This window comes from Paenibacillus sp. LS-5, from assembly GCF_056121505.1.
This window is the reverse complement of record NZ_JBWAVA010000028.1, coordinates 1-45822: the sequence shown is the minus strand read 5'-3', so window position 1 is coordinate 45822 and position 45822 is coordinate 1. Positions and strand designations below refer to the sequence as shown.

Annotated in this window: 46 protein-coding genes, 1 tRNA gene, 1 other RNA gene and 2 riboswitches; of the genes, 14 read left to right on the top strand and 34 right to left on the bottom strand. The window is 48.5% G+C overall.

Translation table 11 applies throughout. From position 1 onward, the window contains the following. Positions 1 to 261: 261 nt before the first annotated feature. The 15 genes from AC0MA3_RS25500 to AC0MA3_RS25430 form a co-directional block, all read right to left on the bottom strand. Positions 262 to 528: a pro-sigmaK processing inhibitor BofA family protein gene (locus AC0MA3_RS25500; RefSeq protein ID WP_474658220.1), complete on the bottom strand. Its 267-nt coding sequence runs from the start codon at positions 526 to 528 to the stop codon at positions 262 to 264. Between the two features lie 32 nt (positions 529 to 560). Further along, complete coding sequence (locus AC0MA3_RS25495) at positions 561 to 809, bottom strand: hypothetical protein (RefSeq protein ID WP_474658219.1); 249 nt, start codon at positions 807 to 809, stop codon at positions 561 to 563. A gap of 217 nt (positions 810 to 1026) precedes the next feature. Further along, entirely contained in the window at positions 1027 to 1626 is a 600-nt protein-coding gene (gene recR, locus AC0MA3_RS25490) for a recombination mediator RecR (protein WP_025703869.1), read from the bottom strand. A 35-nt stretch (positions 1627 to 1661) separates the two neighbouring features. Continuing rightward, a complete protein-coding gene (locus AC0MA3_RS25485) occupies positions 1662 to 1973 on the bottom strand; it encodes a YbaB/EbfC family nucleoid-associated protein (protein WP_054944059.1) in 312 nt (103 codons plus the stop codon). Between the two features lie 44 nt (positions 1974 to 2017). Then, complete coding sequence (gene dnaX / locus AC0MA3_RS25480; RefSeq protein ID WP_379164316.1) at positions 2018 to 3802, bottom strand: DNA polymerase III subunit gamma/tau; 1785 nt, start codon at positions 3800 to 3802, stop codon at positions 2018 to 2020. A 135-nt stretch (positions 3803 to 3937) separates the two neighbouring features. Beyond that, an RNA gene (gene ffs, locus AC0MA3_RS25475) (signal recognition particle sRNA large type) lies at positions 3938 to 4206 on the bottom strand. Positions 4207 to 4332: 126 nt separating this feature from the next. Beyond that, the gene (gene rpmE / locus AC0MA3_RS25470) at positions 4333 to 4530 is read right to left on the bottom strand and encodes a 50S ribosomal protein L31 (RefSeq protein WP_379164313.1); all 198 of its coding nucleotides are present in this window, start codon (positions 4528 to 4530) and stop codon (positions 4333 to 4335) included. Positions 4531 to 4650: 120 nt separating this feature from the next. After that, positions 4651 to 5928 carry a radical SAM family protein gene (locus AC0MA3_RS25465; protein ID WP_474658218.1) on the bottom strand — a complete coding sequence of 426 codons (1278 nt, stop codon included), beginning with the start codon at positions 5926 to 5928 and terminating at the stop codon, positions 4651 to 4653. 23 nt (positions 5929 to 5951) lie between these two features. After that, on the bottom strand, positions 5952 to 7310 hold the full coding sequence (gene rho / locus AC0MA3_RS25460) for a transcription termination factor Rho (protein WP_379164307.1): 1359 nt from the start codon (positions 7308 to 7310) through the stop codon (positions 5952 to 5954). Between the two features lie 165 nt (positions 7311 to 7475). After that, a complete protein-coding gene (locus AC0MA3_RS25455) occupies positions 7476 to 8729 on the bottom strand; it encodes a UDP-N-acetylglucosamine 1-carboxyvinyltransferase (protein WP_379164304.1) in 1254 nt (417 codons plus the stop codon). Positions 8730 to 8994: 265 nt separating this feature from the next. Next, positions 8995 to 9849 carry a class II fructose-1,6-bisphosphate aldolase gene (gene fba, locus AC0MA3_RS25450; RefSeq protein ID WP_379164301.1) on the bottom strand — a complete coding sequence of 285 codons (855 nt, stop codon included), beginning with the start codon at positions 9847 to 9849 and terminating at the stop codon, positions 8995 to 8997. 205 nt (positions 9850 to 10054) lie between these two features. Beyond that, positions 10055 to 10441, bottom strand: coding sequence for a response regulator (locus AC0MA3_RS25445; RefSeq protein ID WP_379164298.1), 387 nt, complete (start codon positions 10439 to 10441; stop codon positions 10055 to 10057). A 314-nt stretch (positions 10442 to 10755) separates the two neighbouring features. Beyond that, entirely contained in the window at positions 10756 to 12363 is a 1608-nt protein-coding gene (locus AC0MA3_RS25440; protein WP_379164295.1) for a CTP synthase, read from the bottom strand. A 331-nt stretch (positions 12364 to 12694) separates the two neighbouring features. Next, a complete protein-coding gene (rpoE, locus tag AC0MA3_RS25435) occupies positions 12695 to 13258 on the bottom strand; it encodes a DNA-directed RNA polymerase subunit delta (RefSeq protein WP_379164292.1) in 564 nt (187 codons plus the stop codon). A gap of 82 nt (positions 13259 to 13340) precedes the next feature. Beyond that, positions 13341 to 13469 (bottom strand): hypothetical protein, encoded by a 129-nt coding sequence (locus AC0MA3_RS25430; RefSeq protein WP_474658217.1) that lies wholly within the window; start codon positions 13467 to 13469, stop codon positions 13341 to 13343. A 190-nt stretch (positions 13470 to 13659) separates the two neighbouring features. On the opposite strand from AC0MA3_RS25430, the gene AC0MA3_RS25425 reads away from it, so the two are divergent. After that, entirely contained in the window at positions 13660 to 14829 is a 1170-nt protein-coding gene (locus AC0MA3_RS25425) for a S8 family peptidase (RefSeq protein ID WP_379164287.1), read from the top strand. A gap of 238 nt (positions 14830 to 15067) precedes the next feature. Here the strand turns inward: AC0MA3_RS25425 and argS are convergent, their stop codons facing one another. The 5 genes from argS to AC0MA3_RS25400 form a co-directional block, all read right to left on the bottom strand. Next, the gene (gene argS / locus AC0MA3_RS25420) at positions 15068 to 16753 is read right to left on the bottom strand and encodes an arginine--tRNA ligase (protein ID WP_474658216.1); all 1686 of its coding nucleotides are present in this window, start codon (positions 16751 to 16753) and stop codon (positions 15068 to 15070) included. Next, positions 16750 to 17193, bottom strand: coding sequence for a YwiB family protein (locus tag AC0MA3_RS25415; RefSeq protein WP_474658215.1), 444 nt, complete (start codon positions 17191 to 17193; stop codon positions 16750 to 16752). Before AC0MA3_RS25415 ends, argS begins: the two co-directional genes overlap by 4 nt. Before the next feature lie 111 nt (positions 17194 to 17304). After that, entirely contained in the window at positions 17305 to 17973 is a 669-nt protein-coding gene (locus tag AC0MA3_RS25410; protein ID WP_474658214.1) for a GNAT family N-acetyltransferase, read from the bottom strand. A gap of 58 nt (positions 17974 to 18031) precedes the next feature. After that, positions 18032 to 18700: a GNAT family N-acetyltransferase gene (locus AC0MA3_RS25405; RefSeq protein WP_474658213.1), complete on the bottom strand. Its 669-nt coding sequence runs from the start codon at positions 18698 to 18700 to the stop codon at positions 18032 to 18034. Positions 18701 to 18715: 15 nt separating this feature from the next. Beyond that, a complete protein-coding gene (locus AC0MA3_RS25400; protein ID WP_474658212.1) occupies positions 18716 to 19573 on the bottom strand; it encodes a carbon-nitrogen hydrolase family protein in 858 nt (285 codons plus the stop codon). 222 nt (positions 19574 to 19795) lie between these two features. On the opposite strand from AC0MA3_RS25400, the gene AC0MA3_RS25395 reads away from it, so the two are divergent. From AC0MA3_RS25395 to AC0MA3_RS25385, 3 genes are all read left to right on the top strand, one after another. Next, positions 19796 to 21868, top strand: coding sequence for a transglycosylase domain-containing protein (locus AC0MA3_RS25395; RefSeq protein ID WP_474658211.1), 2073 nt, complete (start codon positions 19796 to 19798; stop codon positions 21866 to 21868). Positions 21869 to 21966: 98 nt separating this feature from the next. Then, a complete protein-coding gene (locus tag AC0MA3_RS25390; RefSeq protein ID WP_474658210.1) occupies positions 21967 to 22656 on the top strand; it encodes a DNA-3-methyladenine glycosylase in 690 nt (229 codons plus the stop codon). A gap of 228 nt (positions 22657 to 22884) precedes the next feature. Next, entirely contained in the window at positions 22885 to 23358 is a 474-nt protein-coding gene (locus tag AC0MA3_RS25385) for an AbrB/MazE/SpoVT family DNA-binding domain-containing protein (RefSeq protein WP_474658209.1), read from the top strand. A gap of 121 nt (positions 23359 to 23479) precedes the next feature. On the opposite strand, the gene AC0MA3_RS25380 is transcribed toward AC0MA3_RS25385, so the two are convergent. Beyond that, the gene (locus AC0MA3_RS25380; RefSeq protein WP_474658208.1) at positions 23480 to 23986 is read right to left on the bottom strand and encodes a YwhD family protein; all 507 of its coding nucleotides are present in this window, start codon (positions 23984 to 23986) and stop codon (positions 23480 to 23482) included. Positions 23987 to 24156: 170 nt separating this feature from the next. On the opposite strand from AC0MA3_RS25380, the gene AC0MA3_RS25375 reads away from it, so the two are divergent. From AC0MA3_RS25375 to AC0MA3_RS25350, 6 genes are all read left to right on the top strand, one after another. Continuing rightward, positions 24157 to 26103, top strand: coding sequence for a M1 family metallopeptidase (locus tag AC0MA3_RS25375; RefSeq protein WP_474658222.1), 1947 nt, complete (start codon positions 24157 to 24159; stop codon positions 26101 to 26103). A gap of 11 nt (positions 26104 to 26114) precedes the next feature. Next, positions 26115 to 26945: a hypothetical protein gene (locus AC0MA3_RS25370; RefSeq protein ID WP_474658207.1), complete on the top strand. Its 831-nt coding sequence runs from the start codon at positions 26115 to 26117 to the stop codon at positions 26943 to 26945. Positions 26946 to 27166: 221 nt separating this feature from the next. After that, a riboswitch (cyclic di-AMP (ydaO/yuaA leader) is annotated at positions 27167 to 27305 on the top strand. Between the two features lie 57 nt (positions 27306 to 27362). Beyond that, the gene (locus AC0MA3_RS25365; RefSeq protein ID WP_379164333.1) at positions 27363 to 27791 is read left to right on the top strand and encodes a C40 family peptidase; all 429 of its coding nucleotides are present in this window, start codon (positions 27363 to 27365) and stop codon (positions 27789 to 27791) included. Positions 27792 to 28180: 389 nt separating this feature from the next. Then, positions 28181 to 28323: riboswitch (cyclic di-AMP (ydaO/yuaA leader) on the top strand. A gap of 5 nt (positions 28324 to 28328) precedes the next feature. After that, positions 28329 to 28820 carry a C40 family peptidase gene (locus AC0MA3_RS25360; RefSeq protein ID WP_379164254.1) on the top strand — a complete coding sequence of 164 codons (492 nt, stop codon included), beginning with the start codon at positions 28329 to 28331 and terminating at the stop codon, positions 28818 to 28820. A 228-nt stretch (positions 28821 to 29048) separates the two neighbouring features. Beyond that, the gene (locus tag AC0MA3_RS25355) at positions 29049 to 29534 is read left to right on the top strand and encodes a GNAT family N-acetyltransferase (RefSeq protein ID WP_379164251.1); all 486 of its coding nucleotides are present in this window, start codon (positions 29049 to 29051) and stop codon (positions 29532 to 29534) included. A gap of 95 nt (positions 29535 to 29629) precedes the next feature. Continuing rightward, on the top strand, positions 29630 to 29986 hold the full coding sequence (locus AC0MA3_RS25350) for a c-type cytochrome (protein WP_474658221.1): 357 nt from the start codon (positions 29630 to 29632) through the stop codon (positions 29984 to 29986). 132 nt (positions 29987 to 30118) lie between these two features. On the opposite strand, the gene AC0MA3_RS25345 is transcribed toward AC0MA3_RS25350, so the two are convergent. Together AC0MA3_RS25345 and AC0MA3_RS25340 are read right to left on the bottom strand one after the other, a co-directional pair. Further along, positions 30119 to 30406 (bottom strand): 4a-hydroxytetrahydrobiopterin dehydratase, encoded by a 288-nt coding sequence (locus tag AC0MA3_RS25345; RefSeq protein ID WP_379164245.1) that lies wholly within the window; start codon positions 30404 to 30406, stop codon positions 30119 to 30121. A gap of 232 nt (positions 30407 to 30638) precedes the next feature. After that, entirely contained in the window at positions 30639 to 30932 is a 294-nt protein-coding gene (locus AC0MA3_RS25340; RefSeq protein WP_379164330.1) for a hypothetical protein, read from the bottom strand. 204 nt (positions 30933 to 31136) lie between these two features. Here AC0MA3_RS25340 and motA point away from each other — a divergent pair, with 204 nt between their 5' ends. Next, a complete protein-coding gene (gene motA / locus AC0MA3_RS25335; RefSeq protein ID WP_379164243.1) occupies positions 31137 to 31937 on the top strand; it encodes a flagellar motor stator protein MotA in 801 nt (266 codons plus the stop codon). Beyond that, positions 31921 to 32736, top strand: coding sequence for a flagellar motor protein MotB (gene motB, locus AC0MA3_RS25330; protein ID WP_379164240.1), 816 nt, complete (start codon positions 31921 to 31923; stop codon positions 32734 to 32736). The genes motA and motB overlap by 17 nt, the downstream gene beginning before the upstream one ends. A gap of 97 nt (positions 32737 to 32833) precedes the next feature. On the opposite strand, the gene rluF is transcribed toward motB, so the two are convergent. Both rluF and AC0MA3_RS25320 read right to left on the bottom strand, forming a co-directional pair. Then, positions 32834 to 33535 (bottom strand): 23S rRNA pseudouridine(2604) synthase RluF, encoded by a 702-nt coding sequence (gene rluF, locus AC0MA3_RS25325; RefSeq protein WP_379164327.1) that lies wholly within the window; start codon positions 33533 to 33535, stop codon positions 32834 to 32836. Further along, entirely contained in the window at positions 33525 to 35852 is a 2328-nt protein-coding gene (locus tag AC0MA3_RS25320; RefSeq protein ID WP_379164237.1) for an ATP-binding protein, read from the bottom strand. Before AC0MA3_RS25320 ends, rluF begins: the two co-directional genes overlap by 11 nt. 311 nt (positions 35853 to 36163) lie before the next feature. Here AC0MA3_RS25320 and tadA point away from each other — a divergent pair, with 311 nt between their 5' ends. Together tadA and AC0MA3_RS25310 are read left to right on the top strand one after the other, a co-directional pair. Beyond that, positions 36164 to 36658, top strand: coding sequence for a tRNA adenosine(34) deaminase TadA (gene tadA / locus AC0MA3_RS25315; RefSeq protein WP_474658206.1), 495 nt, complete (start codon positions 36164 to 36166; stop codon positions 36656 to 36658). An 18-nt stretch (positions 36659 to 36676) separates the two neighbouring features. Beyond that, positions 36677 to 37243 (top strand): GNAT family N-acetyltransferase, encoded by a 567-nt coding sequence (locus AC0MA3_RS25310; RefSeq protein WP_379164232.1) that lies wholly within the window; start codon positions 36677 to 36679, stop codon positions 37241 to 37243. A 110-nt stretch (positions 37244 to 37353) separates the two neighbouring features. On the opposite strand, the gene AC0MA3_RS25305 is transcribed toward AC0MA3_RS25310, so the two are convergent. From AC0MA3_RS25305 to guaB, 9 genes are all read right to left on the bottom strand, one after another. Then, complete coding sequence (locus AC0MA3_RS25305; protein ID WP_379164229.1) at positions 37354 to 38451, bottom strand: hypothetical protein; 1098 nt, start codon at positions 38449 to 38451, stop codon at positions 37354 to 37356. Between the two features lie 104 nt (positions 38452 to 38555). After that, complete coding sequence (locus AC0MA3_RS25300) at positions 38556 to 38708, bottom strand: small acid-soluble spore protein P (RefSeq protein WP_379164226.1); 153 nt, start codon at positions 38706 to 38708, stop codon at positions 38556 to 38558. Positions 38709 to 38723: 15 nt separating this feature from the next. Continuing rightward, positions 38724 to 39065 (bottom strand): hypothetical protein, encoded by a 342-nt coding sequence (locus AC0MA3_RS25295; protein ID WP_379164223.1) that lies wholly within the window; start codon positions 39063 to 39065, stop codon positions 38724 to 38726. A gap of 160 nt (positions 39066 to 39225) precedes the next feature. Next, positions 39226 to 39314: transfer RNA gene (locus AC0MA3_RS25290), tRNA-Ser, on the bottom strand. Positions 39315 to 39380: 66 nt separating this feature from the next. After that, positions 39381 to 40667, bottom strand: a complete 1287-nt coding sequence (gene serS / locus AC0MA3_RS25285; RefSeq protein ID WP_474658205.1) for a serine--tRNA ligase — start codon at positions 40665 to 40667, stop codon at positions 39381 to 39383. An 85-nt stretch (positions 40668 to 40752) separates the two neighbouring features. After that, positions 40753 to 41337, bottom strand: coding sequence for a pyridoxal 5'-phosphate synthase glutaminase subunit PdxT (pdxT, locus tag AC0MA3_RS25280; protein WP_474658204.1), 585 nt, complete (start codon positions 41335 to 41337; stop codon positions 40753 to 40755). Positions 41338 to 41356: 19 nt separating this feature from the next. Next, on the bottom strand, positions 41357 to 42238 hold the full coding sequence (gene pdxS, locus AC0MA3_RS25275; RefSeq protein WP_379164215.1) for a pyridoxal 5'-phosphate synthase lyase subunit PdxS: 882 nt from the start codon (positions 42236 to 42238) through the stop codon (positions 41357 to 41359). A gap of 109 nt (positions 42239 to 42347) precedes the next feature. Beyond that, the gene (locus AC0MA3_RS25270; RefSeq protein WP_379164213.1) at positions 42348 to 43751 is read right to left on the bottom strand and encodes a D-alanyl-D-alanine carboxypeptidase family protein; all 1404 of its coding nucleotides are present in this window, start codon (positions 43749 to 43751) and stop codon (positions 42348 to 42350) included. Positions 43752 to 43877: 126 nt separating this feature from the next. Then, a complete protein-coding gene (gene guaB, locus AC0MA3_RS25265) occupies positions 43878 to 45335 on the bottom strand; it encodes an IMP dehydrogenase (RefSeq protein ID WP_074086992.1) in 1458 nt (485 codons plus the stop codon). Between the last annotated feature and the right edge of the window lie 487 nt (positions 45336 to 45822).

Genomic DNA, 45822 nt, shown 5'->3' with positions numbered 1-45822 from the left:
CGAGAATTTGCATTCTCTATTTTGGATCTCACTTGCGTGAAATCCCACTCACTCGTTGTTCAGTTTTCAAAGATCAATGTCTTATTTTCCTTCATCGTTGCTTGTCAGCAGCGACCTTTATAATATATCACAGCACCTTCGTTTTAGTCAAGCGTTTTTTTATTTTAATTTTTCGCTTAACTTCTCGGCAAGTTCTCATAGGATACCTTGTCCAAAGGGCCGAGACTTAATGTATCATATATCTACAATCCACGTCAACCTCTAAAACAAAGTTATTTTAAGCCCCAGAAGCATCAACACTCCAGGAAGACCAAGAATCGTTACGGCTCCTATTGTAGCAGGGTTCAGTGGGATATATATATCTGTGATTATGCCTGAGAAATTCACCACATATATACCAAGCGCTGCCAAGAGAAGGTGTGTACCTAACAGAGTGAGCCAAGCCCAGCCCAGTTTTTTCCTGAAAACAATAAGAAGTAACAAAACTCCCGACACCACCAACACAGCTATCGCGGCCATTCTTAGCATGACAATCCTCCCTAATAATTCATCTATTGTACTTACAGCTGTTCTCGGTTAAGTCCGAGGGTTTTGGCATGCTTCAAATGAATTTGATATTTGCGCTCTGCCGCTTCCAGAATATATATGGCGTAATCAATCTGATCCTGTCCACGTGCCTCGTCAAACATTAGATGTGCTCTCTCCCACTCGGAATGCGCCTGCAAAACTTCGACAAACACATTCCAATGCTCGTCCTGTCGCCCTTCACGCTCTCTACTGCTCTGTCGTCCAAAGTTCCACCATCCCATTATCAGATGCCTCCTCGTAAGAATAAACTCGGCGCACGTTCAGAGATCGCACACTCCTTTATTCTCATTCATATCGAAACCAGGACAAACTTAGAACTAGAACGATGGGAAAACTAACGTGAAATTCCGATAAGATTATTCTTTGCAGTATAAAACGAAAAAAAGAAGCCCCTGTAGGGCTCCTTCTCCTTAATGAAATAACTTGATGTCAGACTGCTCAGAACAGCTCGCGCCGGCCTTCAAGAGCTTTGGATAACGTTACCTCATCCGCATACTCCAAGTCACCACCTACAGGTAGTCCATGGGCTATCCTGGTGATTTTGATCTCGAATGGACGAACTAAGCGTGAGATATACATAGCTGTGGCTTCACCCTCTATATTGGGGTTGGTTGCCATGATAAGCTCCTTTACTCTCTCATCGCTCAAGCGGGTCAACAGCTCCTTCAGACGAATGTCATCCGGACCTATACCCTCCATAGGAGAGATCGCACCCTGAAGTACGTGGTAATAGCCGTCAAATTCCTTGGTTCGTTCAATAGCCACAAGATCCTTAGAATCCTGAACCACACATATTACCGAGGCATCCCGGGTCTTGTCCTGGCATATCCGGCAAGGGTCTGTATCTGTAATATTGCAGCAGACCGAGCAATAATGAAGATTGCGTTTGACGCTGACTAGCGCCTTGGCAAAATCGATAACTTCATCTTCTTTCATGTTGAGCACATGAAAAGCCAGCCGTGCGGCTGACTTTGGGCCTATTCCGGGCAGACGCGTAAAAGCTTCAATCAGCTTAGCTAGCGGTTCTGGATAATACAAAATAATGGTTCTCCTTTGGATAGATGGAGTAAGGTCTAGAACAGGCCAGGAATCTTCATGCCGCCGGTGAATTTACCCATGTCGTTATTAGCCAATTCTTCCGCTTGGGTAAGTGCGTCATTTACAGCAGTAATCACAAGGTCCTGCAGCATTTCAATATCTTCTGGATCCACAGCCTCTGGTTTAATCTGAATCGACAGCAGTTTCTTATGTCCATTGACCTGAACGGTTACCACACCGCCACCGGAAGATCCCTCAATGGTTTTGCTACCCAGTTCTTCTTGCGCCTTGAGCATTTGCTCCTGCATTTTTTTAACCTGTTTCATCATTTGGTTCATATTATTCATTCATCGTCTCTCCTTTGGATGCGCATTTAGCGCTAATAGACTAATTACTCTTTTATGACAACAAGGTCTTCCCCAAAGAGCTGGATCGCCTCGTCAATCCATGGTTCAGTCCGGGTGTCTGGAGTTTCATGTTCATGCTCCAGCCGGAGTTCCTCTGTGCCAGTCTGCGCAGCGGATTTCATTGTAGCCTCGTTCCAGTCGCGTAGCAGCATGGTCACGAGCCGGTACGGTTTGCCCAGACGGGCAGCAAATACATTCTCAATCACCTGCCTGTTAGCCGGCTTCTCCGTGGTGTCGCGATGAATTGTATTCTTAAAGGCAACCAGCACAGCATCTTCCATAACTGCTACAGGCTCACCGTCGACAAACCACGCATGAACCGTCACCTTCTCTTCCTTCACTCCCTGCAGGACAGTGCTCCACTTCTTATAGACTTCAGCAAAATCGGCACTATCTTTGCCCGCAATAAATTTATCCAACTGGGGCGGAAGTTTGGCGGGAGAGGATATTCTTGGAGCCGGGGCTTGAGCGGCAGACGGTCTGCCTGGATTCCCTTGTTCACCGCGACCTGCAGCAGATATGGCACCAGAGTGCATAGCTTGTTCCAGCTTTTTTTCCAGGGCTGCAATCTGCCGTTTGAGTTGCTCCAGTTCACCAACGTCAACAGCTGCAGTATTACCTCCAGCTTGATTGGAGCCTGAAACAAGCAGATGCGAAGAGCTCTCTTGTAGAGATGTTTCCTGTTGTTGCAGACTGCATAACTTCATCAGCGCCACTTCAAACAAGGTTTGCGGATGGGTTGCATATTTCATCTCACCCAGATATCGGGTTAATGTTTCTACGATCTGAAACAGCCGGTCACGGGAAAATGCGGCTGCCATGTCCCGAAACTCCGCTGGATTCAGCACCCGATCCGTTAGTTGATCGGCCCCTGGGACCATCTTGATCATGAGCAAGTCACGGAAATAATACAGCAGATTCTCCAGACATTTATCGGCACTCTTCCCCTCATGCATAAGCTGCTCCACAAGCTCCAGAAGAAGTCCCATATCCCCGTCCAGAATTGCTGTCGCTAGGCGTGCGAATTGTTCAGAAGGAATTCCCCCTGTCATCCCTAACACCTGCTGGTAAGTAACCTGGCCATCCGTAAAGGAAGAAATCTGATCCAGTATACTGAGCGCGTCACGCATTCCCCCATCGGAAAGTCGGGCGATATACTGCAGAGCATCTGCATCTGCTGAAATACCTTCCTTCTGGCAGATCGCCGCTAAATGGGCCGTCTGCTCCTCCAATGAGACTCTCCGAAAATCAAAGCGCTGGCAACGGGAAATAATCGTTGCCGGCAATTTATGAGGCTCTGTCGTTGCCAGAATAAACATCACATGAGGCGGCGGTTCCTCCAGCGTCTTCAACAGCGCATTAAAAGCCTCAGTAGTCAGCATATGCACTTCATCAATAATATACACTTTGCGGCGGACTTCGGTAGGCGCATACTTCACCTTGTCCCGGAGATCACGTATTTCCTCAACGCCCCTATTCGATGCAGCGTCAATCTCCTGCACATCCATGACGTTACCCGCAGTGATCCGCAAGCATGATGGACACTCATTGCAGGGCTCCGGACCCTCGTTCCGTTCGCAATTAACTGCTTTGGCCAGAACTTTGGCGGCACTTGTCTTACCGGTACCCCGCGGTCCGCTAAACAGGTAGGCATGCGAAACCCGCTGTTCGCGAATTGCATTCTGCAGCGTCTGAATAATATGCTGTTGCCCTACCATGTCATGAAACGACTGCGGCCGCCAGGCACGATACAGCGCGATATGTTCCACTATGCATTACCCTCTCTTAAGCTGCCGCTTCCGGCATTTGTCGCTAATATATTATACTATATCCACCAGACTTTGACCAAAAACAAAAAAGCACCTTTGCTTGTCGCAAAGATACTATTATAAATAATATGTAAACCGTGCACCTGTTATTGATGGCTGCGATCCAAGCGGCAACCCTACAACACTGCTCGGGCTAGGCAACCCTCCGGCACAAGAGTAAACTTACTTATGGCTGCTTCCTTCCGGACCTGACCAGGTTCACAAGCACTCATTGCGGAGGACCCAACCGTCAACACAGCCCGTAGGAACCAAGGCCTCACATCGACAGCACCTCTAACAGGAATTCAACCTCGCTACAGCGGATTGCGAGTTACAGGGCACCGCTACCTCCCCGTCTAGCACGGCGAAGATAAGTATAGCTTACACCCGCGTAAAAATCAACTCCAGCCGCAACTCCAAATAAAGGAGAAGCCCCCGGTCAGCATGTCCGGGGGCGGGACTAACCCATTATTGCCAGCGCAGTAAATGGATTAGATACCATATTTTTTCTTGAATTTATCAACACGGCCGCCGGCATCCAGGAATTTCTGCTTACCTGTATAGAACGGGTGGCAGCTGGAGCAAATTTCGACCCGCAGCTCTGGCTTCACAGAACCGGTCTCGAATGTATTGCCACATGCACAGGTTACCTTGGTTACATTGTAATTAGGTTGAATTACGGATTGCATATAAACCTCACCTCTCGTGCCCTAGGCCTCATGCGGACCTAGAGTTAATAAAATATCTAAGCGGTATTTTAGCACGAAAGACTCGGCTCTGCAATATATCTAATCCTTGGATATTTACAGTTATATTTGTGCGCGCCGCTGTTTGGCGCGGGCCAAATCGGCAGGCGGTACATGGGTGTATGAACCAATAACAACACCCGGAAGTTCCTCGCGAAAGATCTCCAGCATCGTCTTCATCCCCAGAATCTCGCCTCGAGCCGGTGGAATTAATTCCAGGTAGCTCTCCGGGTCAATATTAAGGTTGCGCATTTGGATCAGCTTCAGATCTGTACGTCTAACGAATTCCAACATCGCTTCAATCTCTTCCTCGCGGTCGGTAACCCCCGGAAAGATCAGATAATTGATCGATGTATACACACCCTGTGAAGCAGCATATTTCAAAGATTTCTCCACATTAGCCAGCGTGTAGCCACGTGGCTTGTAATAGGCATTATAATGGTCATCTAACGCACTGATTGTACTGACACGCATTAAATCCAGTCCGGCATCAACAATACCGCGGATATGGTCACTTAATCCGGCATTAGTATTAATGTTGATATAGCCCATATCTGTAATGGATCGGACTTCACGAATGGACTCAATGATAAGCTTCGCCTGTGTAGAAGGTTCCCCTTCACAGCCCTGGCCGAAGCTGATAATGGACTCAGGTGTCTTGAGATGCTCCAACATGACCTCTGAAATCTCATTCACTGTGGGACGGAAGTTCATTCTTGTCTGAGGGGACACAAAGCCACTGTCATCAGGCTGTTCGGAAATACAACCGAAGCATCCGGCATTGCACGAATAGGAGACCGGAACCGCCCCCTCCCAACGTCCCAGAAAGGTATTCGAAGAGGTCAGGCATTCATAGCCCAGCGCACAGTTGGAGAGATGATCGTATAGACGGTTCTCCGGGTACTTGGCAGTTAAACTGCCAACTCCCACTTCTACATCTTCACGTTCACAATTGAGCGGGTTCCACTGCTCTGGATTATCCGTAAGATCGGCTGCCACATAAAAGCCGCCATCTTTCCACACTACCGCTGAATAACCGAAGAGTGGAAGCTTATACGATTTGTCTGTCTTTACATAACCAGGGAGACACAGGCGGGTAAACCCTTGCGGCAGCAAAGCCCCTACAGCCTGTGATCCTTCCGGAAGAGGTAGCATCTCCCCCGTCTCAGGGTTCATGCCTACCGCCCGTGTATTAGGCAGACTTACCAGGGTAGCTCCCTCCGGCAACGGTATTAATTCTTCCTCCAATATCTCAACAATCATATCCCCGCTGCGAGCCAGCCCGTACAGCTCGGGATGATCATATACGTTTCCTTGCCCGTCGGCATATACCAAATACATGTTAGTCTCCTTATTATCGTTTCTCAGGTGGTAGGCACAGAAGGCGTCTTAGGCCGCGTCGTACGGCGTGCGGATGAGCCGCTGTTTGAGGTTCCTCCACTGCTTGCAGTTCCGCTAGGCGAAGAGGATTCTTTGTTTCCGGCAACGTCGAAGGACGCCAGGAATTCAGCATTCGTCTTGCTGTCACGCAGCTTTTTAAGGAAGCCTTCAACAAAGTCATACGATTCATTCATATTTTTACGGATAGCCCAAATGGTATCCAGCTCTTCCTTGCTAAGCAGCACCTCTTCTCGGCGCGTGCCGGAACGGCGTATATCGATGGCAGGGAATATGCGGCGTTCCGCCAGTTTGCGGTCCAAATGAAGCTCCATGTTCCCCGTACCTTTAAACTCTTCATAAATGATATCATCCATACGCGAACCAGTATCAATAAGCGCTGTGGCAAGTATGGTCAAGCTTCCACCCTCTTCCACATTCCGCGCCGATCCGAAAAACCGTTTGGGACGATGGAATGCAGCTGGATCAATCCCTCCACTCAATGTACGCCCGGATGGGGGTACTACCAAGTTGTAGGCACGTGCCAGCCGGGTAATACTGTCCAGCAAAATAACAACATCCTTCTTATGCTCTACTAACCGCAAAGCCCGCTGCAATACAAGCTCGGCTACTTTGATATGATTCTCTGGAAGTTCATCAAACGTAGAGGCGATAACTTCGCCCTTCACCGAACGCTGCATATCCGTTACTTCCTCGGGACGTTCATCGATCAGCAGTACAAACAATGCAATTTCAGGATTGTTAGTGGAAATGCTGTTGGCAATTTCTTTTAGGAGGAGCGTTTTCCCTGCTTTGGGAGGTGCTACAATCAAACCGCGTTGCCCCAGACCGACAGGAGCGAGCAAATCCATTATTCGAGTGGACAAATGTGTAGGGGATGTTTCAAGCGGCAGCTTATCTTGCGGATAAAGCGGTGTCAGCGCCGGAAAATGCAGACGCTCTGCTGCACTGGCAGGATTCTCGCCGTTGACGGCGTTAACTTGAAGCAGTCCAAAGTAGCGTTCATTCTCTTTGGGTGTGCGGCATTTACCAGATACAAGATCGCCGCTTCTGAGATCAAACTTACGGATCTGCGAGGCTGAAATATAAATATCTTCTGCGCTGGGCAAATAGTTAATCGGCCTCAAAAAGCCATAGCCTTCCGGTAAAATCTCGAGCACACCTTCCATAAACATTAGCCCGCTCTGCTCCGCCTGTGCCCTGAGGATGGCAAAAATCAGTTCCCGCTTTTTAAGCGTCCCGTAGTATGGAATCTGGTACTTTTTCGCCAGTTTATACAAATCGGTCAGCTTCATTTCTTCCAAATCGGAAATTTGAAGATCCATGTAATAACCACCTATTCAATTTTTATGATAAGTTCTTCTAGCAGTTCGGCAAGCAAAATAGGAGTCTATTAAATTGCTTATTAGGATAGCATTACCCAATCTGGAAGAGGATATGCAGTTTGGAGGCAAAAAAACACCTCTTCCAGGACATTGAGTAAACCTATTCTATTCGTTCTCCCGCCATACTTCGGCTCCCAAAGTGCGTAGATTGCTAACTAAATTGTCGTAACCGCGATCTATATATTCCACACCTGTAACTTCGGTAATTCCTTCCTCTACCGTCAGACCAGCGATCACAAGAGCTGCTCCTGCACGCAGATCGGCAGCCTTGACCTTCGCAGCATTCAGCTTACTTCCTTCAATGATGGCAGAACGGCCTTCCACACGGATTTTGGCGCCCATTCGCACCAGTTCAGGCACATGCTTAAATCGGTTGCTGTATACAAAATCGCTAAGGACACTAACCCCTTCGGCCTGGGTAAGCATACTAGTCATTGGAGATTGCAAATCGGTGGCAAAACCGGGGTATATCAGTGCTTTGACATCGGCATGTTCGTATCTGGCTTTGCCGATGACTCGGATGCTCTCATCCAGTTCTTCGATACCTACGCCCATCTCAAGCAACTTGGCAGTAAGTGCCTCCAAATGCTTGGGGATCACATTATCTATTATTACATTGCCGCGCGTAGCCGCAGCAGCAATCATATATGTTCCAGCTTGAATACGGTCGGGTATGATGGAGTGACGGCAGCCGTGCATTTCCGTAACACCTTCGATCCGGATCGTTTCGGTACCAGCGCCTTTAATAACAGCGCCCATGGAGTTGAGGAGGGTAGCTACATCTATAATCTCAGGCTCTTTAGCCGCATTTTCAATGATTGTTGAGCCCTTGGCACGTGAAGCCGCAAGCATGATGTTAATAGTGGCACCTACGCTGGATACATCTAAATAAATTTTGGCACCACGCAGTTCTTTGGCGTACAAGTGAATAGAGCCATGGTCGTTGGTTACAGTTGCACCCAGCGCTTCAAAGCCCTTAATATGCTGATCAATTGGACGAGGCTCAAAATTACATCCGCCAGGAAGGCCAATTGTGGCTTCCTTAAATCTTCCAAGAAGCGCTCCCATCATGTAATAAGAAGCACGGAGTTTCTTGACCGGTCCGTTAGGCATTGGAATGGATACGATACGGGAGGGGTTAATTCTCATCTGGCTGCCTGTCCAGGAGACTGTGGCTCCAAGCTCTTCCAGAATTTCGGAGTATACAGCTACATCACTTAGGGACGGCAAGTTATCCAGAACAACTTCAGACTCAGCCAAAATGGCCGCAGGAATAAGCGCAATCGCACTGTTCTTCGCTCCACTGATGGTGACGACACCTTCTAAAGGGCGTCCACCGCCAATCATTAATTTTTCCATAAATTTATCCGGTTCCCCCTACGTGTATTGCAGCTTGCCCTGGCAATACCTGCTGCGGCTTTACTTACTTTTAAATAACTAGAAACGGCTGCGCCGCCCTTAAACAAGGACGGCACCCGTTTCCACAAGGAATACAAGGACTGGTTAACGCCTTATGCGAACGACTCCTTATATTAAATGGAAAGACACCGTCTAGGCGGTGCTCTCCATATCATACTATTCAGCTAGGTTCAGCTCAGAAGCCTGTCCTTTGCTTGATAAAATATTAGGCTTTGTTGCTGGAACCGAACTCGCGGATTTTGCCGATAACGGTTTGTTTGATAGCTTCGCGACCTGGTGCAATGAATGTACGAGGATCGTAAGCATCCGGTTTAGCAGCCAGTACTTCGCGAACAACCTTAGCAAATGCGATTTGGTTCTCGGTGTTCACGTTGATTTTGGAAGTACCCAGGGAGATGGATTTCTGAATGTCATGTACAGGAATACCAGTACCGCCATGAAGAACGAGCGGAAGGTTAACTGCGTCACGAATCTCTTCCATTTCCTTGAATCCAAGGTTTGGTTCGCCAAGGTAAGGACCGTGTACGGAACCCAGTGCCGGAGCCAATGTATCGATACCTGTTTCTTTGACGATGCGTACGCATTCGTTAAGGTCAGCGTATTGGATACCGCCGATAACGTCATCTTCCTGTCCGCCTACAGTACCAACTTCAGCTTCTACAGAAACACCTTTAGCATGAGCATAGTCAACGACTTTTTTAGTCATTTCAATGTTCTCATCGATTGGGTGGTGGGAGCCATCGATCATTACGGATGTAAATCCAGCATCAATTGCGTCTTTACATTTGTCAAAGCTAGAACCGTGGTCCAAGTGGATAGCTACTGGAACGGTGATTTTCATGTCATGAATCAGACCTTCAACCATCTTAACAACAGTGTAAAAGCCGCCCATGTGACGAGCTGCGCCTTCGGAAACGCCAAGAATTACTGGTGACTTCTCTTCTTCTGCGGCACCAAGAATTGCTTGAGTCCACTCCAGGTTGTTGATGTTGAACTGGCCAACTGCATATTTTCCTTTAAGTGCTTTGGTTAACATGTCTGTCATAGATACTAATGGCATGGTTTCAATCCTCCTAAGAATGTTTGGTTGCTTATATAAGCCGACATCACATACAGGCTTATTATAGCACATCCTGTATTAAATACTAAATAGGACACGCAAAAAAATGTCCCGGTGGGACGATATAAGACCACCCCCTAATCAGGGCAGACTATTCTCTCTATGGTATCCATAATCCAGTCTTCCCAAACCACGGATTCCTGAGTTAGTTATACTGGTCTATCGACTTATTATTTAGGTGCATATTTACTGCTACACGCATTTCATCAATGTCAAACGGCTTCGTAAAATGCATCAGTGCCCCCAGCTTGGTCGCTTCCTTAATCATATCCAGTTCACCGTAAGCAGTCATCATAATAACCTTGATAGCGGGGTTAATCTCCTTCAGATGCTTTAGGATCTCAAGACCGTCCATGCCTGGAATTTTCATATCCAGCAAGACCAGATCGGGAGATTCGCTGCGGACAATGTCCAATGCCAGCTTTCCGTTAGCCGCTTGAAATGTGGCATACCCTTCGCTATTAAATACTTCCATGAGGAGAATCCGGATTCCGTTCTGATCATCAACAATTAATACTTTTTTCTTTTCCATACCATACCCTCCCAGAATTTGAAGCAGATTGTCCATACTGCGCACTTCCACAGCTAGCGGCCCGTTACCTAACAAATCTATACGAAACCTATAATTCGTTCCCAACAGCCAAAATCCTGCTAATTGGTTAAAATGCGTAAATCTATGTCATTTTTTGGCCAGTAATCAGACTGAGGTGTACAGACAATTTCACGCTTTACAAATTAGTCGCTGTTAAGAGGATATGGTGAAGCTTATACTTTCCCACATTGTAAAGAAAGCCTCCATAAGGAGGCTCATCAAGGACCTATAAAGGCCATTCTTTCTATAAGAAATTACAGTTGTTCGGAATGAGTCAATGAAGCTTTGACAAATTCGCGGAAAAGCGGCTGAGGACGGTTAGGACGAGAAGTGAATTCCGGATGGAATTGGACCGACAGGAACCATGGGTGCCCTGGAAGCTCGACAATCTCTACCAGGCGGCCGTCCGGTGAGGTACCGGATATCACGAGACCCGCTTTTTCGATTTCATCACGGTAAGCATTGTTGAACTCATACCGGTGACGGTGGCGTTCATATACCAGTTCATCATCATAGCAGGACATTGCGAGTGATTCAGGAAGAAGCTTACATGGGTAAAGACCAAGACGCATTGTTCCCCCCATATCTTCGATATCCTTCTGCTCCGGCAGCAAATCAATCAGCGGATGTTGTGTAGACGGATCGATCTCCGAGCTGTTCGCACCAGCCAGTCCCAGCATGGAACGGCCATATTCGATTACGGAAACCTGCATTCCAAGGCAAATGCCGAAGAACGGAATAGACTGTTCACGGGCATAACGAATGGCGGAGATTTTGCCTTCAATTCCCCGGTCGCCAAAACCGCCTGGAACGAGTATGCCTCCGATGCCTCCCAGCAGTTCGTCTACATTCTCATCGGTAACCAGCTCTGCATCGACCCAGCGGATTTTCACCTCAGCATTTGCGGCAAAACCGGCATGAGACAAGGATTCCACAACGCTCAAATAGGCATCATGCAGGGCTACATATTTGCCGACAATGGCAATCTCCACGGTACGTTCCAGCTTCTGAATGCGTTCCAGCATATTTTCCCATTCACGCATATCCGGTGCAGGTGTCGTCAGCTTCAAATGGTTGACTACAATTTCGTCCAGTCCTTCATCCCGTAGGTTAAGAGGAACTTCATACAGGGTAGAAGCATCACGGCATTCCACTACCGCATGGGCATCAATATCGCAGAACAAGGCGATTTTAGCCTTCATATCATCGGAAAGCGCATATTCGGTGCGGCATACGATAACATTGGGCTGAATCCCGATACTGCGGAGTTCCTTGACGCTATGCTGTGTAGGCTTGGTTTTGACTTCTCCAGCAGCCTTGATATACGGAATCAAGGTTACGTGGATATACATTACATTCTCACGGCCAATGTCGCCTTTGATCTGACGGATAGCTTCCAGAAACGGTAAGCTCTCGATATCGCCCACTGTTCCGCCAATTTCGGTAATTACGACATCGGATCCGGTCTCACGGCCTGCGCGGAATACGCGCTCTTTAATTTCATTCGTGATATGCGGGATGACTTGAACGGTTCCGCCCAAGTATTCTCCGCGCCGTTCTTTGCTGATAACCGATGAATAAATTTTACCGGTTGTAACATTGCTGTTCTTGGAGAGATTGATGTCAATAAACCGTTCATAGTGTCCAAGATCCAGGTCGGTCTCCGCCCCATCATCGGTTACAAACACTTCGCCATGCTGATAAGGACTCATGGTTCCAGGGTCTACGTTGATGTAAGGATCGAATTTCTGAATCGTTACCTTCAACCCTCTGTTCTTGAGCAGCCTGCCTAAAGAAGCGGCAGTAATGCCTTTGCCCAGGGAAGACACAACGCCCCCCGTTACAAAAATATACTTTGTCACTGTAAAACCCTCCTAAATAAAGTCCAGAAATTCAGGCGACGCTTGGTGTTTATCGTAACCCTTTTTTCCATTATCAAAACGGGGAACCCAAAAAGTTACTTCTCCAATGAATCCCGGAAAAAACCATCCGATTCTGTAGAAAGATAAGGATGATTTGTATCGTGAAACAATGAGTTCTACCTTTTAAAAAAACAAAAAAGTGACACCCGTAGACCCGGGGCACTTTTTATTTTAGAAAACAATATTAACTTCCATTATAAGCCCATGCAATAGTTTACTCTGACGATCCCACCCATGTCAAGGGAGGAATTACGCACACACGCATACTACTTTAATATTTGTCGTCCTCTTCCTCATCATCGGCATCTTCTGCTTCGCCGTCTTCGGAATCCTCATCGTCAACCTCATCTTCGTCAATGTCATCTTCATCGATAACAACATCTTCGTCGACTTCTTCTTCACTGTCGTCGTCAGAATAGAGGTCGTCGCGATCTTCATCGATAGCATCGAAGTCCTCATCTTCAGCGGCGTAGTTTTCTTCCTCTTCGGCGAAGTCATCATCTTCCAGATCGTCATCCTCATCGTTGATGATACGCACACGTTTGGTGTTGCCGACAGGATCGTCAGAGCGTTCCAGAGGGTACCAGCGTTTAAGCCCCCACAGGTTGGTCCCGACACAGGCAAAACGCCCGTCAATATTAATCTCGGTATATAACTGTGCAATAGTATCTTGGCTTTCTTGTTCGGTCATACCGCGCAAATTGGCTACCTCAACCATCAGATCTCGGTAGTAGTAAGGCGTATTGGCTGCTTTGAGCACCAGGAAAGCCAGGTCCACCATCGGCATTTCTTTTATTTTCTCAGGGTCCAGCTTTAAATTGAGTGGCGTACTCACTAAAGGACACTTCCTCTCACGCATTGTTCACATTACCGTTAATTTCTATCTCATAATATCCATTAACAAAACTAAGTAAAACCTATTTGGCAGCAAATTGCAAGTCAAACTGTCCGGCTGAATGTATGTATTCCAGGACCTGCTCTGAAACCTGTTCATTCACTAACGCAAAAAAGGCGGAGGAGGTTCCTCCGCGCATGACTGTATCCACGCCAAGGATCGGCTCCTTACGGGATGTTGCAAAGAGAACTCACGCTCTCTTCTGTATATTTTATGTAAAGCTCCGCTTTTTGACACGATGGGCAGCCCATTTCGCTAAAAAAGGGCAAGTTCCCATTCGGACGTCCGCCTCCTTTCATACAATATGGCAGCACGGCACCGAGGAGGGGACGGCGTAACTTATGGATTACTACGGATTTTGGCAGATGCTGCTTGGAGAGATATCGGCGGCCCCCAAAAATGCCGAGCGGCGTATCGTCACCTTCAATGACGCCCGCCAGTATGCCGGAGCGCTGTCAGAGTGGAAAATACTGAAAGCGAAAAAACCGGAATTGCGGCAAGTCCAAATATCCCCGCTGATCCGGGCATTTTTCGTGCCTGCTTCAGGAGCGGGAAAACTGCTCTATAAATATGAAGATTCCTTAAGCATCGAGGAGGACTCCCGGATACAGGTCCACGCGGTGGCCCCTGAAAAATCAGACACCTCTATGATGCCTTGGGGTGTTAGAGCAATCCACGCTCCGCAGGCATGGTCCCGGTCGACCGGAGTGCATGTGAAGATTGGAGTCATCGATACAGGTGCTGACTACCGGCACCCGGATCTCAGACATTCGTTAGCCACTGGCGTAAACCTGCTGCACCGGGGCATGCTGCCGCTCGATGATAACGGACATGGGACCCATATCGCCGGAACACTGGCAGCGGCGGGCGGCACCCGCGGCATGATGGGTGTAGCACCAAGGGCGCAGCTATATCCGGTCAAGGCTTTTGACCACAGCGGCTCGGCTTATGTGTCCGACATTGTTCTGGGCATCGATTGGTGCGTACAGAACAAGATCGATATCATTAATATGAGCTTCGGTATGAAAACGCGAAGCAAAGCCCTTCACGATGTGGTGATCAAGGCCTACCGGGCCGGGATCGCCATCATCGCCTCCTCCGGCAACGACGGCAAACGCGGCGGGGACTATCCCGCCCGCTACCCTGAGACAATCGCCGTCGGCGCCCTTGACCGAAGGCACCGCGTCGCGGCCTTCAGCAACCGGGGTCCGTATATCGATGTATACGGACCCGGCGAAGCTGTACCCTCCTGCTGGCTGAGGGAGGGCTACAAAGAAATGAGCGGCACCTCCATGGCGACCTCCCATGTCACGGGAGCCGCCGCCTTGCTGCTCGCGCTGCGCCCGGGCCTCTCGCCTCGGGAGCTGAAGCTGCTCCTGCGCCGCACAGCCTCGCCAGTGCGGCTGCGCAAAGGCCAGCGCCGCGCGGCTCTAGGCGGCGGCTCGGCCGATGCCCTGCGCCTGCTGCGGGCTGGCGCACGGGCGAAGCGGGCCGCTGCCGCAAAGGCATAGGCGCGCGGATGGGCGGCAGCCTCGAACGGGTTCGGCCGCCGGATGGGCGGCATGCTTGGCGGCAGCTGTAAGCTACCGCATAAGCCCGCCTTCAGCCGGAATCACTCCCCTGCAGCTCCCAGCTTGAGCTGCTCCTTATAGGCAGCGGGTAATCAGCCCGCCCACAGAGGCATTATGGAAAGTAAGAAGCTCCGCCTCCAATTATACGGAGGCGGAGCTTCTTGCTGATGCCGGACCGTTACATCCGGTCCGGTGCAGTAACACCAACGAGGCGAAGCACGTTGGCGATTGTGGTCCGTGTCGCGCCCAGCAAGGCGAGGCGGGCTACGGTCTGGGCAGCATCCTCAGTGATGACGCGCTCCGCTTTGTAGTAACTGTGGAACAGCGAAGCCAGATCGTATACATAGCGGATCAGGCGATGCGGGGCATAGCTGCTGGCAGCGATCTCAATCTCCGCAGGCAATTCGCCGATTTTGCGCAAAAGATCATATTCATGTTCAGCCGTCAGCTTGGCATAATCGATAGTGTCATAATCCGGCAGCACGATACCCTGCTCTTCTGCCTGACGGAAAATACTGCAGATCCGTGCATGCGCATACTGCACATAGAAAACAGGATTCTCATTGGAGGTGGAAATCGCCAGGTCCATATCGAAATCCAGATGCGAATCCATGCTTCTCATGGTGAAGAAATAACGGATCGCATCGATACCGACCTCTTCCATCAGATCTTCCATCGTTACCGCTTTACCGGTACGTTTGGACATTTTGACCTTTTCGCCGTTCTGGAAGAGGCTGACCATTTGGGCGATCAGAACGACCAGCTTCTCCGGATCGTTGCCAAGCGCCGACATGGCTGCTTTCATCCGCGGAATATAGCCGTGGTGATCGGCACCCCAAATATTGATCATTTTCTCATAGCCCCGGCCATATTTGTCGCTGTGATACGCAATGTCCGGGGTCAGGTAAGTATAGGTTCCGTCATTCTTGATCAGTACACGGTCTTTGTCGTCCCCGTATTTAGTCGTCTGCAGCCAAGTGGCCCCGTCCTGCTCGTAGACTTCGCCGCGGTCGCGCAGCTCGTCCAGCGAGCGCAGAACCTCTCCATTCTCGTACAGCGAGGTTTCGCTGAACCAGATGTCGAAGTTGACGCGGAACCGGCTGAGGTCGCGTTTGATTTTGTCCAGCTCCTTGGTGAGGCCATAGGTGCGGAAGAAAGCAGCACGGTCGCCCGGTGTCATGGACAGCAGCTCATCGCCCTTTTCAGCCACCAGCTCTTTGGCAAAACCCTTGATGTCTTCGCCATGATAGCCGTCTTCCGGCATTTCTGCCGGTTGGCCTAACTCCTGCAGGTAGCGGGTTTCAATGGATTTGCACAGGTTCGCAACCTGATTCCCGGCATCATTGATGTAATACTCGCGGGTCACCTGATACCCGGCAAAATCCAGAACATTGCACAGTGCATCGCCGACAGCAGCGCCGCGGGCATGTCCCAGATGCAAGCTGCCGGTAGGATTCGCACTGACAAATTCCATCTCAATCTTCTGCCCCTGGCCTGCATTAATACGGCCGTAATCCTCAGCCTGTTCGGCCACGAGGGCGATTACAGGGTAGAGGTAGCTTTTGGACAGCGTAAAGTTGATGAATCCCGGTCCGGCGATTTCCGCTTTTTCAATAGAAGCATTACCTTTATCCAGGTGCTCAATGATCGCTTCAGCAATCTGCCGCGGATTGCGCTTGGCAATCTTGGTCAGCTGCATCGCAGCATTGGTAGCCAGGTCCCCGTGAGCTTTGTCCTTGGGTACCTCCAGCACGATGGCTGGAAGCTCTTCTCTGGTGACCAGACCTGCGGATATAATGGCGCCAGCGATCGCTTCCTTCACCCGTTCATTGGCTAACTGAAGCGGATTTTGACTATGTGTCATGATTGTGGTTCCTCCTGTATATGCAAACTTATAGCGAACTGTCCCGATAATTCTTCATAAACGTATAGATCGTATTCCCATGAAACCACAAGTGATCTCCCGTCACGCTTCATATCCAGTCTCCGGGTGTCTGTGGAGAGGTTAAACTGTGTATATGGCGAGCGGTAAAATCCCGGCAGACGTTGTCCCTGTACAAAAGACTGCTCCGACTGGACATCGCCGTGACGAATCAGCTTCAGCTCACGGTCTGAAATCTTTAAAGTGGTTCGGACAGAAGCTTGCTCGCCCTTGGGGCCAGCCTGTGTTTCTTCATAACGGATATACAACTGATTTCCTCTGGCGATGACCTCACCTGAGGCGTGCACCACATTCCGTTCCCCGCCCTGTATGCTCTCCAGCGTTACAGAAACGCCGTATTTGTCCTGCTGCACTTCAGTCATCACACGTTCCTCGCTTATTCATACTTATATAATCTAAGGCACATTCGCTTTCCCATTGTACACTATATCCAGATCGGGAGGGCAATACAATGGCTATACTCTCAAAAATAATTACAACGGCAGCAGTGCTACCATATCCCTGCTCTTCAGTCCCTCTACCATGGATGTCCAGGCTTCAGGCTTATCGGCGAGGACTGCATAATAACGAGTCAGAAAGTCTGCAACCAGAGAAGCCTTTATCTGCTCCAAATCCTCATTCCCGGGCATAAAGCACAGGTCAAGGCCCGATACTGCCTCCCCGTCACCCTGCCATGAGGGATGAACATAGGGGAAGTCGAGTCGCTTATAACCCAGATGTGACAGCACTTCGCGGCGGACAAACGGATCCATGGGCTTAATGCCCCCAAATTCATGCTCTACCCGGTAAGGATCATAGATCTCGGCGAACATACCGAATAGCTCTTTACCGTTGCCTTCTGCCAGCTTCTGCAAGTCTTTCAGGCGGCTTTGCGCCAGAAAGCGTCCTACTCCAAGGCCTTCCCGGCCTATGATAGTGAAATCGGTCATCGCCACATTCCAATCGGTGTAATAGCGGTATTCCGTAGTGCCAACAACGGCGCCATCATGTACTGCGGCAAATACTCGAATTCCAGAATCTTCGAGAGGTTCCTTCCACAAGCTGAATTCAAGCACTTCCTCGGGGGGAAACACTTCTGAGAGCAGATTATGTACTTGTCTGAACAAGGGATCAGCAATATCCGTAATTCTTATATATTCCATATGAAAAGATCTCCTCCGATTCTGATATAGAGAGTTTGATATAGATATTCTTCACTTATTATAGAAAAGGATTCCGCCACTCCATGAGCGCCGCATAGTTGTCTGACTCTTCATCTTCCAGATAATCAGCTACTACCCCCACCGGAGACCGCCCGCAGCGAAGCAGAAAGGTGAGTACCGGATCAGACCATTTGCCGGTTGTCACTCCATCCAAATACTCCTCAGCTGACATTCTAGAGGCTTGAAGATGATAGCCTGGCATACGGCCCGCTCCCAGCAGCCTCTCCAGCTTCTGCTCCACCACAACATGATACAGCGATTGTACCAGCTCTTTGCCAAGCCCCAGCTTGCGGTGTTTGGGACGGACGCACAGATCGGCAATATAGAGCGTGTTCCCGTCTGGCTGGTGCGTTGTAATATATCCATCTGCCGTAACTTCTGACCAGGTATGATGGAGCGCAGGGGCCTCAGAGTCAAAGTGTATTTTCAGTCCGGTTACTGACCCCGCCAGCTCACCGTTCACCTCCACACATAGCGCACCCTCCGGAAAAAGCGTCACATGATTCAGCAGTTGCTCCCGGTTCCACCACATCTCTGCAGGATAGGGAGCCGGAAAAGCCTCGGACTGAATGGTTATCAGTTCCGCAAAATCAGCTTCTGTGTAGCTGCGGAGCACCGCAGCCACCGGGATTGTCCCGTCAAAAGCGTAAAAACTCTTGAAATACATGGTTCTTCATCCTCCCTACGCCCAGTCCGTATACAGATCCGTCCGGCGGTCCCGCCAAGTGGTCACCGACCCGTGTTCACGAACCTTATAGAGCAGGTCCAGATCGAGATCGGCGGTTATGACCATGTCATCGTTAATTTCACCCTCGGCCAACAGTCCCTGCGGAGGAAACGGAATATCATTGGGTGTGATCACTGCCGCCTGTCCAAAGTTCGCCCGCATCAGATCGACAGTGGGCAGGGAGCCTACGGTACCTGTCAGCACAACATAGATTTGATTCTCAATGGCGCGGGCGTGGCTGGTGTATCTGACCCGGTGGAAACCGTGACGGTCATCCGTGCAGGAAGGGCAAAAAATGATATCCGCACCCTTGGCCCGGGCCATGCGCACAATCTCCGGAAATTCGATATCGTAGCAGGTCAGCATGGCGATGGTCCCCTTTTCCGTCTGGAATACCTCGAGCCCTTCTCCAGCACCCATATTCCAGCCCTCGACTTCAGCCGGTGTAATGTGCAGCTTCGCCTGTTCGTCAACTCTTCCATCCGGATAAAAAAGATGGGCCACGTTATAAAGCTTATCGTTTCGGCGCAGCACATGGGTCCCCCCAATGATATGCACAGCATATTTCCGGGCATATCCGGAGAACATCTCCCGGTAACGGTCTGTAAACTGCGGCAGATCTTCTATGCCGAGGGCATCCCCCCGTTCATCGCCAATGGACATCAGCTGTGTCGTCAAAAATTCGGGAAACAGGATGAACTCAGCGCCGAACTCCCCGGCCGTTTTTATATAATGCTCGCACTGGGCGGCAAATTCCTCAAAGGAGGAGATAGTATGCAAATGATATTGTATGGCAGATACGCGAATAGCCATAGCGGCAGGCCTCCTAAGCATGAAATGAGAAGCGTTCGTAAAGTACATAAAATTTTACCATATTGGTTCATAAAACACACCTGAGAGCCTGGTGCGCGCCCCGCAGTGCAGAAAACGCTGTTCTTTTCGGGAAAGGCCTGGACCCTTATGAATATCCAAGCTCTTCCTTCCCCATAATGAGAATTGACAAGTTGTACGCAAAAAGAGAAGGAGCCCGATGCCATGCCGCGCGAACCTGCAATACCTCCCAAACCTAAACACCGACTCCGCCGGCTCTTCCGGCTGTTGACTGTGATAAGTGTGCTATTGGTGCTGGCGGCCTGCGCGCTGCTGGGTTACCTCTATCAAAAGGATCTTCCGCCGATTGCTGACGATATCCGCTCCAAGCTGCTCGACTCCCGCGGGAATGTGCTAACGACCTTTACCGCCGATGGCCGCAGCCGGGAGCCTGTAACGCTTAAACAGATTTCACCGCTGCTTATTCAAGCTACTCTTGCTGTGGAGGACCGTAAATTCTACAATCACTTAGGCTTTGATGCCAGAGGCATGGGCCGTGCGGTTCTTGCGAATCTGGAGTCCGGGGACCGCACGCAGGGAGCGAGTACCTTGACCCAGCAGCTTGCGCGCAATCTTTACCTGACCCATGAGAAGACTTGGACCCGCAAAGCCAAGGAAGCCCTCTATACGATGCAGCTTGAGATGAAATACAGCAAAGACGAGATTCTCAATATGTATCTGAATCAGATTTATTATGGACATGGCGCCTATGGGATCGAAGCAGCCTCAAGAATGTATTTCGGCAAAGCTGCCGCAGACCTTGATCTGGCGGAAAGTGCCTTGCTTGCCGGTATTCCCAAAGGCCCGACCTACTATTCTCCCTACACCCATATGGAGAATGCCAAAAAACGCCAGCGGATTATATTGGCTGCGATGATTGAAACGGGTGATATTACGGAGGCGCAAGCCACTTCCGCCTCGCTGGAACCCTTAAACTTCAAGCCGCAGGGGGAAAAAAACACCACCGTCATTGCCCCTTACTTCCGTGACTATGTCCGCAGTCTGGTCATAGATTCTCTTCACATCAGCAGCGAAGAACTGGATCAGGGCGGATTAAACGTATATACGACGCTCGATCCTGATATGCAGCAGGCGGCCGAGGAGGCTGTGGACAAAGGGATGGATTCCGCCAGTGATCTGGAGACAGCACTTGTGTCTATAGATCCCCGGACAGGATATATCAAGGCCATGGTCGGGGGCAAAAATTACCGCACCAATCAGTTTAATCATGCTTTGGCCACTACCCGGCAGCCCGGGTCTTCCTTCAAGCCTATTATGTATTTAACTGCCCTATCCTCCAAAACAATGACAGGACTGTCCGTATTCAACAGCCAGCCCACGCTGTTCCATTATGACAATGACCGCAAGACCTATCAGCCCAAAAACTTCGGCGACAGATATCTGGGGGAAATCAACATGCGCCAGGCCATTGCTGCCTCCGATAATATTTATGCTGTGAACACCATTATGAAAATAGGCGCGGATAAAGTGGCTGAAATGGCGGCTAAAATGGGTGTTGACAGTCCGCTCCAGCGAGTACCTTCTCTGGCACTGGGCACTTCGCCAGTGAGCCCGCTGGAGATGGCGTCCGCCTTTGCTGTGATCGGCGGAGGAGGCGTGAAGCTTCCGACCACGGCGATTCTAAAGATTACTGATGCCAATGGGCGGCTACTCTACGAGGCTCCCCAAAAGCAGGGAGAGCAGGTTGTGGAACCGGCCGCGGCGTATGTACTAACCCGGCTGATGGAAGGCGTATTTGAGAGCGGAGGAACAGGCAACCGTGTGGCGTCCATTATTAAACGCCCTGTTGCCGGAAAGACCGGAACGACTGATACCGATGGCTGGATGGTCGGATTCACGCCCGAGCTCGCAACAGCTGTCTGGGTCGGGTATGACAAAGGCCGAAATATTGCTACAACGGACGGACGGCGTGCCGCCCCCATTTTTGCCCAATATACGGAAAAAGCACTGGCAAACGTACCACCCAAAATCTTCCCGATACCCGATGGGGTTGTCAGTGTCTATATCGATCCGGAGTCCGGTAAGCTCGCTACGGCAGCTTGTCCTCAGAAGGTATTGGAAACCTTCATCAGCGGTACGGAGCCAAAAGAGTATTGTGATCAACACGGCACAGACGGTTCTAATAACCCTGCGGACGCAAAGGATGTTCCCCCGGCTGCAGGTAACAAAGAAGATCATTCCCTGTGGAATGACATCAAACGCTGGTGGATGAACTGATCTCGGTTGCCCTGCTGCAGTTCCTGCGGTACGATGGGACCAATCAACGAGGAGGGTGCTGATGATTACCCGATTCGGCCAGAGAGGTGTCATTGATCATGGAACTGAAGGGTAACGCAGATGGCAGAGAAGAGCTATCTTCCAGAAAACTCTTGTCGCCGCATATATATACACTGCCGGCGCTCCAGGCTGCACCGCTACTTCTGGGACAGCATCTGGTCCGGCGGACCGAAGACGGGGAGATCCGTTGCCGGATCGTCGAGACTGAAAGCTATGGCGGCTCAGAAGATAAGGGCAGCCACGCTTACGGCGGACGCCGCACGGCACGTACCGAAGTCATGTTCAGAACTGGTGGAGTTGCCTACGTATATCTCATTTACGGTATGTACCACTGCGTCAATGTAGTGACAGCTGCCGCAGATCATCCGCATGCTGTGCTGATCCGTGCGGTAGAACCGCTGACCGGAACCGATGCGGAGCAGATGGGGGCTTATCGGGGCATAACGGTCAAGAAGCCGTCGGACCTCTCCGGCGGTCCGGGAAAACTATGCCGGGCACTTCACATAGACAAAAGCCTAAACGGATGCCAGCTGAATGATCCTGCGGGCCCCCTGTGGCTGGAGCAGGGCGACCCGCAGAATACGCTGGATATTGTACAAGCACCGCGAATCAATATTTCTTATGCCGAAGAATATGCCCAGCTTCCCTGGCGGTTCTACCTCAGAAGCAACCCTTACGTCTCTGTACTGGATAGACAAGCACAGCCGTTTTATCAACCTAAAGATTAGTGAGACTGTTTCGGCAAACCAAAATTGGGTAAAAAACAAAAGAACCCTAATTAATCTCTCCTTTCGGACTTCCCGGATGGAGAGATTTTTAAATACACGGAAATATTTCCCTTTTTTTTACAAAATATCTATAAATGAATGCGCTTTCCCCGTTCTCACAACTTACAATTACTGCTATAATCATAGATATCCACAAAAAAAATTAAAGATGTAAATGAGGGACATGGGATGAAGGATACAGGCATGATCCGGAGTTTAGACAGTCTTGGCAGAATTGTGGTTCCCGTAGAAATCCGAATGACTCGAAATATCGACATTGGGGATTCTATCGAATTTTTCATTTTGGATGATGAAATTGTCGTACTCAGAAAGTACACCTCAACGGAATGCACGTTCTGCAGAAGTCTTGATCATGTGACCTATTACAAAGATCAGTTCATTTGCAACAACTGTCTGAAAGAGCTCAGTAATCCGGATCGGACAGCTGATGACAACGTTCAGCCGCAAAGCCCTGCAGACAGGAATCTAGAACCTGCCCGCGGGGGGCGGCGGACAAAGACCGAGGAAATGAGCCAGCGCCTAGAGAAGGCTATAGAGGATCACCCCTATGCCAATCAGAAAGAGCTTGCGGAGGTGCTTGGCATCAGCCAAGCCCGGGTTAGCCAGCTCAAGCGCAAGCTCAACCTGCTCAGCGGAACATAGGATAAAGCTCTACCCGACATCCTGAACTTCATACACAATACAAACAGCCAGGTCTCCTGAATTAGGAGGCCTGGCTGTTTAGTGTGCGAATGATCTGTCCTCGCTAGATACATATGGAACATTACTCTGACAATGCAGCTTTGAGCTCTTCAGCCGATGCATTCCACCACTCTGAGTTGTGGGTAATCAGGAGTGATTTCAAGGCTGCTTTGTCCGCTGCTCCAAGCCCCTCAAGAATTACTCTGCGCTTCAAGGCGGAATCCAGCTTGTTCACATGATCGGCAAGAATCTTCCAGCCCCTGCGTGCTTCGGTGTCAATCCACATCTCGCAGGCGGTAATCCCGCCATAAGACTGGCCTTCCGGGGTGCGGTCCACAGCCACCCATACCACCCATACCTGTCTTCCGTCCGGTACATCCTCACGGTTCGGACTGAATTTAATTCCCTTCTCCACTTTGCTCTTGGCATGCATGGCACCGATATCGATAACGGCCTCACCGCCGTCAATAATAACCGGCGATACATTGTTCAAATCGATGGAGCCTGCTCCAAAGCCTTTATGCTTGCTCTTGGCGTTCACGATATTCAGAGCCATCGGTTTTTTACCCTCTGGTTGGTTGTTATCCACAAGTGCACATCCTTCCCTTTCACTAATAATTTAATTTTAGCTAATAATGCGCCGAATGCAAACATATACATCCCGTAGATGCTTGTCACGGGAGGAATCACAGTATGAAGCCACTGTCATTTAGGTACACCCTCATCATTGCAGCTCTGGCCGCCTTCACTCTTACAGGAATGGGAATCCGAGCTTTTTCAGGGCATAACTCTGCTGTCCTGACAGCTGCCGCACCAAAAGAGGCCAAGTCCCCTATAGCTGCACAGATCAAAGCTCCGCAGCCCGTTCTCCCGGAGAGTAAGCCGCTCCCCGTCTCGGAAGCTCTTAGCAAACGGGTAACCGAATATCATATTGACGCGCAGCTAATCCCCTCTGCAGGGGCATTAAGGGCTTCCGAGACAGTTACCTGGACACATCCCGGTCAAAAACCGGTACAAGACCTCTACTTTCACCTTTATCCAAACGCCTTTGCCTCTAAAGATACTACCTTTATGAAAGAATCCGGAGGTACACTGCGCGGGGATACAATGCCAGCGAACGGATACGGCAGTATGACCCTGACCGATCTGCGGACTTCTAACGGTGTCTCGCTCATGCAGCGTCTGCAGTATGTCCAGCCTGACGACGGCAATATGAATGACAGGACACTGGTCAAGGTGCATCTTCCTGTACCCGTGAACGGGGGAGAAAGCGTTACGCTCAGGCTGAAGTATGAAGTCAAACTGCCAAAAATCTTCGCCCGAATGGGAATATCAGGTAATTTTGTAATGGCCGGACAATGGTTTCCCAAACTTAGCGTGTATGAGCCAGCCGGCACCCGCGGGGCGAAGCAGGAAGGATGGAATCTGCACCAGTATCACGGCACCTCCGAGTTCTACAGCGACTTCGGGATATACAGTATCACTCTTTCCGTACCCGCCAATTACACTGTCGCAGCAACCGGATTTCCGGTGAAGACCGCCAAGCTGAAACAGGATCAGAAGATTTATCAGTTCTACGCTGATGATGTCCATGATTTTGCCTGGGCTGCCTCTCCCGACTTTGTGGTTGCAGAGGAAGCCTTCTCGGCACCCGGAGTGCCCGGGGTAAGGATTAAGCTCTATCTGGACCCGGTGCACAAAGATTTGAAGGAGCGGTACTTCCAGGCAGCCAAAGCTGCTCTAAGTGCCTTCAGCAAATGGTACGGTTCTTATCCTTACTCGACACTATCCATCGTTGTTCCGCCAAAGGCTGGGAATGGCGCAGGCGGGATGGAATATCCCACACTCATCACCGCCTTCGGCGCAGCCGAGGATGCCCCGGGCACCCAGCTTGAGCGTACTGTTATCCATGAAATCGGGCATCAGTTTTTTTATGGCATGATCGCCAGCAATGAATTTGAGGAGGCCTGGCTGGATGAGAGCTTCACCTCATATGCAGAAGATCGGCTGATGGAACAGGAATATGGCGTAGCACCCAACTTAGCGCTTCAGTCTAGTCTGGTTACCTCATCACAGCCGCTCAATCTGGAGACCTGGAAATATACAGGTGATGATGCTTATACACGCAACGTATACATCCGGGGCAAACTGGTGCTCAAAGATATTGAACAGCAAGTTGGCACCAAAACCATGGATGCCATCATGGCTGCCTATGCCCGCAAATACCGATTCCAGCACCCTTCCACTGCCGATTTTCAAAAGATCGTAGAAAAAGTGACCAAAAAATCATGGCAAGCCTACTTTGATCAATATGTATACAGTGGTGGTGCTCCTGATTTTGCTGTAGATGACATTATCAATACCGTTCACAAAAAAGGGACCGGCACAGAAAATCTCCGTTATGATTCATCGGTCACCGTGAGCAACAAGAGCAGCCAGTACGAAGAGGTGCCTGTGAAGTTCACCTTTTCGGATGGATATACCGTTCAAAGATATTGGAATGCAAAAGACAAGAAAACTACGTTTCAACTCTCCTACAAAGCGCCGCTGGTATCGGCAGAGATTGATCCCGGGCACTCCATCCTGCTGGAGAGTAGGCATCTGAATAATTTCAGACTGGCAGAACTGGAACCCGACACGCTCTCTCGCTGGACGCTTAGCATAACCAACCTGATTGAAAATCTGCTCGGAACTCTTGTCTGGTGAGGTGAAGGATTGTGAAAAGATCGATATCCCGCGGCTGGTACAGCATGAAGGAACAATTCTATATACTGATTCTGTTGTTTATCTACAGGTTGTTTTGGAGTTATTTCATGTACAAGTTTGTTAAAAGCGCAGTGGTTCCGATACTGCTGCGTTACCCTGATCAGGATGCGGGTGGCAGTGCAATGGGCAGGCTTCTGTATTATGTGGAGGGACAGATCGCACTAAGCACACATTCCGGTGTTCAACAATGGCTCTGGATGCTGCTGGGTTTAAGTGCAATAAGGCTCCTGCTATCACCATTCATCCGGGCAGGATTGCTCCATGAGCTTCATCAGGAACGTAAAGGCGAGCGTGGAATGTTCTTTTTTCCGGGTATGCGGCTATATGGGCTTCCGGTGTTGCTGTTCAGTCTTGCAGAATGGGTGCTTACAGCGCTGCCGCTCTACTGGCTTCTTCCCAGAATGTACGATCTGCTGCTTACCGGAATTGTGGATTATAAGCTGCTGCTGAAATTGGTACCCTACATTCTGGTTTGGCTATTATATCTATTCTTCATCCGAAAAATGCTGCTGTACATGCAGTTCGGTTATACAGGTGGTACAGGAACCCTGTCTTCTCTGCTGGTCTGTCTGAAAGTAATCATTCCTTCAGTGGGAGTATCGGCGGTGATGGGAGCAGGGGGATTGGTAATGATGCTTGCTTGTGGCGGGATGTCGATCTTTTGTCCCGGGATGCCGGCACTTCTGCTGAGGCAGTTCTCTCCCCTCCCCACTACACTGTTCAAAATGTGGGGAATCGCCGCACAATACCATCTCTGGTCCAGTAAATCATTTCCACAATAAATACTGCAATTTGCCGGCATAAAAAAAGAGTCACTGCTCCTTGAGGGAGCGGGACTCTTTTTTTGGATTACAAAGTAAATAAGTGTATTTGCAAAACTGTAAATCCTCTGGTACAATGATGCCTGTACTACTAGTAACAAATTTGTAATCTTTAAGACGCAGCACATTCAAACACAATAAACTTACAAGCATTTGCAAATTGTCGACACGTCGCTCTTCTGGTGCATAAAACGCCAAATTCCCTGCACCGGGAAGTGGGGGAACCATATTTTGGGTGAATTGATCTCGCTTTAGAGGGGTCATAGGGGAACCTTCTACCGAATCCTTAAGCTAACCTCGCAGGCCTTGGAAGGAGTACATCTTTTGAGAAGTCAGAATTTTAAGAAAAAATGTACCGCAGCAGCACTTGGACTAGTAATGGTATTCTCCATCGGAGCTGGTAGCGCTTCCGCTGATTCGAAGATGGACAGCGTCATTGCTAAAACTATTGGAACCACCTATAAATTCGGAGGCACCAGCACAAACGGTTTCGATTGCTCCGGCTTCACCTCGTATGTTTTTAAAAGTGTCGGACTTACCCTACCACGCACGTCCAAGGCACAATTCAGCCTGGGAACATCCGTATCACGGAACAACTTGCGTTCAGGCGATCTGGTATTCTTCAATACCTTTGGATCAGGAGTTTCCCATGTCGGCATTTATGTCGGTGGAGGCAAATTCGCACAATCTTCCAGTTCACGCGGTGTAAATATTTCTTCGCTGAGTCAAGCCTACTGGGCCAACCGCTACGTTGGCGCTAAACGAGTGATGAGCACTACAGCTTACAAGACCGTTGCCTACGACTAATTGAAGTTTTTATCCCCTCAAAATCACACCTCTAACAACTAAATGTAACTTATACGAGCCCGGAACTGATTATTGCCGTAATCATTTCCGGGTTTTTCCTTTTCCTTATTCTCCCTTTTACACACTTTTTAGAGCTTTGAAACACCCTTTTTGATAAATATTCCAGATAAATCTTCCATACCTCTAACTTACGGAGTAATAAACAAGCGCAAATTAGGCATTTTTCTCTTAAAAGGCTCAAAAAATATGTATTTATATGCTTTTAGTGATTGCCAACTGCTTCTGTCTTTGTTACAATTATCGCAGTAAGTCGATAGTAACATTTTTGTAATTATTCAAACCTGATTTACAAAGGTTTTGTCATTGTTTGATCCGTAAGCTAATCCTAATCAACAGTCGTGCCGAGTTCCTTAATTATTAAGGAAACGGGGGAACCGATTTTGGGTGAATTGACCTCCTATTCACAGAGGGGTCATAGGGGACCTTCAACCGAACCCTTAAGCTAACCTCGTAGGCATTTGGAAGGGGTATTTACTTTTGAAGAAGAAGCTGGCAGCCGCACTACTCAGTTTTTCCATCATTCTTACCATCGGAGCGGGAAGCGCTTTCGCAGACTCCAAGATGGACCAGGTTATCGACAAAGCCATCGGTACTAAATACGTATCCGGCGGAGTTTCGACTAACGGGTTTGATTGCTCCGGATTTACCATGTATGTGTTTGATAAGATTGGAATCAACCTTCCTCACCAGTCTGGTTCCCAATATCAAATGGGTACTGCCGTATCCCGTGATAACATTAGACCAGGCGATCTTGTATTCTTTAATACAAGCGGCAAAGGAATATCCCATGTCGGCATTTATGTCGGTGAAGGCAAGTTCGCACACGCTTCTTCCAAGCGCGGTGTAACCATCAGCTCGCTGAGTGACAGCTACTACGTCAACCGCTACGTTGGCGCCAAACGAATTATGAGCACAGATGCTTATCAAGCAGTTGCTACTGATTCACAAGATAACGACGATGTACAATAAGGTCTAATATTGTAACTGAACAAGCTCTTTTCCAGGATTTTTGCCGAAATCTTGGAGGGGGCTTGTTTTTTTGTCTCTATAAAAGTTACTTACCCTCCTCGTTATTTGCAAAACATAAAAAACCGCGATTTTTGCTAATTCTAAAAATATATTTTTATGCGTCGAAATGGAATGGTTTTGTATATAATTATGATATAACGTTTCATTCTGAAGGGAGGCGGATAGCGGATGATTAGTTCTTCTGTAACTTTTTACGTTGTCCCCATGGAAGTGAATCACGCTGCAGAAATATGTGAATGGGTATATAAACCTCCATACAACATTTATGGCTGGATGTCCTGGGAGCAAATGCAGGCCTTAGATGTTGAATTCGGTGATCCCCGGCTGCGTAGCGAGCAGTATGTTTCTGTGCTGAATAGCCAAGGTATCCTCTGCGGTTTTGCACAGCTATTCCCGATGGAGGGTGTTGTCCGGCTTGGAATTGGCATGCGGCCTGATCTATGCGGGCAGGGTATGGGTCATCTGTTCATGAATGCGATCGTCAAGGAAGCCCTATCACGTTATCCGGAGCGTGAGATTGATCTGGAGGTGCTTACCTGGAACCAGAGGGCGATTCGCGCTTATCAAAAAAGCGGATTTACTATTACAGATACTTATGAACGCCGGACTCCGACGGGAGATAAGCCATTTTATTGTATGGTCTATAACAAATAGCACAAATCATTCATTTTTTTGTCACAAATGCTATGATAACGCTTTACCTTCTTGTATAATGTAGGAAGCAGCTTACAAGGAGGGGACGGATGCAGATGCAGAAATGGATCATGAGCGGTTTGTTTTTTGCCGCCTGTGCCTTTGCGGTAATCTTAATGTTCACCTTGCCCGGCAAAGCCGAAGTCGCTGAGGAGAACAAACCAACAATGCCCGAAGTACAGATGGATGCGGCGAGCGCCGAGGCTACAGTGAAGGCTAATTGCATCACCTGCCATGGTGACCAGCTCCAGGGCGCTGTCGGCCCTAGTCTCCAGCAGGAAGGCGGCAAGCATGACGCCGGAGAGATTTATACCATTGTCACCAAGGGCCGCGGACAGATGCCTTCTTTCAAGGATAAGCTGGCGCCCGAGGAGATCGCGAATGTAGCGATGTGGCTTGCGGAGAAGAAGTAGTTCTCCTCATTATTACATCACCTCCGTAACACAAAATGCCCGTACAAGGATCATGTAGATCCCGTACAGGGCATTTTTTATATAAGGGATATGAATTTCCAATCTCTAATCTGTCCTGCAAGGGTTGGAGTGTTAACGATTCTTCTCAAAAGCCTCATTAAATTCATGGGCCTGCCGGATATCAAGTGCCGTAAGGCCATCTTCACCCACAGCAGACAGACGCAGGACGACAGTTTTGTAGTCAACTGTAATATGCGGATGATGCTCGAATGCTTCCGAGATAGCTGCTACCTCATCCACAAAAGCAATGCCCTTCATATATTCGTTGAACATGTATTTGCGCACCAGGGTACTCGGCTCCAGCTTCCATCCTTCCAGCTTGCTCGCCTGCTCCCGCAGCTCTTCTTCCGTAAATTGCAATGTTCTTCCTCCCTTACTAGATTAACAACAAAATCCTTATATCTCCTTCACAATGTGTGAGGGTGCCTTAAACAAAACATCCCTCAGCTTATATAAGTCCAAGGGATGCGCCAGGATGAGGGCTATTTTTCGGTTTATTGTATTCGTAAATCCTGGCAAGTAGAACCTAGCTCTATCAATTTTACCACGTGGCACAGGCTACGGGCAAACCGGCTATCGGCGGCTACCTGTTTTAGACCAAAAGGACTGAAGCCAGATCTTCTTCGCCCAGCAAAATATTTATCCGATGTGTTTCCTTATCGTAAATTACAACGCCACTACCAACCTCAATAACCGGTTCATTACCCAAGGCGTAGAATAAATCCTCAGCGAGCGCTTCCCAAACCTCCATCTTCGATTCTTGCGGCAGTTCCTGCCACTCATCGGGTTCCATCTCAAAAAACACATACCCGTCAGAAATCCTTCCTACTGCTTCTGTCAGTTCACTAAGAATTTCACTATAATCTCTGCCATGCTTCACACCCACGTCAATCACTCCGTTTTCTCCATAGATGAATAATAACCTGCCTTACTCATTATAGCCGAAAAAATGACTTCACAAAAAAGGGAATCCTGTCGATAAATAAGAATATACGTTAATTGATCAGACGCAGAGTGTCCCGCCGCTGTTCATGGATGATACACGCGGTATAGTCGGATCACATCTTAATTCTCATGGACGAGGTGCATAATGGAAATTTCAACAATTATAGGTTTAATTTTTGGTCTGGTTACATTAGTATGGGGGATGTATCTAAAGGGCGCCCCACTGCATGCCCTAAATGCACCTGCAGCTTACGTAATTATCCTCTTGGGTACAGCCGCATCTATATTTATGGCTTTCCCGTTCTCGGAAGTAAAAAAAATCCCCTCGTTGTTAAAGCTAATTTTCGTAAAACAAAAAATGGTCAGCAAATCGGACCTTATCACCATGTTCATGGAGTGGGCTTCCATTACCCGCCGCGAAGGTTTACTTGCCCTCGAATCTAAGGTCGACGAAATTGAAGACAACTTTCTTCGTAATGGTATGCGGATGATTATTGACGGCAACGATCAGGAGTTTGTCCGTGATGTGCTAATGGAAGATATCCATGCTACTGAAGATAGGCATAAGGCCGGAGCTCTGATCTTCTCTCAAGCCGGTATGTACGCACCAACACTCGGGGTTCTCGGGGCCGTTATCGGGCTAATTGCAGCACTAGCCGATATGAGTGCAATGGAAAAACTGGCTCACGCCATCGGGGCCGCTTTCATTGCCACCCTGGTCGGTATCTTTACGGGTTATGTCCTTTGGCATCCTATCTCAAATAAGCTTAAGCGTCTGTCGAAGCGGGAAATTGAGGTCAGACTGATGATGGTGGAAGGGCTGTTATCCATTCAATCCGGCGTATCCACAATCGCTATCAACCAGAAGCTGTCTGTCTTCCTCACACCAGCGGAACGCGCAAAGCTGAGTGACAAGGAGGGTGCTTCTAGTGAGCAAAAAGACTAGACATGAGGAGCATGAAGAACACGCCGATGAGACCTGGTTATTGCCCTATTCCGACTTAATGACCTTGCTGGTAGCCCTGTTCCTCGTAATGTATGCGATGAGTGCAACAGATGCGAAGAAATTCGAAGAAATGTCACAGGCTTTCAGTTCAGCACTGAATGGAGGGTCTGGAGTTTTGGAATATAAATCCGATGCTCCTACAAATACGCAACTGGATCAGGGTAAACAAGATAAAATGAACAATGTCATTGCCCCTAATACCGGTAAGGCGGACCTTGCCAAATTGAAACAAAAAGAGCAAGAGGAACTGGAGAAGCTGAAGAAGCAATTCGATCAGTATATCAAGAATAACGGCCTGACCGATTTGCTTAGCACCAAGCTCAATCAGTCCCAGCTGACAATCACCATCAGTGACAATGCTCTGTTCTCTTCCGGAGAGGCCGTAGTAAAGGATGAATCCCGTCAGCTGGCGAAGTCCATCTCCACCATGCTGCAGCAATTTCCGGATTACGAAATACTGGTAGAGGGCCATACGGATAATATCCCAATCTCCAACAGTGAGTATCCTTCCAACTGGGATCTCAGTGTAGCCCGTGCGCTGCAATTCATGAAGATTCTGCTGATAAACCCTTATCTGGACCCGGTTAAGTTCAGTCCTATTGGATATGGGGAATATCATCCGATCGCGGATAACTCCACGGCTGCCGGACGGGCCAAGAACCGCCGCGTCGAAGTCTCAGTTCTTCGGAAGTATGTGGATGCAACGCAGAGTACTGAAGCTGCAGCTACCGGAAAATAATAATCTTAGTATTCAACAAGAGCTGTTCCGAAGGGTCTGGATACGACCTTCAGAACAGCTCTTTTTGTTATACCAATATTGTCTCCATGACCGCCGGTTACAGTAGCTGATAATTCAGCATAGCGCCCAGTTCTTGCTTCTCCTGCACAGAAAGCTCACGCCACTCTCCGGTTTGAAGTGTACCCAGACGGATATTCATTACACGGATGCGCTGCAGCCGCCGGACCTCATATCCAAAAGCAGCGCACATACGGCGGATTTGCCGGTTCTTGCCTTCTGTAAGAATAATCCGGAAGACCCGCTCACTGATCCGCGTCACTTCACAGGGGAGTGTACGGCTGCCCAGTATCTTGACCCCACTCGACATCCCTGAAATGAAGGATGGGGTAATGGGACGATCCACAGTCACGATATATTCCTTCTCATGTTTGCCTTCGGCCCGTAATATTTTATTAACGATATCTCCATCATTGGTCAGCAGAATTAATCCTTCCGAATCCTTATCAAGCCGGCCGATGGGAAAAATACGCTCGTGATGCCCGACAAAATCGACAATATTCCCTTGAATATGAGCTTCTGTGGTAGATGTAATGCCGACCGGCTTATTCAGCGCAATGTAGACAACCTTACTGCCCGTTTCAAGCAGTTTACCGTCTATACGCACCTCATCCCCCTGCTCCGCCTGACTGCCAAGCACAGCAGGCTCTCCGTTGATGCTAACTCTACCGCCTTCCACCAGCTTGTCCGCTTCACGCCGTGAGCAGAATCCTGTCTCACTGATGAACTTATTAATTCTCACTTCTCTCTTCACTCCGTTCTTCATTCATGACCTGCCCAGGGGCCTGCTCTCCGGCGACAGGCAGCCTAATTGTAACTTCTGCCCCCGATCCGTATTCACTCCGTATTTCTATGCTGCCTTTATGAGATTGGATGATCCTCTGGCTGACCATGAGCCCAAGGCCCGTCCCGGTTTCCTTATTGGTAAAGAATGGCTCCCCAAGCTTAGGTAGCATCTCCTCAGGGACGCCTTCTCCTTCATCAGAGATTACGATCACTACGATATCTCCTACTATGCGTTGCTCAAGTGTGATCGTACCGCCATCTGGCATAGCCTCAATTGCATTTTTGACGATGTTGATAAACACCTGCTTCAGCTGGTTTTCTTCACAATGCACCGTTGCCGGCTGTTCGGAGAAGCGGGCTTCAAATTCAATTCCGAACAAGTGCGCCTGGCTGTCCAGCAAAGAAATAACATCACCCAGAATGAGCCGGACGTCTCTTAGCTGAAAATGAACTGCCTGCGGCTTGGCCAAAATTAAAAATTCACTTACGATCAGGTTAATCCGCTCCAGCTCAGATAGCATGAGATCAATATGAAGCGGCACCAGAAGCCTTTTCTCTTGCTGCAGCTGCAGGAATCCTCTAAGTGTTGTGAGCGGATTCCGGATTTCATGGGCTACCCCAGCCGCAAGTTGGCCGACGGTAGTCAGCTTCTCCGACCGTCTCAACAGTTCTTCTATCCGGTTGCGCTCTGTCATGTCACGAGAGACATGAACGAATGACTGCGGATTACCTTCCTCGTCACGGATAATCGAGCTGCTGACGCTGACTTCGACGAGCGACCCGTCACGTTTTAATCTAATGGTCTCCAGTGGAGGCAGAACAGCCCCGTTCTTCAACTCTCTCAGTCTGTCTTCTTCCTGCTTCTGCGCAGTGGCTGGCACCAGGTAAGGCATCTTATGCCATACATCGTTGGCACTCCAGCCGTACAGTTCCTCAAAGGCACGGTTCGTGCTGAGTATCCGGCCTTCCATATCCATCGTATGGATCGCATCGGAGGTGCCGTTAATCACAGACTCCAGACGTTCTTTGACGGCACGGTTTTCTTCCAGTGTCTGTCCCAGCCGGTTCGTATGCTGCAGCAGATGCGAGGTCATGGCATTAATACGGTGGGCCAATTGCCCAAGCTCATCACGGCTGGCCACATTCAGCGGGGGCTCGAACTTGCCTCTGGCCACGTCATTCACCTTGGCGAGGATGTCTTTAATGGGCCGGGTTACAATGCCTGCAAGGATGTAACTTCCAATGAAGAAGACAATAAGCAGCAGAACTGACGTAGTTATATTATTCCGCAGCTGCTCCCGGATTACCGAAGAAATGACTGAATAATCCATAACTATACTGATGACATAATCCTCAGCTCCAGGCTGTTTTATGGGAATGAAGGTTTTTAGTACCCTTATACCACGTGCCTGCGTGTCCAGGACAAGGGGTTCTCCATTGCTGAGCGCCTCCATGATGGCCGACCTGTCTTCTTCAACGTTGCCATATTTGTAAGTACCATACTTAATCGCCTGGTTTCTCAGCTTAAGATATACTGGATCACTGCCATCAGATTGCATAGTGGATACTCCAAAAGTTTTGGGATTAATCCCTGTGATCTCTAGGATCCCCGGGTTAACCTCCTTGGACTGGTTGACAATCTCATCAGGGTTCATGATCTTCACATAGTCGCTTACGGCAGTACTGCGAATATAAGGGTCTATAATGTAGTTTCTCGATTGATCATAATAGTATCCCCACTTCTCAATATACTTGGGATTAGAAGTTGAATATTCAAAAGGCCCTGACCAGAAATGTTCAAAGCTCTGTCCTTGCCCAACCGATACCTCCTGGCCCGCGAACAGCTCAAGAAATGCCACATACCAATAACCCATGCCTTTAGTAGACAGATTAAGCTCACGGGGGTCCGAGGATTTCGCCACGACCACATCATCCTCAGTCTTCACCAGAAGCGAAATATTAGACACACCCAGCTTGTGGGCTAGAGTAACCAGTTGTCTGTTCTCTACATTCTTTATATCCGGATCAAGCTCCTTGGAAGCTAAGATAGCCGCCAATCTCAGGTTCTGCGCGATCTGGTGCTGCACATAATTGGAGCTGTAGCTGCTCTGCTCGACGGAAACGGCAATCTGTTTGGCGGTCATCTTCATATTATTTACACTCTCATTACGGAGGTGGCTTCGGACTTCATGAAGATTAAGTGTGAGATTGAGCGCCAGAATTAAAAGTACCGAACAAAAGATAATTACCGATAACTTAATTTTTATAGACAAGCTGTCTGTTCACCTCTTATCCGCTGGTAAATCCTAGCGGAGCGTTCAAACATTATCATACCTTTTGCCTTCTCATTTGAAAAGACATTTCACTTCTGGAACCTTGTGCGTGAAATATTGAATTTTACAGACACATTCTCTACAATGGATAAGGAACCATCCACAGGTTATGCACATATAAACATTTTATCAAATAGCGATGTGTACAAATTTGTGCATAAGTCCGGCTTTATCCACAGAGTTATGCACAATTTGTTAAGAACGAATATTTGTTCGTTGCACAAAGAGTAGTTTCAGAGGGGAAGATGAGATTGGATAATATAAATAATGAACGGTCCTCTGAGGAATTGGCCATTCATGAATATTGGATGAGGCAAGCGATAGAGGAGGCTCGTAAGGCGGAAGCCCTGGGTGAGGTGCCCATTGGGGCCGTAATCGTTCACCGCGGAGAAATTATTGGCCGGGGCTATAATCTGCGTGAAACTACCATGGACTCTACCGCCCATGCAGAGATGGTTGCTATTCGTGAGGCAAGCACCCTGCTCCATTCCTGGCGTCTCCTGGACTGTACGCTGTACGTGACCCTAGAGCCCTGTCCTATGTGCGCTGGGGCTATGGTCCAATCCAGAGTACCGCTTACAGTATACGGTACCCCGGATCCCAAAGCCGGTTGCGCCGGCACGCTAATGAATCTTCTGGAAGAGCCGCGTTTTAATCATCGAACCGAGGTCATTCAAGGCATCCTCCAGCAGGAATGTGCAGAGCTGCTGACCACCTTTTTCCGCCGGCTTCGGAAGAAATCTTAGGATTTAGGAGGATACTTCATGTTTCATAAGTTATATGACACATCTCATGGTATCTATATTGCTCTACTAGAGGTTAATAATGCAGAGGACCTGCTCCAGCTGCGTCTCCGTAACAAGGAACATCATCAGCCTTTTGAGCCTTTGAGGGAGAAGGATTACTTCACCCTGGAGAGTCATCAGCAGCTCATCAGGCAACGTGTGGAGGAGTCTATGCAGGACCGGGCATATATGTTCGGTATATTTTTAATGAACGATCAGCTGATTGGCCAGATTACCATCTCCAATATAGTCCGCGGTGTTGGACAGTTTGCGGATATTGGTTATTTTATTGATTATACCTTGCAGGGAAAAGGGTACACAAGCGCTGCCGTCGGACTTATCCTTAAGTTTGCATTCCGTTCCCTGGGCCTGCATAGAGTACAGGCTGCCATCTTGCTTCATAATCACAGGTCACGCCGGGTCCTGGAGAAGAACGGATTTCAGGCAGAGGGCATTGCCCGGCGCTTCATTCAAATTAATGGACAATGGCAAGATCACCGTACATACGCTATACTCGTTGACGATGCCCAGATGCAGGAGGAGTAACAAAGCGGCCCATGCAGAGCTCCGTCCCACCAATATACGAGATAGCCAAAAAAATCCCGCATGAACGCCGTCTTGGCGCACATACGGGATTTTTCAATTCAGTCTTGTGTTTAATAACTCATACCCATTGAACCAAATTCCTGCTCTAACTGATCCATTGTAATGACGTTCTCACCCTGCGGAATACCAATGGTGAAGGTCTGTTTTTCATTAACTTTGCTATATTGATTGCTGGCATTTAAGGATAAGCTCAGATTCTCACCTTTATCAGGGTCATTCACTTTAATATCCATCAGAAGATCCTGATACACTGGAAAATCATCTTTATTGATAGCTGTATTCATATGAAATTGATTGATGGTCAGATAAGTTCCCAAGTCAGCCAGGCTTTTGTCGAATTCTGCACGACTTTCGCTGGACTGAAGCTCTTCTTTGGCTTTTGCCAAGTCAGTATCCTTAATATTTAACATTTCCTTATACTCAGGTTTGCTTATAATATCGATAATCTTAGGCAGAGCATTATTCACAAAGATAGTAAGCGCCTCTTTAACATTTTCATTGGTGACTTTGAATTGAACTACCTGCTTGGCTTCAATACCCTCTGGCAAAGCGGCGTCCTTCGGCTTGATTTCACTAAAGTATTTCTGATCATCGTATTCGCCGAGCAATGTATCAAGCACCTCATTCGAGAGCTTCTGCAGCTTTTGTGTATCCATAGATGCAGGGTTGAATTCGGTTCCTTGCTGCTCTGCCAATTGTTTCAGGTCAAGTTCCACAAACTTGCCAACCACCGTCTCCGGAAGCGGCAGGAAAGGAATAGAAGGTACTTTGATGTACATTTTCTCCGCAGTCATAACCATTGGAATATTAAACGACATCGTCATATCGCCCTTCAGATTGAGCACTAGCGTCATTTCAGTCTGCATTGGATCTGCCTGATAGACACCATCTATGGTAACCTCAGCATTCTTCAGCATACTGAGCACCTGCGCAGTGGCAGCATCTGACTCCCCGTTTGCTGGCGCGTCGATAGTCAGGTTATTGATGACCACCTTGCTCTTCATTTCATACGACTTGAGCGTTGTGGCTTTGACTGCAGCTGACTTCAACGCCTCTTTAGGTGCTTGCTCTTTGTTGGCGCAGCCAGGCAGAATTATTGCAGCGGTTAGCAGCAATGCGGCAGCGGACAACCCCCATTTTTTGTTCATTATAAATCTCCTCTCCCATGTAAAAAGTTTCTTCACCCTCCCTAATGATAAACCATTTGGGAAAAATGAGAAACATTTCATTGCATATTTTACTCTAGGGTGATTTAGCCCTGAGGATTATGATGATCTACATGGTTAGCCTGCTTAACCTTTTTCGAACCGGATAATGGCTCTGGACCAGAGGACTTATGATCCTTGCGGCGCTCCTGGTGGTTGTTCTCGACCCCGGGAACAGGCATGCTCTTTGGTTTGCTCATGGTTATGTTTACCTCCTATGGATTGGTCAGGTCTTGAAGAGCCTGCGCACATTCATGAATTTGCCTGGTATACTGCTGTGCCAATGATTGCACCGCATCTGTACGTTCATCGGTATGGCGGCCAGCCTCTTCAACGTCAATCATACTTACAGCTACCTCACGACTATCGACATAAGTACAACGAAAATCCAGGGAAAAGGCCTGCCGCCCTGCAGCATTAAAATGAATGAGCAGACTATTTGGGTCGGCCGCATCACCTTGTACATTAAAGCTGTCCCCCTCCTCCATTAGAGCAGGTAGACGCTCCTTCCAAGCAGAAACCAAGCTTTGCTGATCCAGCTGTAATTGTCGATTCATTGTTATTATCAGCCTCCTTCCTATTACATTGCGGAGAAAGGGCGTATTTTATACTTGATGCCATTCATAACAAATGGAGACCAAGCCTCCGGATAGATCAAAAAAAGCCGCCTTCCAAGGAAGGCAGCTTCTAGCTTCATGTATTCATCTCTTAAAAGAATGGCGGAGAGGATGGGATTCGAACCCATGTGGGCTTGCACCCTAACGGTTTTCAAGACCGCCCCGTTATGACCGCTTCGGTACCTCTCCAATGCATCAAAATTTCACATGCAAGAGGATTATAGCACACAACTCAGTCATTATGCAACCGTATTATTACTCAGCTTTTGGGCTGATCACTTTCACATTACGCATATAAGGCTGCAGGACTGTCGGAATCAGTACTGTGCCATCTTCCTGCTGATAATTCTCTAGAATGGCGGCTAAAGTACGGCCAACGGCAAGTGCAGAACCATTCAATGTATGAACAAATTCCGGCTTTGCCTTAGGCTCCTTACGGAAGCGGATATTAGCCCGTCTCGCCTGGAAATCCTCTGTATTCGAGCAAGAGGAGATTTCACGGTACATGCCGCTCTCAGGCAGCCACACTTCGAGATCGTATGTCTTGGCTGAGGTGAACCCCATATCGCCTGTGCAAAGTCCCAATACCCGGTACGGCAGTTCCAGAAGCTGTAGAACACGTTCGGCATCTGCTGTCATCTTCTCAAGTTCCTCATAGGACGTCTCCGGTGTAGTAAGCTTCACCAGCTCTACCTTGTTGAACTGATGCTGACGAATAAGCCCGCGTGTATCACGACCTGCTGAGCCGGCCTCCGAACGGAAGCAGGAGCTATAGGCTACATGATATTTCGGCAGATCCGCAGCTGTCAGAATCTCTTCACGATAGTAATTGGTTACCGGGACCTCGGCTGTAGGAATCAAGTAATATTCGGTATCCCGAAGCTTGAAAAGATCCTCTTCGAACTTAGGAAGCTGACCGGTACCGTACAGGCTGTCCTTATTAACGATATAAGGGGGCAGCATCTCCTCATAGTTATGTTCCCCGCTGTGAAGATCCATCATGAAGTTGATGAGTGCACGTTCAAGACGCGCTCCCAATCCTTTATAAAAGGCAAAGCGGGAACCAGTAACCTTGGCAGCGGCTTCAAAGTCAATAATGTCCAGTTGCTGTCCCAGCTCCCAGTGTGACTTTGGAGTAAATCCAAACTCACGCGGCTGTGACCAGCGCCGTACCTCCACATTCTCTTCCTCGGATTTACCTACCGGCACCGATTCATGCGGAATATTAGGGATGCTCATAGTCAGTTCTTCAATCCGCGCCTCAAGCAATCTGACTTCATCATCGAGCTCTTTAATACGGTCGGATACAGTACGCATCTCGGTGATTAAATCATCTGCAGGTTCACCGCTCTTCTTCTTCTTTGCCACTTCACCTGATACGGTATTACGTCGGTTTTTCAAGCCCTCAGTCTCTTGTAGCAGCTCACGGCGGCGCAGATCCAGCTGCGGAAATTCAGTGATCAATTCAAGTGATTTTCCGCGTTTGTTCAGTGCTTCTTCTACTCTGGCATAATCACTGCGCAATATTTTTACATCTAGCACAACGTTTCCCTCCTGAAAACAGCCCAAACTCTTTCAAATTGCTGTTCGCAGCTTTGAAAGAGTCAGAATGTTCTTATATACAGTTCTATTGTTTGGCTGCTACACTGTGCTCTACCATATCAGCAAAGTATTGGTGCAGCCTATAATCATCTGTCAACTCCGGATGAAAGGAGGATACCAGCAAATTGCCCTGGCGCGCAGTCACAATCTCATCATTATAGAGCGTGAGCACCTCAACTTCCGGTCCAACCTCGTTAATAAGCGGAGCTCGGATGAATACAGCTCGCACCGGCTCATTGATTCCTTTGACTTGCAGATCACATTCGAAGCTTTCCCGCTGACGGCCAAACGCATTCCGGGCAACGGTAATATCCATAAGCTCTAAATGGCCGGGTTCGCCTCCAGCAATATGCTTCGCCAGTACAATCATGCCTGCGCATGTCCCAAAGATGGGCTTTCCCTGGTCGGCAAAATCACGGATAGCTTCAATAAAGCCGTACTTGCGCATGAGCTTGCCTATCGTAGTGCTTTCACCGCCGGGGATAATTAATCCGTCGATCTCGCCGAGCTGCTCTACCCGTTTAATTGGCAGGCCTTGAGCTCCGGTCTTCTCTATACTGACAATATGCTCTGTTACAGCGCCTTGAAGCGCCAGCACTCCTATTATCATCGGGACAACCTTCTCTCTATTAACGGCCGCGTTCCGACATGCGTTCTGCCGGTGACAATGAGGCAATATCGATCCCCTTCATCGGAGTACCGAGGTTTTTGGATACTTCTGCAATCAGCTTGTAATCAGTGAAGTGAGTGGTTGCTTCAACGATTGCACGGGCAAACTTCTCAGGATTATCTGATTTGAAAATACCCGAGCCCACGAATACGCCATCAGCACCCAGATGCATCATCAAGGCGGCATCCGCCGGAGTAGCCACACCGCCTGCAGCGAAGTTAACCACCGGCAGCTTACCCAGCTGATGAACTTCAAGCAGCAGTTCGTAAGCAACACCCAGAGTCTTAGCTTCATTATACAGCTCATCCAGTGAAAGATTCGTTACCTTGCGGATCTGGCTGTTGATATAACGCATATGACGCACAGCTTCAACAATATTACCGGTTCCCGGCTCGCCTTTGGTACGGATCATTGAAGCACCTTCATTAATACGGCGCAGTGCTTCACCAAGGTCTTTGGCCCCACATACAAATGGAACAGTGAATTCACGTTTGTTAATATGGAAGACTTCATCAGCCGGAGTGAGCACTTCACTCTCGTCCAGATAATCTACACCAAGGGATTCCAGAACCTTCGCTTCTACATAATGTCCGATGCGGGCTTTAGCCATAACGGGAATACTTACTACCTTGATAACCTCTTCTACAATGGTAGGATCGGCCATACGGGCTACACCGCCCGCTGCACGAATATCAGACGGGACGCGCTCCAGTGCCATAACGGCTACTGCTCCTGCAGCCTCAGCGATTTTTGCCTGTTCTGCATTCATGACGTCCATAATGACGCCACCCTTTTGCATTTCTGCCATACCTCTTTTTACTCGCGATGTTCCTGTTTCCATGACCAAGCCTCCCGAATGAACTTTTATCTAACATATAATTTTACCGCAAGGCGGCTATATATACAACCTATTTACTCGGATTTTCTCCTGTCTTCGACATTTTCAGCCGCTAGAACAAGTTCTTAATTCCTTTAAACAGATCGCCAAAAAACTCTCCTATTGCTCTCATGAGCAGCTTGAACCAGCCAGCCTTCTCTGCCTCTTCAGCCGTAATCAGGTTAACGGTCTTCTCCTGAACTTGAGTAATGCCTTCCACCTGGTAGGAATAAGTCACCTTCCCCACTTTACTGGCTCCCGCAATCGGTGCGACCAACGTTGATGGATCATTGGTGACTACCGTCGTTTTGATCTGTGGTGACACTGTACCCTTAGGCACGATAAAAGTTACACCGGCATCTGTTACAACGGACACGTCTTTGTTCTTGCCTTTTAGTACAGGAACAGTTTCATTGCCCGCAATAACTGCCTTAGGAGCAACAACCTGCTTAATCTCAAAATTATTAAAGCCAAAATCGAGAACTTTCTTTGTTTCTGTGAAACGGTGAGGCTCTGAATCGGCTCCCATTACCACACTGATCAGCCGCATCCCATCACGAACGGCAGTACCGGTGAAACAGTTACCTGCATTGGAAGTATGCCCTGTCTTTAGACCATCAAGCCCAGGATAAGCATACGCTTTAAAATTCGTAACATTTTTATTACCTTCCAGCATCCAGTTATAGTTAACCATTGGTGCTGTGTCGCGCTCACGGAATTTGTAGGATTGTATAGTTGTGAAATCTGTGAAATCCGGATGTTCGGTTACAATAAACTTAGCCAAAAGGGCTGCATCCATAGCAGACATAACGGTTTCCCGATCTGTGTCAGGTCGGAACTTCTCAGGCATATCATCCCGGTCCAGTCCGGTTGAGTTGATGAAATAGGCCGTCTTCATCCCCATCTTCTGTGCAGTTTCGTTCATCAGTGCAACGAACTGCTGTTCAGAACCGGCAACCTCTTCTGCCAGTGCTACTGTGGCATCATTTGCAGAGCCTACCGCCATGGCTATGTATAGCTCTTTGACTGTATGTTCGTCCCCTTGTGCCAGAAAAATACGCGATCCAATTTGTTTGGAGGCATTCTCCTGCACTACGACTTTTTTATCCCATGACAACTGTCCTGAGTTAACGGCTTCTGTAACCAGATACTCTGTCATCATCTTTGTCATACTCGCCGGAGGAAGAGGCACATCCGCATTTAGAGATAGCAGTACCTCACCCGTAGTAGGTTCCAGCAGAACGGCTGATTTCAGGTTCAATCCCAGCGATTCCACCGAAGGAATCTTTACTGCAGTTTTTGTTGTCTTAGTTGTAGTTGCATTGGTAGCTGCTGTGCCTGACTCCGTAGTAGCCGGGGTCTTCACCGCATCTGCCAGCACCGAATTAACAGGTAAAGCCAGCATATTTAAAAGTAGACCTACTGTCGCTGTCTTAATCACAAATTGTTTACTGTTGAATTTACGCTTGTACTTCAATGATTACTACTCTCCTTTTGCCCTCATATCCATTGCTTGTTCTATTCTAACACAGGGGTACCCTCAAAAAAAGACAGACAGGACGAAATTCGTCCTATCTGCCCTTAAAATGCTGAATATCCAATATTATAGGGAATAGTTGGGTGCTTCCTTGGTAATCTGCACATCATGCGGATGACTCTCGCGCAGACCAGCACCGGTAATCCGAATAAAGGAGGTATCATTACGAAGCTCCTCCAACGTCTTGGTTCCACAATAGCCCATCCCTGAACGAAGTCCGCCAATCAGCTGATGAACCGTATCTGAAAGACTTCCTTTAAAAGCAACACGCCCTTCAATACCTTCAGGAACGAGTTTCTTGTCATCATCCTGGAAGTAACGGTCTTTACTTCCCTGTTTCATGGCACTCATACTACCCATGCCGCGGTAAACCTTGAATTTACGTCCCTGATAAATTTCCGAATCCCCAGGGCTTTCGTCCGTACCTGCGAACAGGCTGCCCATCATAACCGCAGATGCTCCTGCAGCAATGGCCTTGGTGATCTCCCCGGAGTATTTAATTCCGCCGTCCGCAATAATGGGAACACCATACTCGCGGGCTACAGTCGCACAATCATAAATAGCTGTAATCTGTGGTACACCAATACCTGCGATAACGCGCGTGGTACAGATCGACCCTGGTCCAATCCCCACCTTGACTACCGATGCTCCAGCCTCGATAAGCTCACGTGTGGCTTCACCGGTGGCAACATTACCCGCTACAATGGTAAGATCAGGATATTGCTCACGCAGTTTGCGTACAGCATCAATAATATTGATATGGTGACCATGTGCAGAATCTACAGTGATAAGATCGACACCGGCCTTTACCAATGCTTCCGTCCGTTCAAAAGTATCCTTGGAAATACCGATTGCCGCACCCACCAACAGTCGACCTTGCGCATCCTTAGCACCATTCGGGAATTGAATGGCCTTTTCGATATCTTTTATTGTAATCAGACCTTTAAGAATGTTGTTCTCATCCACCAAAGGCAGCTTCTCGATCTTGTGGCGCTGCAGAATGACTTCAGCCTCTTGAAGGGTAGTACCTACAGCAGCTGTTACCAGATTTTCATGCGTCATTACTTCTTTGATCTGAATATTAAAATCATGGATAAACCGCAAATCTCTATTGGTCAAAATCCCAACCAGCTTGTTGTTATCATCTACGATAGGCACACCAGAGATACGGTATTTACCCATCAGAACTTCAGCGTCGGATACCCAGTGTTCTGGTGTAAGAGAGAAGGGATTGGTAATAACGCCACTTTCAGAACGCTTAACACGGTCCACTTCTTCCGCCTGCTGCTCTACGGACATATTCTTATGAATGATGCCAATGCCACCCTCGCGTGCAATAGCAATTGCCATAGCCGCCTCAGTGACCGTATCCATACCCGCACTCATCAAGGGGATGTTCAGCTTCACATTCTTGCTTAGTACCGTAGTCAATTCCACTTCCTTCGGGAGCACCTCGGACTTACGCGGCACCAGCAGAACATCATCGAACGTTAATCCCTCTTTGCCAAACTTATCTTCCCACACCTGGGTCATTCCTCCTCAAATGTCTTTATTCTAAACGCCTGCAAACTTTATGAATGAAGAAACTAAGGTTCAAGTCCATACCCGACAGACACGGAAAAAGACTTGGAAGCTATACGTTTTCGTATCTTCAGTTAAGGTTTGAGATGCTTGTCCAAAAATATATTATTGCCATCTTAGCAAAGGGTTTTTGGCCTGTCAAGAATATTACATCATGGGAGAAGTTATTCGGAAAACAGCCTCCGGGTAAGCGAATTCTTGGACGAAAGTCCGCTTGGAGTGGACACTTTATCACTGAATCCCTATAGCCATTCACTGCTAGCACGACATCCTGCAATGGTGATGTAAGCATCTCCTTACTATCATTCCTCAAATTCAACAAAAACAACAAAAAAGCCATTGTCGATTACTCGACAATGGCTTTCAGTGCTTGGCGGCGTCCTACTCTCCCAGGACCCTTCGGTCCAAGTACCATCGGCGCTGGAGGGCT

Bases quoted from the DNA above. Each gene is read 5' to 3' on its own strand.
- AC0MA3_RS25495 (WP_474658219.1), bottom strand. From the start codon at position 809: ATGGGATGGTGGAACTTTGGACGACAGAGCAGTAGAGAGCGTGAAGGG.
- AC0MA3_RS25485 (WP_054944059.1), bottom strand. From the start codon at position 1,973: ATGAATAATATGAACCAAATGATGAAACAGGTTAAAAAAATGCAGGAG.
- pdxT (WP_474658204.1), bottom strand. From the start codon at position 41,337: ATGATAATAGGAGTGCTGGCGCTTCAAGGCGCTGTAACAGAGCATATT.
- AC0MA3_RS25405 (WP_474658213.1), bottom strand. From the start codon at position 18,700: ATGTATTTCAAGAGTTTTTACGCTTTTGACGGGACAATCCCGGTGGCT.
- AC0MA3_RS25390 (WP_474658210.1), top strand. From the start codon at position 21,967: ATGGAACTGAAGGGTAACGCAGATGGCAGAGAAGAGCTATCTTCCAGA.
- AC0MA3_RS25445 (WP_379164298.1), bottom strand. From the start codon at position 10,441: ATGGAAAAGAAAAAAGTATTAATTGTTGATGATCAGAACGGAATCCGG.
- AC0MA3_RS25400 (WP_474658212.1), bottom strand. From the start codon at position 19,573: ATGGCTATTCGCGTATCTGCCATACAATATCATTTGCATACTATCTCC.
- AC0MA3_RS25465 (WP_474658218.1), bottom strand. From the start codon at position 5,928: ATGTATTTGGTATATGCCGACGGGCAAGGAAACGTATATGATCATCCC.
- AC0MA3_RS25365 (WP_379164333.1), top strand. From the start codon at position 27,363: ATGGTATTCTCCATCGGAGCTGGTAGCGCTTCCGCTGATTCGAAGATG.
- AC0MA3_RS25300 (WP_379164226.1), bottom strand. From the start codon at position 38,708: ATGAGCAAACCAAAGAGCATGCCTGTTCCCGGGGTCGAGAACAACCAC.
- AC0MA3_RS25455 (WP_379164304.1), bottom strand. From the start codon at position 8,729: ATGGAAAAATTAATGATTGGCGGTGGACGCCCTTTAGAAGGTGTCGTC.
- AC0MA3_RS25375 (WP_474658222.1), top strand. From the start codon at position 24,157: ATGGGAATCCGAGCTTTTTCAGGGCATAACTCTGCTGTCCTGACAGCT.
- AC0MA3_RS25500 (WP_474658220.1), bottom strand. From the start codon at position 528: ATGCTAAGAATGGCCGCGATAGCTGTGTTGGTGGTGTCGGGAGTTTTG.
- AC0MA3_RS25415 (WP_474658215.1), bottom strand. From the start codon at position 17,193: ATGACTGAAGTGCAGCAGGACAAATACGGCGTTTCTGTAACGCTGGAG.
- AC0MA3_RS25295 (WP_379164223.1), bottom strand. From the start codon at position 39,065: ATGAATCGACAATTACAGCTGGATCAGCAAAGCTTGGTTTCTGCTTGG.
- rho (WP_379164307.1), bottom strand. From the start codon at position 7,310: ATGGATCTTCAAATTTCCGATTTGGAAGAAATGAAGCTGACCGATTTG.
- AC0MA3_RS25385 (WP_474658209.1), top strand. From the start codon at position 22,885: ATGAAGGATACAGGCATGATCCGGAGTTTAGACAGTCTTGGCAGAATT.
- argS (WP_474658216.1), bottom strand. From the start codon at position 16,753: ATGACACATAGTCAAAATCCGCTTCAGTTAGCCAATGAACGGGTGAAG.
- AC0MA3_RS25425 (WP_379164287.1), top strand. From the start codon at position 13,660: ATGGATTACTACGGATTTTGGCAGATGCTGCTTGGAGAGATATCGGCG.
- AC0MA3_RS25355 (WP_379164251.1), top strand. From the start codon at position 29,049: ATGATTAGTTCTTCTGTAACTTTTTACGTTGTCCCCATGGAAGTGAAT.
- AC0MA3_RS25305 (WP_379164229.1), bottom strand. From the start codon at position 38,451: ATGAACAAAAAATGGGGGTTGTCCGCTGCCGCATTGCTGCTAACCGCT.
- motA (WP_379164243.1), top strand. From the start codon at position 31,137: ATGGAAATTTCAACAATTATAGGTTTAATTTTTGGTCTGGTTACATTA.
- AC0MA3_RS25395 (WP_474658211.1), top strand. From the start codon at position 19,796: ATGCCGCGCGAACCTGCAATACCTCCCAAACCTAAACACCGACTCCGC.
- AC0MA3_RS25410 (WP_474658214.1), bottom strand. From the start codon at position 17,973: ATGGAATATATAAGAATTACGGATATTGCTGATCCCTTGTTCAGACAA.
- fba (WP_379164301.1), bottom strand. From the start codon at position 9,849: ATGCCATTAGTATCTATGACAGACATGTTAACCAAAGCACTTAAAGGA.
- AC0MA3_RS25310 (WP_379164232.1), top strand. From the start codon at position 36,677: ATGTTTCATAAGTTATATGACACATCTCATGGTATCTATATTGCTCTA.
- rpmE (WP_379164313.1), bottom strand. From the start codon at position 4,530: ATGCAATCCGTAATTCAACCTAATTACAATGTAACCAAGGTAACCTGT.
- pdxS (WP_379164215.1), bottom strand. From the start codon at position 42,238: ATGGAAACAGGAACATCGCGAGTAAAAAGAGGTATGGCAGAAATGCAA.
- AC0MA3_RS25350 (WP_474658221.1), top strand. From the start codon at position 29,630: ATGCAGAAATGGATCATGAGCGGTTTGTTTTTTGCCGCCTGTGCCTTT.